Here is a 57671-nt window from a genome sequence, read left to right on the forward strand (position 1 = left end):
CTTCGCCACCTAGTTATCTACCCATCGACTGGTATCGCTAGCGAGATTCACTTGGCAGGTTAGGGTGCTGCTGGCCTTGGTACTTCTGTAATTGTTCTTTTAGTCCTTTAAACGTGCTCAGTGCACTATCAATCGATAATTTGTTCATTAACCAATTTGGCAGGATGCCACCTGCGTTCGCGTAAGCGGTATAGGTGATATAGGTATTACCATTTGTCAGCGGTTGCAGGGTCCATAAGGCATCTACATCATAAATTCGAATGTACCCCGACTCTTTCGTCAAATAATCAGACGCATCCTTGATCGACAAGACAAACTGCCCATCCTCGATGCTGTATTTTGAGTAGGTCACCATATCGCGATCTCTGGCAGGCCAAGGCGCTTTGAACTGGGTATAGACGATATTTTCATCCTCAGATATCTGCATCAAAACACGACTTTCCGATACGTTATCTATCCAGTTTGGCACGTTCGCGCTGTCTTCCAATAACAGCAAAAAACCAGAATAAGTGGTGGGCGTTTGCATTTGTGCTCGTATTTCTACCAAGCCTTCAGTGTGAGGTCTCTTATCAATGATGATGCCATCTTCACTTTTTACGAACTGCCATGGAGCAGCGTAAGTCAGTGTTGATAAAGCATAGAGTCCGATTGCTAAAATCCTAAGTAATATCATTATTCTTCCATGAAAAGAAAAGCTTATCTTTAGGAGTATAGAATAAAAATGGTTTTGATTCGTGCTGAAATCGCACTGATTTATCTCTGATTTGAGCGTTACATCGCTGTTATCTTGGTGTTATCAATAATTGGCTGCTTATTTGTATTTGAGCCGTGAAAATCAAAACGGAAGCGTTCGGTCGCTTCCGTTTTGTTAGTGGGCAAAGGATAAACGTTGAAGGCTAGAACCTAGCTCTTAGAACTTAAAGCTTGTAGGCTTCCACGGTTTTTATAGTGGTCCAATTGCTGTTGGCGTCTTGGATGAATTCTTGCGTATTCTCCAGCCAACGCTTTTGAACTGACTTATCTAAGTTTAAGTACAGCTTCCCACCTTCTACTTTCCAAGCTAGTGGGTCCGTTTCAAATTTCTTACCCATTGCCACACCAAAGGCACAATAGCCACCATATTGAGGTGCATAAGCCGATGGGTTAGATCGGAATTCATCTCGGTTTTCACTGCTCACAAAGTTATAAATCGCATTCTTATAAGTCGCTGTGAATTCAGATGTGCCTTTAACTGGCCCCTCATTGGCAAAGTAAGCAACAGGGTCATAACCTTTAATGGCGAGATCATTGTTGTCGACACTCATATCAAGGTCTGCTGCCATTAACGAAAAGCTGGTTCCTAGTAACGCGGCCAATAGAGTGATTTTTTGACTGGTCGATTTCATGTGTGACATATCAAGTTCCTTGTCAGTGTTGGTTATCTTGTTTGAAATAATTTAGCCCACTCGTCCGGTCTATAGAGGGACAAAAGAACTAAAAACTAAGCGAATCGTTCGGAGGGTGCATGGATCTGCTGTCACAATTAATGGAACACTTCTCGATACGCACTGGCGTTTTCTATTCTGGAAACCTGTGTGGGGTGTCGTCATTTAACGCGCAACAAGGCAAAGAAGGGCACCTTCACGTATTGAGAGCGGGGGAGTTGACCTTATCTGGTGCTCATATGGAATGCAGGCAGCTTTCTCAGCCCTGTATTATTTATCTGCCGAATAGCACACCACATGTAATTGAAGGTGTGGGAGAAGGTGCTGAGCTTGTGTGTGCGAACGTGGAGTATCGTTCAGGGCAGATGAATCCTTTATTATCGGCTCTGCCCGACATGATAGTGATTCCGTTTGAAGATGCACCGAACTTAATGCCTGTGATTGAGGTGCTGTTTCGAGAGTCGGGGCAAGCATCTTCAGGACAACAATCGTCAGGGCAGCAATACCTAATGGACAAGTTGAGTGATGCGTTGATGGCGTTGATTTTTCGTCATCTCATTGAACAGCAAAAAATCGATAGCGGCGTTTTCTCTGCTCTTGCACACCCAAGGCTTGCTGCTGTGGTGACGGCTATTCACCAGTTGCCCGCTCGTCACTTTTCGGTTGCGGAAATGGCGTCATTGGCTGCGATGTCTCGTACTCAGTTTATTGAGGCGTTTAAGCGTGAGGTGGGTGAAACACCGGGAGATTACGTGCAAAAGTGGCGCGTTTCCGTTGCTCAATCTCTGCTACTGCAAAATAAGCCCATCAACTGGATTTCCGATGAAGTCGGTTACAGCAGTTATTCAGGTTTCTCACGCGCATTTCAGCATGTATCGGGTGTGTCACCACGTCAGTGGTTAAAAGAGAGTAACGCATAAGAGGGAAAGGGATGTTGGAGTTTAAAGTTGCCAGTGAAAGCGAGTTAGTGCTTTCACTGGCAAGGCGAACCTCGTTGCATAAAAGAATGTTGCATCAAGGCAAATTACAGACTGAGGATTGTCACTAGGCCTGTAATGCGTCGTTGGCTAGATGAGCACTAACGAAGTAACCAGTGGCGCAGTGGCGTTTTTTCTATACCAGCGATCAATATAAAGCTCAGGGTAAAGGTGCCGAAGAACACGGTAATGTCTTTAGCGAGTTCAGTGATGCCCAATACTCCGCAGACATTGAATAGCAAAATAATGATCAGTAAATGGCTGACGTAGATACCCAGCATGCGATTTGAAATGGCACGAACCCAAGCGTAGTTACCCATGTTTGGATTAGCCAAAAGCCACATAAACACGCCCATCCCCCATAGCGCCGTGCCAAACAAGAAATCATTCATGTTGAATCCGACGTCGAACGTGGTGAGCCATGCCGCCTCAGCAAAGTGAATCAACATGCCTAACGCTAATAGCCCCAACGCTTTAGTTGATGACACTTTCCATTGATTCTGACGAATAAGGAAACCTAAGGTCACCATTAACGTGCTAAAGAACGGGCCATTACGCGTGAAGAAGGGTGCTTCTAACCCGGTTAGCGTTGCGTAGCTGCCCGCTAAAACACCATAAACGTAAAGTACAATAGCCGCTGGTAATAGCAGTTTGTCGAGTTTCATTTCGACGATCAAAGCAATGATCAAAACGGCACATACGAGAGCGGGAATAAACCATAAATGAACCAATCCACCCTCTAAGAAAGAGTTAAGTGGCGTGTTCATTAAGAAACCCCAATAGCCTTGGCGCTCACCTAGGTAGCCAAACTCTTCTACCTTCGCGAGGTTGAATGGCATCACTAAGCAAATGATGCTCCATGCCAACCATACTTTAAGCAGTGGTTTAGAATAATTAATGACGGTTTGCCACGGGGATGCAGTCAACTTGGGCTGAATAAGATAACCGGAAATTAGGAAAAACAGAGGCACGGCAAAACGAGCGGTTTGGTTGAGCACATAACCGATCCAAGGCACTTCATCTATTTGCCAATAAGTGAGTGCCATTTGGCCGTGCAAACCAATGATCGCCAAGATAGCAATCACTCTGCCTAACTCGATACTGGCGATGTGTTGTGAAGGCGTATGTTGAACGGAAGACATATCAGATCTCTCAGTAAAATTTTTACGAAATCTAGCAGCCTTTATGCCCAACCAGTTAGTCCTAAATCAAGGCTTATGACCTTTGTTTCAAGGCTTGTGTCGGTTTTTTGAAGCTTGTCGCAGCTATATTAAATCCATTGCAGTGAGTGCAAATATACCTAGTGTACAAGTGATAAGAGAAACAACAGTAGTAAGAGCGATGATGTTAGCCGCGAGTGTTGAGTTTCCTCCCATCGCACGCGCCATAACATAGCTTGCCGCTGCCGTTGGTGCTGCGCTCATCAAGAAGATAAGTCCGAGATCGAGCCCTTCAAACCCTAAGTACCAACCAGCCAGTGTAGTCAGTAAAGGTGAGGCGATTAACTTGTAACTAGAGGCGAACCACGTAGGCAACTTTTCTTGTTTAAGCGAACTAATATCTAGAGAACCACCAGTACAAAGTAGAGCCAAAGGCAAAGTCATGTTGGCAAAGTATTGCCCAGCATCAGTCACCATTTTTGGAATGGGAATTGAAAGTGCATAGAAGACGACTGCTAAGAAAATAGCGATGATTAACGGGTTTTTGGTGATGGACTTGGCGATCACTTTAATGGCTTTAGCGCCGGTGTCTTTGCCTTTGGGTGTCAGTGCTATCACGGCTTGAATGTTATACAGCACGGTCAGAGATGCGACATAGATAGCAGCCAATGCCACGCCTTGGTTGCCATAAATATTAGCCACGTAGGCGAGGCCGATGATCGCGGTATTAGCGCGGAATCCCCCTTGGATGATCACACCTTGATCTTTAGAGTTTTTGAATACCAACTTGGTTGAGAAAATCGTGAACAAGAAAAAAACAAAGTTAGCGATGACGCCAAAGGCAACTAACGCGCTACTGGCTGAAAAATTGTGATTTGATTGAACAATACTAAGAAATAGCATCGCGGGTAGGGTTACTTGAAATACCACCTTGGACGCGACATCAATGAAATTATCATTGATCAAGCCAATTCGCTTGAGCATCACACCAAGAAACAGCATTAAACAGATAGGGCCTGTTACCGACGCCGAAAACGCAAACTGTTCCCAAAGTGTGTTCATTGTTTTTCCTTTGTTAGTCGATTTCAATTTCCTTTGAATACTGTCGCATTTTTCCACAGTTTCTGACATCAGAGAAAACAAAATAAGTGTTTTGCAAATAAAAATTGCAAAAAAGAACGAACGTGCTAAAAATGAAGCATGAGATTTATTATTGGTGAATAATGAGCAAGGGAAAGATAACTAAAGAGTATATTTTGAGCCATGCATTTGCACTTGCGAGTGAGAATGGGCTTGAGAGTTTGACGATTGGCGAGTTAGCCAAGCAGTGTGGCATGTCTAAGAGTGGATTGTTTGCGCACTTCAACTCTAAAGAGAACCTGCAACTCTCTGTACTCGAGTACTCCAACGCCATATTCACTGAGAGAGTCATTATTCCCGCAAGAGAGCTGGGGGATGGTGATATCGAAGCTAAATTGAAACAGTTGCTCGACAATTGGTTGGGTTGGAATCATTCATTCCAAGGCAGCTGTATGTTTATTGATGCTTGGAAAGATGCAGGCAGCGAAACGTCTGTGATTCAGAAGGCACTGCAGAAAACCATTTCAGTGTGGATTGATTACTTGACGATTCAGGTAGCGAAAGCGGTTGAGAGCAAACAGTTCAGGGCCGATTTAGATCCAAAACAGGCAACCTTTGAGTTATATGGCCTTTATTTGAGTGCGAACTTGTTCTACTCGTTACGTGGCCAACAAGCGAGCCACACCCATTTTTGGAGTGGTGTCGAGCGCTTAATCGCTAGCTGGAAAGTCGCTTAATTCGTTTTTAAGCGGAGCATTGCTTAGGTAAGTTAAGCTAGGTAACAGTGACAAATAATTTTAAGAGAAATGGCGGAAAGCTACGATAAACGTCTATAAGTAGCAGCGCCATTTTTTATATCAGCAAATAGCACGGTCGTTCGATTTTAGGGCCGAGCTCGATCCGCCAACAATGATGGCGATACAAGGAACGGTCATGAGTGACAAAATTTATTTCAATACATCGAACAAATTTAGCTTCAAGCGTAGCTTGATTGGCGCTACAACCAATCTGCACTACATTTTAGCGCCAAGTCATGCGAAGAAAACTGCGCGTAAACTGCTGCTCACTCCAATGCGTACCGAGCAGAAAAATGCCGATCCGCAAGGGCTTATCAAGAGTGAAATCAAAGGTCGTGATGGCGTCTTAAAAACGTATTCTTTGGGTACCGGTCCAGTTTGGGTGCTGACTCATGGTTGGTCTGGCACCGCGAGTCAGTTTTTCCCTTTAATGGAACATATTGCAGCCAAAGGTTTTACGGCTCTAGCTTACGATCATCCTGCTCATGGTGGTAGCGATGGGGTACATGGTCATATCCCTGCATTTGTGAACGGTCTTGAAGCCATTCTCGATTCAGTGGGAGAGGTAGCAGGTTTGGTCGGTCACAGCATGGGTACGGCTTCTGCATTGGAATGTAAGCACGTTAAATTGGAAAACAAGCCGCTGTTGCTGATTGCACCTGTATTGGATTATCTAGAAAACCTATTTGGCAGTGTTGCTCGTTCTGGTTACTCAATGAAACTGTTTGAGGCGGTAGTCGGAGAAGTAGAAGAGCAATTTAACTACCCGATTCAATCTGTTGATCCTTATGGAAAGCTAGCGCTTCGTGAGTCTCAAACTATCATTGTTCATGATGAGCAAGATAAGTTTACTAAGTTTGATGTGTCGAAGCGTGCAGCCTATGAAATGGATCGTGTCACCTTAATCGCGACTCAAGGTCAAGGCCACGGACGAGTGATGAAGTGCCCGCAAGTGTTCGAGAGCTTTGATAACTTGATTGGCTAAGCTTAACGAGCGCAAGTCAGTAGAACGCCAGTTAAGAAAACAAATAATAAAAAGGCCAACCAGATATTCTCTGGTTGGCCTTTGATTTAGGGATTTAGTTGATGCTTAGTCAGTATTTAACTAAGCACTATTTTTAGTTAGCAGCTTGCTGGACCGATCTCTTTCCACACGCCCCATTGGCCTGTCGTTGTTGGATCTTCACCTGTTGTCCACCACTTCGCTTCCCAAACTTTACCGCCTTGAGTCACTTGGTCGCCGCCAGTGTATACCGCGCCTGAATCCCAAGCGTTAGTACACGTACCGCCGCCTGTGGTTTTCTTCAGGACTTTCACTGAAGTAGCCGCGACTGATGTATCTGTACCATCACTCACTGTCACAGAGAAGTTCAGTACCGTGTCTTGCGTGTATTCCGCCGCCACAAAGCTTACTGAAGCGCCTTGAACTGTTGCATCAATACCAGCAGGTACATCCCATGTGAAGGTCAGTGTGTCTTGGTCTGCATCGCTCGAAGCCGAAGCATCAACCACGACTACATCACCCGCATTCACTTCAGTCGGAGCCGTAACCACAGCTACTGGAGCGGTATTAACTGGACCTGTGTCTTTAGGGTTTACCGTTACCACAACGGTGTCGGTGGACGTAGCACCTTCGTTGTCAGTCACGGTTAGGCTAAAGGTCAGTGTTTCTTGTTGTGCTACTTCAACCACATCGAAGCTTGCAACAGCCGCATTCGCGTTGGCCAGAGTTACGGCTGTTCCGCTTACTTGTGACCAAGCATAGCTCGCAATCGTACCGTCGCTGTCTTTTGAAGTGCTACCGTCTAGAGAGACAGACGCTGGGCCTTCAACTGATTTGTCTGCGCCCGCTGCTGCGGTTGGTTTACGGTTTACAGGGTCAGTAGTTCCACCTGCTAGACCTTCATGCATCGCATTCAGAATATCGCCGTTATCCGCATCAATTTCCCAAGAGAATAGACCCGCAAGGCCAAGGCTACGAACGTATGCGCCTTTTGCTTTCACTGAGCGGTCATCATCAAATGTGATCAACTTGCCTGAAGTACGGTTCCAAACGTAAGGCGCTTCTGCCATTTCGTCGTAGCCATATTCAAAGCCGTTGATGCCTTGGTTGTTTGCACCAAGCATGTTCGCTTTTATGCCTTTGTAGTCAATAACGCCATCTTCCCATACGCCTTGCGCAGAGCTGCCGGTTAGTTTGCCATTACCCACGCCTGTCATTGGATCGCTAGGATCTGAAAGTGATGACGGTAATACGCCCTCCCAACCACGACCGTACATTGCTGTACCAACCACAAGTTTGTTCGCTGGAACGCCTTGCGCAAGAAGCAATTGGATGCCGTTGTCTGTAGTGTAGGCTGGGCCTGTGTACTGTTCGCCATTTTCATCAAGGCCTGTACCATCACATTGACCCGGGCGCATGAAGTTACCGCAGTTCAGTGCTGTTTGGTGGCCTAACACGTTGTTCCAACCGCCGTAGAAGTCGTAAGTCATTGCGAAGATGTAATCCATGTATTGGATTGCTTCACCATAGTTCACGTCTTCGATCTTGTCGTGACCGACACCAATCGCAGAAGTTAGCTCGTAAGTACGGCCGTTCTCCGCTTCTAGCTCATCCAACATAACGCGCAGTTCTGCCATCAGTGCAATGTAAGCTGGGCCATCATTCACAGGGTCACCAAGGTCTGGCGCCGCACCGCCTCCACCAGGGAACTCCCAGTCAATATCTACACCATCGTAGAATTTCCACGTGTTAAGGAATTTCTTAACCGATGCAATGAAGGTGTCTCGGTTAGCTTTAGTTGTGAAGTCGAAGAATGGGTCAGACAGCGTCCAACCACCAATCGATGGGATGATCTTCAAATCAGGGTTACGCTGTTTTAGCGCCATCAACATTGCGTAGTTGCCCTTGATAGGGGAGCTGTATTCATGACCCGCTTGCGGGAAGCTCTTTTGGAAAGCCGCCCAAGGGTCGTGAATCACCACTTCGTAATCGTTAACGCCCTGACATGCTGTCATGAGTGCGTTGTAACTGTTGCCGCCCACTGATTTTACTGATTCGTTAGGACCACAAATTGGGATGAAGCCATAAAGGATATGGGTCAAATTGTCAGCAGGTAGGTTATCGACTGTGTAATCACGGCCATAGATGCCCCACTCAACAAAGTAAGTACCGACTACCGTGTTTGGGTCTGTGTTGTATGACTTGTTGTTTGGATCCACATTCATCGCAAGTGGTGCTAGGTGTGATCCATCGGTATCGGCAATCGTGATTTTAGCGGGTGCGCTTTTGCTACAACCTGTTTCGTCACACGCTTCGATTTCCATATCGAATAAGCCGCCTTGGCCGTATTCGAATGAAGCCGTGGTTTGGCTGCCAGTGATTGGGCCTGTGGCTACTTTAACGCCATCAAAGTAGATGTTGTACGTGTTTCCTGACGTTCCGCTCCATTGGTTGAACTTAACGTCGACTTTTGCTTTATCGTGATATTTAACCATCTGGTTGTAGCCAGAGGTGGTTTCCATCGCGAGTTCAATTTTAGAAAACTGTAGGTTGTTGGAACCGTACATATCAATGCTAGGTGCTGTTGGCGCGGCCAATGCTGTACCAGATAGCGCTAGAGCAATACTCGCAGCACAGGTGTTTATACGAATCATACTATTTCTCTCATTCCTTGAAGGTTTAGAACCAAGTGGTCCTAGAATCGGCTCCCGTCAGTTTTGAAGGAGCTTCCCCGTCAGTATTCGAGAGAGTTTTAATTTCATGACTGAAAATAAATCCGTTTTCGATGGACAACTAAAAAATTGTATCTTGTTACAATTCTGTTGCTTAATGAATGAGAGGCTGAGTCCATGTTTTATAAAATAAACCGCACTCAGAAGGAAAGTCTCATAAGTGAAATTACACGACATGAAGTTATGAAAAAGTGCGGTAAGCTATTATTAAATATCGCAAACTGAAGCGGCATCACAATCTTAAGCTCGTCATACCGGTGCTTGTAAGGGGCAGGTAGTATTGATGTAAGAGGGGTTACTAAACAAAGCGCTGTTGAAAGTATTATTTTTTGAATTGTTCAGCTAATACTGAGCGTCGTTGCTGCATGAGTCCTTGAGTCTCACCCGCTACAGTATCTTCATACCCTTCTTTTATGAATTGTTTGGATGGTGTGTTAGGCACTAATCGCTTTAAACGAGGTGAATTATAGGTACCGCTAATGGTATAAATCGTTGGGCCTGAACCTGTGTTGATCGTGACATCGTTACCATCAAAATCAAACGAGGTACTGATGAAACGATAGTTCATCATCACACCATCATCGGAAAGTGTAAGAATATCTGTTTTGTAAGGTGGAGCACCAATCTCGATCCATGTGCCATGGACGTTACTTGGGCTTACAGATTTTTGGTAGGCTTGGTAGCCGAAATAGCCGACGGTGAGGGCAATCATAAAGCCAGCCATTAAGAAGGCGTAGAGTAACGAATTGGCCAATATATCGCTGCTTTTCGTGGTATTTTTAGCCATTATCTCTTCATTTTAGTTACTCATACTGGTGATGATTCTATAAAATAAAACGATAGGTTGCAAAGGTTCTTATAAGAGTTAGAAGCAGGATCGAATGTTCTTTTGAATCAAACTGCCTCAGTGATTTTTTACCCACACATTCAGTCTTCATGCTTTGTTAAGGAATATTTACTTAGAATGATTAGGTTGTATACCCAATGCCACGCCTAAAATGATTTCATCTCGAACGAAATTTAACTTCGAAAGGTCAACAGATCCTAAGCTATATTCATTTATTTCTTGTAGGACAGTCTCGAATTGGTTAAAACAATTAGCACCTAAATTTACGCATAGGCTTATTCGTTGAGCCTAGTAATGCAATTTTGAGATAACAAGGAAGTACAATGATTAAAGAAAATACATACTTTGAAGGCGGTGTTAAGTCGTTAGCGTTTAACCAGTCTGGTGCTGATGTGAGTGTTGGTGTGATGGCCGCTGGTGAATACACATTCGGTACTGCAGCTCCGGAAAAGATGACTGTTGTTAAAGGTGCTTTAATTGTAAAGCGTGTTGGCGATGACGATTGGACGACATTCCAATCTGGTGAGTCTTTTGACGTTGCGGGTGACTCTTCATTCGATTTACAGGTTAAAGAAGCGATAGCTTACCTGTGTGAATACTTGTAGGAAGGCCTGAGTTCGTTCAACCAGAGTATCGTTTATCTATGGCTTAATAGAAAAAAACCACGCTCTAGGAGCGTGGTTAAATAAGTGATAATAACCGGCAGTGGATAGTGTCACTTGTTTTTACAGTCATCAAATGGATGACCAAATTGTTGTTCGTTGCAAAATCTCTTCAATCTTCAATCTTCAATCTTCAATCTTTAACTTCAATTCAAAGCTAAAAGCGCAAAGACGTCGTCAATTAGTAAGTCTCAAAAAGGCCATTGTTGTAGTCCTGAATCGTCTGTTCAATTTCTTCCATCGAGTTCATGACAAACGGACCATAGTGCACAACAGGTTCATTAATCGGCTCACCAGAAAAAATCAGTACACCTGAATTTTCTAAACTACTCAAAGACAGCAAGTCAGCTTTAGTGAGTAACGCAAGTTGACCTTGGTTGATGACTTTGTCGCCGATCTTAAGACTGCCTCGGTACACGTAAGTCATGGCATTGTGATTAACATTTATCCCTAATGTTATTTTTTGCCCAGAATGAGATCGCCAATCCGCCACGCTTAACGGCACACCTGTTTGTTGCAGTGGACCTTGCGTCCGTAAAGCCTCTACATCATGGTCAGCTAGGTTATGCAGTTCGAATACACCAGCAATAACTCTCAATAAACCATTTTGTTCACTTTGATGCTCCGTGATGCTTTCACTTTGGAAGTCGTGATATTGCGCTGGTTGCATTTTGTGTGTTGCAGGTTGGTTTATCCAAATCTGAAATCCATGCAGTGCACCTTCTTCCATCATTGGCATTTCGCTGTGAATCACACCACGACCCGCGGCCATCCACTGTGCACCACCGCTGCGAAGCTCTCCAACATTCCCCATGTGGTCTTTGTGCTGGAAGTGACCTTGCAGCATGTAAGTGAGCGTTTCTATCCCACGGTGAGGATGTGGAGGAAAGCCGCCAACATAATCTTTGCTTTCATCCGACTTAAGTTCATCAATCATTAAAAATGGAGAGAAACGCGTGTTATTGAAACCAGCGAGTCTTTGTATTTTTACGCCATCACCATCGGAGGTAGCGTGTGCTGCAATCACATGATCTACTGCTCTTACACTCGTCATTTTGAAATCCTCATAAACTTGAATAGCTGTAGTTTATGTAATTTGATTTAAAAAGAAGATGGCACAGTGTTGAGTGACTTATTCGAAAATTTTGAACAGGTAAGAATATGAAATTATGTCTATACTTGAATAGAGAGCAGACCGCCAAGGAGGCCGCTATGGCAGTACAGCAAAAACATGGCGAAAGGCAAGGTCGGATGGGCTTTGATAACGATTTTACAACGGAGCAAGGTCAGCGTTTTACAGAGGTTGCGAATAAAGCGGTTAAGCGCCGTGTTAGAAAGCACCAGGCAGATGGGCCTTTTATACACTCGGCTAAGCAAGCCGCTTTTAAAACCGTTGCTAAATCTAAGAACGAAAATCGAAATTTAGTACGACAAGTCGTTTGGATTATTGTTATTGGCTTAGTGAGTTTATGGGCCATGTATATGGCAGGCTAGCGTGGACGCGTTTTTAATAACGTAACATTGCTCCCTTCGACCTTCGCTTCAAGACAACCTTCAAGCTCAGATGATTCCGATTCTGAGAAGGCGAGGTTCGTTGGTAGCTCTTCTATCAAGGTCGATACGGGATTATCGTGATAATAAGCGTATCGATTTTTTCCTGAATGTTTGGCAACATACATCGCTTTATCAGCACATCTCGTCAGCTCATGTAATTCTTGAGCATCTTGCGGGTACAACGAAACCCCAACACTGAGTGTCAATTCCTTGATTCTCTCGTTTGTCTGGCAACCACTTTCGAATAGCCCACAAATCCGATCTAAAATACCGTCTAGATCTTTGCGAGTTGGTACATCGTAGAGCATCAAAACAAACTCATCTCCAGCAAAGCGCGCAATCGAATAATCGTATTCATGACTTACCCTGTCTCTGGTTCGGATGTTGTTGCTTAAACGATTCGCAAAACACTGTCTCCGACGTCGTGCCCGTAGCTATCATTAATGCCTTTAAAGTCATCTATGTCCAAAAAAACTAATGCAGTCAGTGAGCGTTCACTATCCACTGTCGCAAGTTTTTCTGTCGCCCAGCGTTCAAAGCTCCAACGGTTTGCCAAGCCTGTTAGTTGGTCTCTATAGGCCAGATCTTCAATCCCCTCTTTATATAGGCGTTGAATATAACTGACGGCTTTTGTGTAGTAATAAGCTGATGTGTGACATACCAAGCTCATTGTAAATAAGCTAAGAATAAACCGGTGTGAGCTGCTAAAAGGTAAAGAAAAGCTGCTAGGCATCGCTGTAATCAAGGTGCTGATAAATACACAAAATGAGGTACTGAATATAATGCCAATTCTGAAATCGTTTATGAAAATGACGGCAGCCAAAATCGGGTAGAGCCAGAGTGTCCGCTCGGGAATGGCGTGACTGTACAAGAATAGGATGACTCCTTGAACGAGCAGAACACCACTTAGAATCAATTCTGAATACTCAGCGGCAGTGACTTTTTTCACGTAAAATGCATTGGAGATAGCGATAAGTGCAAAACACAGTTCGAAAATTGACAGCGTGTAATGCTGACCTTGGAAGTAAGCCCAAGTGTAGAATGTGAATAACGCAGCGGCAGCCAGTGAAAAGGAGTGGACAATTTTTTGCTTGCGAGTGGATCGTATGTCCGCCATTTCTTCTAGGTGTCTGCCGACGAGCCTTTTCATGTGATTTGTGCCAAAGATTTTGATAATTGATGTTAATAGTAGATGAAATAAAAGTCATAGCAGAGTGTTAGTGACCTTTTTAGTGTGACTACTATCAAGGTTTCATATTTAAATGATGAGTGACTCACAATAAATAGTGATGCGCGTCACTAACGGTGCAGGTGTATCCGAGAGTGAAACAATCAAGGTTCTAGTTGCAGGAAGTTACTTGGCTATTATCTACTTGCTTTCCAATACGTTACTCAACATAGTTTGTAGATAGCTAATGTTTATAGATACCTAAATTTGATAGAGGCTCATAATGTTAATTACCTTTAGTTGCAAAGCTCATGCTAGCGTCACGATGTTTGGTGAAGTCGGTCTTCAGTTCATTAAGATGCTTGGACATAGTGGCACGATCCCAGGAGCAATTGATGCTTCAGAGGTTTCTCAAGCGTTAAGCAATTTGCGTGCTGCGATCGCCGCTGAGCAGAGCAAGCAGGTAGAACAAGAAAATACCGATGATGACAGTGAAGAAGCGGTTGTTGAAGCGCCTGTTAATATCGGTAGCCGAGCTTTCCCGTTAGTTGAACTATTGAAAGCGGCCATTAAAGACGAATGCGAAGTGATGTGGGAAGACGGTAGCGGTAAGCGATTGTAAGAGTATTCGAGCTCTTCGAATCAGAAAACAAACGTTTTCATAGGTTGACTAATAAATGCAAACTGAAACAATACGCTGCATTTATAGAAGTGTGTTGATCTAAAGGAAATTTGATGAGCTCTTATTCTCACGTTCGCAGTTACGCCAGTTTATTCAGTGCCTTATCGTTGGCACTTGCATCAGCTCCGAGTGCCGCTGATATATCAACAACGCCCGTCATTGGTGGCGTGTTTAGCTCCAGTGAAGTGTTGAAAAATCAGGTGCTTTCAAGCCTAAGTTATTCTGCCAAACTCACTCGTGATGCAGCTCTTTTCACCATTGGTGGCGTTACATTAGATGCGTACATTCTCGCTCTCCCTTTAGATGTCAAAACCAAAGCCAGAGTCGTTGCTCAGTTATCTAACCCGACGTACTCAATTCCTTTGGGTTATTTTCTCTATAGTTATTACGACCGCTATTCAGGCTTGGGCAGTGAAGATGTGTTCAAATCTTACTTGTCGACGGTTTATGATAAGCAGGCGCTAAAGGGCTTTGAACATAGCCTCTATCATGTTGGAGATAAGCCAACCTCAGAGCATCACGAGCCAGATACCTCGACTGAAGCAACGGGACATCATGAAGGTATTCGTATCGATGAACAGTTCATTGCTAACATGGTGGTTATCTACGATGCGTTATTCGAAATTGGTGTTTGGCAGGATATGGACACGCTCCCTGCGAATTACACATACTTAACCAATAGCCCTGAAGATCTAACGATCATCGCTCAGATTCAACCGATCATCGTTGATTTGATCGGTAAAGCGGCATTGGGAATGGATGACGGCGACATGAAGTCTGCAATGCTGGCGATTGCAGAAGATGGCAAACCAGAAAACGCTGATAAGCCGAATAACAAAGCACAAGCTCTTACCATCACTCTCATTGATTTTGTGCGCTTAAACTTGCTTAAAGCTTATCGACAATTTGTGTTTAAAGAAGAGCGTGCAGAAGCGCTCGATGATTGGATGCAACAAGCGTTCAGTGACCAGCCTGATGCGCTCATTCAATTCTTAGAATCCCAACAGCAAAAACGTTTTGCGGTCCAAGTGACCGTCGATGGTTTACAGCAAGGATTGATCGAAGGTTTGGTCGATGAAGATTCACCTTTCATTTCGGTGGCTTATCAGAACCATAAAAACCGAGCGCAATACAAACCTCAGTTAGAAACGGTGATTGAGCCTGAGCATCAACAACAAGTGAGTTTCATGGAAGTTCTGTCTGAACAAACCTACCGTGATCCGAATTATCTTCCGTTCTTCAAAAAGCTCTATCAAGAGCATCGAGACAATATTAGCCGAGTGGGTATCTCTTCAACTCCCACAATCAGCGTACGTAACCTACCTATCATCAAAACGGGTGCAAAAGTGTCTGGTAACGGTGGAACGGGTATCCCTAATTTCCACTTTGTCGACCGAGAGATCGACCGAGCTTATTACTTCTTCGGCAATGATGCCCTGCAGTTGGATGTGTTGATGGCGAACAACAAGGTGCAGACCATGTTTGATCGCCTTGATTACCTTAAAACGCTGAACTGCAACGCCCAATACGATTGGAATGCTCATACCACTTATGATGGGTTAGTGAACCTAGGCTTGGGTGAGTCACTGCGTGATTATGGTGAGAAACGTTGTGTGAAAGAGCTTCAAGAACGTTCAGAAGTCGAAGTGGTTTTGCAAGAAAAGCGTCAAGCCTTGATAGAAGATATTGAAGCGTACCAGTCTATATCTAGCTTTGATTTTTTCACTAAGTTTTCAAAGAGAACTCAGGTTAAACAGTCGATCACTCAGTTTGCCGAGTTAGATGGAAAAGGGATGCCAGACTACACCTTGGTTTATAACCCATGGCCGGATCACTTCGCACACTTTACCGGTCCTTTTAGTGACGAAATTCTGATGCCGACTGGAGAGCTCAACCGACTGGACTATTGGATTCGCCAGATTGAAGCGACCTACCGCAGTGCAGGCGTTTACGATAAAACGCTATGGGGCATGGCCGGGGATCATGGTTTAACGCCGGTGTTCTACGCGCTCAATCCCGAAAAGCAGGTGTTTGAAGGCTTACAAGCAGAGCTAGAGTATCCAATTGTGGTTAAGAAAATATCTTCAGACGAGGGGGAAGGGCCTAAAATCACCAATGCTCTAAGCTATCCAAGCTCGAAAGAATTGGATGTGGTGGTCGCCTCTACTGCTGGTGGTAACTTTATGATGGACTTCTTTAATTCGGCTAAAGGGTGGCAGGTTCAGCCGGTTTACCAAGAACTCACGCAGTGGTCTCCGATTGCAGCGCCAGCTGGTCAGAATATCGACATCATTAATCAGATAGCGCAACGCTTGCCTGAAAGTCTTGAGTATATGGTCGTAAGAGAAAGCACATGTGATCAACAACGTTGCGCTGTTCGTGTGATTGGCAATCGTGATTTAAAACGGGTCGATGAATTGATCACACGTGAAGGTGACAAGCTTTTCTATGAGTCATTGGAAGAGAACCGAGCGCCGATTTTGCTCAATACGCAAAGGTTAAATCCATACCTAGCATCACCAAGCGAAGCTGATTTTTCACAGTACTCTCTATTAGTAGAAAAATGTATTAATCGAGCGGTTAAGGCGGATGTGACAACGTGGTGTAGCAGTGCTGAGTGGACTTCATTGACGCAACCAACGCCTCGACCAGATTCAGTGAATCAACTGGCTAATATTTACCTTGAAGATAGGGCTGGCACGGTTAACTTGTTCCCTAAAGCGGGAATTGGTTACAACACTAAGGTGCCGGGTCGTCATGCTGGTGAGGATTACTTAGAGAAAGATGCCTTCATCGGATTCTGGGGAGCGCCAATTGGCGATAACTCTCAGCAACTGAAAATCGAAGCTAATGGCTCTTTGGCTCCAACGCTGTTTGAGTATTTGACCGGAGAACCTGTGGTCGAAGGTGAGAACGGTTGGGGTTTTCCGTCGTTGCTGAATAAGTTGGATGTGTCTAAGAATAATTAAACTCTATTATTTATCGTTTAGGTTACGATACCGTAAAGCGAATCTAATGTGGCTTTTATTAGCCACTTTAGACTTCAATCAACTGCTCAATACAATCGATGTTTAGTTTGCTTGGGGCACCTATTAAATACCTTAACTAACGACTCCTTTCCAATACCTCTTCACGACATAACACATTTTAAATAAAGTGATGCTGTTCACGCTTTCTTGACTCCCAATTCTGAACTAAGAATTTTTCCTAGTTATTCTAAGACCCTCTCTCATGCGGTCGCTTTTTAGACTCCTTATTATTTCATCATCGAATTGCAAAGAGTGCATGGTCAGTAATGTTCCGTGCAGACCTCATCAATAATAAGAGAGTTCACAATGTTAAAGTTCCTAGATCAGGTTAGAAAACCGACGCTGGATCTTCCGGTCGAAACTAGAAGAAAAATGTGGTTTAAACCATTCCTACAATCGTACCTAGTCGTATTCATTGGCTATTTGACCATGTATTTAATCCGTAAGAACTTCAATGTCGCGCAAAACGACATGATTTCTACTTATGGATTATCAATGACCGATCTAGGTCTTATTGGTCTTGGCTTTTCAATTACTTATGGTATTGGTAAAACGGTTGTTTCCTACTACGCGGATGGCAAAAACACCAAGCAGTTCCTGCCATTCATGCTTATCCTATCTGGTCTTGCCATGTTGGGCTTTAGCTTCAGCTTGGGTGGCGGCAGCGCTAGCTTATTCATGATGGTTGCCTTCTACGCATTGAGTGGTTTCTTTCAAAGTACCGGTGGTCCTTCAAGTTATTCGACTATTACTAAATGGACGCCTCGTAATAAGCGTGGGTCGTATTTAGGTCTTTGGAACATGTCACACAACGTAGGTGGTGCAGGTGCTGCTGGTGTAGCGCTGTTTGGCGCTAACTACTTTTTTGATGGCAACGTAATTGGTATGTTCGTGTTCCCATCGATCATCGCGATTGTGGTTGGTTTTATTGGGATGCGTTTTGGTAACGACTCTCCAGAAGCATACGGTTTAGGTACAGTTGAAGAGTTGTTTGACGAAGAAATCAGCGAAGAAGATACTATTGCTGAAGAAAATCAAATGACTAAGAAAGAGATCTTTGTTGAATATATCCTTAAAAACAAAGTGATCTGGTTACTCTGCTTCGCGAATATCTTTTTGTACATTGTTCGTATCGGTATCGATCAATGGTCTACCGTTTATGCGTATCAAGAGTTAGGTCTATCAAAAGAAACGGCTATTTCAGGCTTTACTCTGTTTGAAGTTGGCGCTCTGGTCGGTACATTAATGTGGGGTTATTTATCAGACCTTGCTAACGGACGTCGTGCTTTAGTTGCTTGTGTATCGCTTGGACTGATTATTGTATCTCTAGAGTTTTATCAGCATGCAACGAGCGAGTTCATGTACCTAGCATCACTATTCGTACTTGGCTTCCTAGTATTCGGTCCTCAGCTGTTGATTGGTGTTGCTGCGGTAGGCTTTGTTCCTAAGAAAGCAATCAGTGTGGCTGATGGCGTGAAAGGCACATTTGCTTACCTAATTGGTGACAGTTTTGCCAAACTTGGCCTAGGCATGATTGCAGACGGAACGCCTATTTTCGGCTTAACAGGTTGGAAAGGGACATTTGCAGCACTCGATACTTCTGCTGCCATTTGTATTGTTTTACTGCTGTTCGTTGCTATTGCGGAAGAGAAGAAGATTCGTCACGCGAAGAAGATGCACCTAGCGGCTCAAAACGCGTAGCTTGTCTGAGTACTTGTTCTCGCGCATTTGTTGTCGCAAAGAGAGTTTCGGGTAGATAGTTTCACGTGATTTATTGGTTTAAAGCACGTGAGATCATACCAATCGTTAGTTCGATTCAGTATCATCTCTACCAATAAACTTAATTTTAGATAGCTCCTGTTGGGGCTATTTTTCTTTCTCACTCTTAATTTTGGTTAATATCATGATTAATGTTGCGCTTGTTGATGACCACGTCATTGTTCGATCTGGCTTCGCTCAATTACTCAGTCTTGAAACTGATATAACGGTCGTGGGGGAGTTTAACTCTGCGGCAGAAGCGCGCCTCGGACTGCCAAGTTGTCACCCTGATGTCGTTATCTTGGATATTTCAATGCAAGATGAAAGTGGCCTGAGCTTATTGGAAGAGATTCCATCTGGCATTGCTAGTATTATGTTGAGCGTACATGACTCTCCGGCGATGGTTGAAAAGTCATTAGAGTTAGGAGCTAAAGGTTATCTCAGTAAACGCTGTAGCCCTGATGAGTTAATTCAGGCCGTACACACGAGCGCAAATGGCGGCTGCTACCTTACGCCAGATATCGCCATAAAACTTGCGACACCAATGAAGAATAAAGCCTCGTTAAATCAGCTCACCCGCAGGGAAAGCGAAGTGTGCCAGTTATTGGCGACAGGGCTCGACGTGAAATCTATTGCTGTCGAGTTAGGGGTTAGCCATAAAACGGTACATGTGCACCGTGCCAATGCCATGGACAAACTCAATGTTAAGAACAACGTTGAGTTAGCTAAATTGTTCGCTCAAGACCAGTACTAATGCGTTCTTATCTAGCCACCTCCTTATGCGGGGTTTTTATGGCTGGCTGTGCATGGTTCTGTTTATGGGTTATTGCCTTCTATTTCATTAATGACCCTGAGTTAGCCATTCTGCTTTTCCCATTCTCACTCCGGTTAGGAATGACGCTGCACACTCGCACTCACTATTGGCCTGCTATCTATATTGCAGAGTGGGGGCTCGCGATTGCCCTAGCTCTCCTACTTGATGAACCTCAATGGCTGACGATACTAATCGCCAGTGGACTAAGTATTCCAGCCACTCTAATTGCCAAACGTTATTATTCTGGTGACCTGAATCGTCACTTGTTGGTGATGGCGAGCTTAATCATGGTCACAGCACTCATCAATGTTGCCGCGGTCAGTTCTCATGTTCCGGCTGTTTACATGGTGTGGTTGGTGAGCACCACAGGTGGTTTGATGTTAGTGCCGATGTGTTATCTGGTATGGAATTACCTATTCCAAAACAAGTGGGCGCCACTGAGCTCTTACTTAATCAACAATGTCATTGAGTTCAAAATCCGTCACATCGCTTTATACAGCCTCTTGTTGGTCGTCAGTATTTTGATACAAACCAGTTTGCCAGATGAGCTAAGGCGCTTCGCCCCGTTCTGTATGGCTATCCCTATTATCTTGCTCGCCGTTCGTTATGGATGGCAAGGCGCCTTGCTCGCTACCCTGCTAAATAGCGTCGCGTTGATTGCAGCCCACAGTGGCACGTCCAAACTCGAAATTACTGATTTACTCTTGTCTCTTTCCGCTCAGACCATCACAGGTATTTTGCTTGGTTTAGCTGTTCAAAAACAAAAAGATCTCAACTCGAAATTACGCAGTGAGCTCTCTAGGAATCAAAACCTTTCCCGTCAGCTAATCACGGCTGAAGAATCGGTTCGTCGTGATATTGCTCGTGAGTTACATGATGAGATAGGCCAGAACATCACGGCAATTCGGACTCAAGCGAGCATTATCAAACGTGTCGATGCGGCTGAAATGAGCGTTCGCTGTGCTGGTACGATTGAATCATTGTCGTTGAATGTTTATGACACCACCAAGCGTTTGCTAACAAAGCTAAGACCAAAAATGTTGGACGACCTTGACCTGAAGGACTCCGTTGAACAGCTCATACGGGAAATGGAGTTTTCAGATCACGGCGTTGATATCCAGCTAAATTGGCACGGTGACTACTCATGTTTGAGTGACACGCTCAAGGTTACTCTCTTCCGACTGTGCCAAGAGTCTTTAAACAATGCCCACAAATATGCTGAAGCAAGTGAAATTAGAATAGAACTGATTCTAGATGATCAAGCTTATCTTCGAATTACAGACAATGGTGTTGGTTTTACAGCGCAGGATCTTCTCAAAGGAATGGGTGTTCGTGGTATGCAAGAGCGTGTTCAGGCGCTCGGTGGCAAGATGGCAATCAACGCTAATGACTCTTCTTCGGGTACTAATATCAGCGTTACATTACCTAAAGTGTGAGAACGAATATGTTTGGATTTCTGCGCTCAACAACGTCAAAAAGTCATACTCTAAGCGATGATGAGGTCAATCAGCGTTATCGTTATTGGCGTCTTCACATCATGATAGGAATGTATGTCGGCTATGCAGGTTTTTACTTCACTCGTAAAACCTTTAATTATGCCGCGCCAGCCATGATCACCGATCTTGGCTTAGACAAAGGCGATATCGGCTTGATTGGCACGCTCTTTTATCTTTCTTACGGCTTATCTAAGTTTATTTCAGGCACCATATCGGATCGGTCGAACCCGCGTTACTTCATGGGGCTCGGCCTAATCGCGACAGGCTTGATCAATATCGCGTTTGGTTTTTCTAGTTCGTTGGCGGCTTTTATATCGCTTTGGGTGCTTAATGCATGGTTCCAAGGCTGGGGCTGGCCATCGTGTTCCAAGTTATTGACGACCTGGTATTCTCGCTCCGAAAGAGGCTTTCGCTGGGCTATATGGAATACAGCACACAACGTTGGTGGGGCATTGATTCCTATTCTCGTCGGCTATCTAACTCTCCAATACAGTTGGCGATCTGGGTTTATATGGCCGGGTGTGATTGGTGTTTTTATTGGTCTTATCGTCTGTTTGCGCTTACGTGATAAGCCCACGACCATGGGGCTTCCGACGGTAGGGAAGTGGCGCAATGACCATCTAGAATTGGCGCAAGAGAGCCATGGGCAAGGGTTAAGCTATCGAGAGATCCTGAAAGCCTATGTGTTCAGCAATAAGTACATTTGGCTGCTCGCCTTTAGCTATGTGTTGGTTTACATCGTAAGAACGGCAGTTAACGACTGGGGCAATTTATATCTCACCGAAGAGCACGATTATAGTTTGATAAACGCCAACGCTGCGTTGTCTCTGTTTGAGATTGGCGGTTTCGTTGGTTCACTTGTTGCTGGATGGGGATCGGATAGGCTGTTTGGTGGTAACCGTGGTCCCATGAATCTCCTGTTCGCGATTGGTATCTTCCTCTCGGTATCCGCTTTATGGCTTATGCCTCTAACCAACTTTGTGTTTCAAGCGGCTGGGCTGTTTTGTGTAGGCTTTTTTGTGTTTGGCCCTCAAATGCTAATAGGTATGGCTGCCGCGGAATGCTCACATAAAGACTCCGCAGGAGCTGCGACAGGCTTTGTTGGCTTATTTGCCTATATGGGTGCAGCACTTTCTGGCTACCCATTAGCGCTCGTTCTAGAAACTTATGGTTGGAGTGGGTTCTTCATTACCATCTCGACTTGTGCGGCCGTTATTGGCTTGCTGCTACTGCCTTTCCTACAAGCCCAATCGCCTCAGAAAAGTGCAGAGGTTCGCTCTGGCTTTTAAGGGATTTCTTCGTAAATAAGATAGCTGCTAATGGTCCTCTGGTTATTATGCAGCTACCCTATCTTCAGCGTTTTTTATACGTAGCATTCAAATGTGACTCTTTTCACGCTTTTCATGGTTCTCACCTGTTTCTAAGAATTTTTCCTATTGCGTCTAAGACCTCATCTCATGTGGGTTCTAGCTGCTCTCTGTAGTCTTTCTAATTATTTACGTTATTAGAAATTAGCTCTCTGAATTGTGTTCAAAGGGCTCACTACGGAAAACGCCATGTCACTCAGCCACTTCTCAGAATACTCATTTTTCCCAATGGAAAACACCATCCAAAATTATGCATGGGGGAGTATTTCTTCGATACGTGAACTGTTTGGCTTTAAGAATGAGTCACAAGAGCCGCAAGCGGAAGTTTGGATGGGAGCGCATCCAAAAGGTTGCTCAATGGTTAAGCTTGACCAACATTTGGTGCCTCTCTCTGAGCTGATTAACAAGAATAAACCCGCTTATTTATCTACTGATATTGCGCAGGAGTTCGGTGAACTGCCGTTCTTGTTTAAGATCTTGGCAGCGGAAAAAGCGCTATCGGTCCAGGTCCACCCAAACAAGCACCAAGCCGAGTTAGGCTTTGCGAGAGAGGAGCAAGCAGGAATCCCTCTGACTGCAGGGCATCGTAATTACAAAGACTCTAACCATAAACCTGAATTGGTTTACGCGATCACTGAATACCAAGCGATGAATGGCTTTCGAGAATTTAACGAAATATTAGGTTTGTTCAGAAGATTAGACTCTAGCGTGCTCGCTGGCTTGATTGAAGAGTTTGGGACCCACCTTAACTCTCTAGGTTTAGAAGCGTTTTTCCGTGATCTATTAACGCTTAATGACCAATGTAAACATCAAGCACTAGAGCAACTTCTGACTTACGCAGAGGCTCACCAAGATCAAACAGAATTTGCATTGATCATTGAACTTAGCCATCAGTACCCGAACGATATCGGTCTGTTTTGTGTTCTGCTGCTTAACTTGATCACACTAAAGCCAGGTGAAGCGATGTATTTGAATGCGAACACTCCGCACTCTTACATTAAAGGTACCGGGCTTGAGATTATGGCAAATTCAGACAACGTGCTACGAGCAGGTTTAACGCCAAAACACATTGATGTCGCTGAGTTAGTCGCCTGCACAAAATTCACGCCAATTCCGTTCGAAGGCTTGTTGTTAGAGCCATCAAAACTGGGTAAATGTGATTGTTATGATATCCCGGTCAGTGACTTCAATTTCAATATCTTTCATCGTCCTCATCAAGAAGAAGTTATCACAAGTGGCGCTGAAATTTTAATGGCAATAGATGATGACCTAGTGCTAATGAGTCAGAAAGGCGAGCACTTAACACTCACCAAAGGGCAATCGGTATTTATCCCAGCTTATATTGGCCATTACGAATTGAGCAGCAAAGGGCGAGTGGCGAGAGCGTTTAATTAGCGAAGTCGCTTCTAGTTTAAATAGAGAGTCATCCCCACGAAATTAGTATCACTATCATCAACAATTTGGTAGTCAAGCGCCTGATAAAAACTGATGGCGCGGGTGTTACTTCTAAAGCTCGACAGAGTGACTTGGTTTCGTTGCTCTTGATGGGCTTTTTCGTGGATGCGTGACATGACTTTTTTACCAATAGACTGATCTTGGTATTGATGGGAAATGATCAGAAGGTGAACATGGTATGCGTTGTCATAAGGCTTAAAACACACAAGTCCAACCCTTTGTTTTCCTAGGTATACCCAATGAAACCAAGAGGGATTGTACTCGTTTAAAAGTCGTTGACGTTGGAAGTCGTCATCCCATCCGAAAACGCTATCAACGTGTATGAAAAGCCCTTGCTTAACACACGCAAACAGTTCTTCGAATTCGAGATTTGAAACGAGCTGGAATTGTATGTTCTCTTCTTCTATTGTCACTCTGCTCACTTCCTTATCAAACGCTTTCGAATAAGCAAACAGTAACATAATTGAAGAAGCCGAATTAGCTTAGATTTGCGCTGTTATGAAACCCAAAAGCCATGCGTAGTGCATGGCTTAGAATAAAGTATTGGATTGATTTTTCTATACGATCTTAAGCGCGTGATGGCGCGTGAGCTGTTTGTGTAGCGAGTCTTTTAGCTCCATGCGTTCTACTTTGAGGTTGTGCATGCTGTCGTCATCGATAGGGCTGCCAGAGATTTCTAGCTGACGGATGTCGTAGTCGAGTTGGTGGTATTTCTGCATGTCTGCTTTGAATTTTTCGTCGTCGTGGTTGAGCTGAACAATGTCTAATTTAAGATCTGGGAAATCTAAGATAAAGGCATGGTTTTCATTGAGCATTGGCACTTCCTCTCTAGTCGGATTTTTAGGGCGTGTTGATCTTTCGAGCTTGTTTTTGCGGCGAATTGCTGGGTATTTCTACAAGGCAGAGGCTTTGATGTGTAGCTAGCCTACATGAGAGGCCGATAACGTAGTAGAAATAACCAGCAAACGCTGCCCGAAGGGTTCGGCTAAAAGCGTTTTACTCTTTGTTAAGGGAGATTTGCTTAGAATGACTAGGCTACTTCTCCCTCGCCGCGATTAAAACGCTTTTATCTCGAACAAAATCCAACCGCGGAAGGTCAACACGCCCTGACAGTATAGAAGCAATTTATCGAAAGAAATGTGGTTCAAAACACAAAGCCGTAAAGCGATCAAAAAAGGGCGCAAACTCGAGGAATCATCTTCGAACTTGCGCCCTTTTGTATGTATATAGCTAACTATTTATCGTTACATGTTTAGAACTATACGTGTTGAAAGCAGAAAGCTTATTTCGCTTTCTTACCAGAACGTTGCTGCTCTTTGTGTGCTAGCTTTTCTTTCTTACGTTGATCGATAAGGTGAGCAGCATCGCCGCCTACGTGGGTTTCGCCACGAGCATTCGACAATTGAACTTGCTTTTCACGTTCGCGGAAACGCGCTTTCTGCTCGTCGCTGTGCTTATCAACACACTTAGGGCAGCTTACGCCTTTCTCAAAGTGCTCAGACGCTTTGTCTTCGTCTGTGATTGGCAGACGACAAGCGTTACACACGTCGTAGCCGCTCTTCTCTAGCTGGTGGTTTACTGCAACACGACCATCAAATACGTAGCAGTCGCCTTCCCACATGCTCTCTTCTTCTGGTACTTCTTCTAGGTACTTAAGAATGCCGCCTTCAAGGTGGTAAACCTCATCAAAGCCTTGTTCTTTCATGTAGGCTGTTGATTTTTCGCAACGAATACCGCCGGTACAGAACATCGCGACTTTCTTGTGCTTCTTAGGATCAAGGTTGTCTTCAACGTACTGAGGGAATTCACGGAAGGTTTCTGTGTTTGGGTTTACAGCATTTTTGAAGGTGCCGATGTCCACTTCGTAGTCGTTACGGGTATCAACCAGAATTACATCAGGATCAGAAATCAGAGCGTTCCACTCGTTTGGTTTCACGTAAGTGCCGACAACGTGGCGTGGGTCGATACCCTCAACGCCCATGGTTACGATCTCTTTCTTAAGCTTAACCTTGGTGCGGTTGAATGGTTGTTCTTCGTTGAACGACTCTTTGTAAACAACATCAGCCAAACGAGAATCTTGTTTGAACCATTGAAGAAGAGCGTCGATAGATTCGCGCTTACCTGCAACAGTACCGTTGATGCCTTCGCTTGCAAGTAGCAAAGTACCGCGGATTTGGTTGGCTTCTAACACGTCAGTGAGTGGCTGGCGAATTTCTTGGTAATCATCAAGTGCTACGAATTTATACAGAGCACATACAACATATTGAGACATGGTTTTTCCTTTCTGCGAGCTGGAACGTAAATCCAGAGCGTTGCCTTTTATGATACAGACTGAGTTTGATTTACTCAGGTTTGCCCATATTGGCTTATTAAAATCCGCCGCAGTATAACCAAGCCAAGGAAGGACAAAAACCAACCAAAAGTAGGGCTATTTATCATTTCAATTTGTATGGTTTATGGACTAAGAAATGCAATGAAACTGTTTTATCAGGTTCGAATTACGACGCGTATTCCCAAACCCAAAAGGCCCTGCTGTAAAAATACAGCAGGGCCTGGTATCTAGTCCGTTTACTTAATCAGCGATTACGCTTGGTTCAGTACTTCCGCTAAGCGTTTCACAGCTTCCGTCAATTCTTCTGGGTTGGCGTTAGTGAAGTTTAGGCGCAGTGCGGCTTTTGCTTCATCGGCCTTTGGATAAAATACTGGGCTTGGTACAACCGCCACACCATTCGATAATAGAGTTTTAGCCAGTTCAAAGGTGTCGCACTCTGGGATTTCTACCCAAATGAACATCCCGCCATCTACGGCTTTTAACACGCAATCTGCAGGCAGTTGTTTTTCTAGCTCTGAAAACAGAACCTCATAACGAGACTTGTATAGCGTGCGAATGTTTTCCATATGCACGCCAAAGTCTTCATGTTTTAGAAGGCCAACAAGCAGCGCTTGCATGGGTACACTTGAGTGCAAGTCTGCGCCTTGCTTCACTTTGATCAGTGGCTCAAGGTAGCTGCGTTTGCCTGTTACCGCGCCAATACGTAGACCTGGCGATGCAATCTTAGAGAATGAACGAAGAACGATAGAGTTATCAGGGCAGAATGAAGAAACCAATGGCAGTTCCGTACCAGTGAAACGTAGCTCACGGTATGGTGCATCTTCAATGAATGCCACGTTGTATTTGATGCACAGTTCAGCGACTTTTTGACGAGTTTCTGTTGCCCAGCACACACCTGTTGGGTTGTGGAAATCAGGCACGGCATAGAACATTTTCGGTGATTGCTGTGCAAAGCACGTCTCTAGTTCGTCTAGGTTCGGGCCAAATTCTGTTTGAGACACAGTCACAATGTTTGCTTGAACTAGGCCAAACACCTGCATCGCACCCAAGTAGCTTGGCGCTTCCATCACAACCACATCATTCGGATCAACATATGCTCGTGCAATTAAGTCGAGACCTTGCTGAGAACCGGTACAAATCATTGCCGTGTGAGTCTCTGGCAATTGGTAGCTTTGCGTAAGGTGGTCAAGCAACGGGTCGTAACCGGCAGTAGAACCGTATTGGAAAACTTCAGGCATGTTCGCTAGGTTTTCTAGCGTTGGCTTCATTAAATCGATAGGGAATGTTTTCTCGTCCGGTAAACCACCTGCCAATGAGATGACATTTGGATCGCTTGCGGCTGCTAGGATCTCTCGAATGTATGAAGATTGAATCTGTTGTAATGACTGTGCGATTTCCATGTGTTGTGTCTCGTCTTTTATCGTTTTTATTCTATCGCTTGATATTACACGGCAATTGTAAAAACTAGCGTGTCCGTTTATGCTCTTAAACATGTCCATTTATGCTATTTAAACGATGTCACGACAACACTTATCCCGAATCAATGATGTTTTGTTCCATATTCATCAAGACATCAGCCAACCTCTGTCGGCAAAAGCGCTCTCCGAGATTGCGGCTTATTCAGAGCAACATTTTCATCGCACCTTTAAAAGCGTGGTTGGGGAGTCGCTACATCAGTACATTCGACGCACTCGAATGGAGTATGCAGCCAATCAATTGATGTTCGATACCACGTCGTCAGTGGTAGAGATTGCTAGTAAATGTGGCTTTAGTTCGGTGTCTTCATTTAGCCGAGCATTCAAAGCGACCTTTAACATGTCACCGGGAGAATGGCGTAAACACGACTTACAGATAGCAGAAAAACCCTATTTGAAAGATCCCGAAGTAGCGGCGGGTTATTTGAACGTAGCGCAGCGAGTGTTACCCGAACCTAAGATCGTTGAAACACCGGAGCGCATGGCGGCTTATGTTCGACATACGGGTTATAACCGTTCCATTCGCAACGCGTGGCTGATATTGAAAGCGTGGGCGAACTCAGAACAGCGCGACTTTTCGAGCCAGTTTGGTTTGCATCACTCAAACCCTGCTTGGGTTGAAATGGATCAGTGTCGCTATGTGGCGTGTATCGCGATTGATGAGCCGATTAAGTATCGCAGTGTCGTGAACCAGATGGTGATTCCGGGTGGTTTACACGCGGTATTTCGACTGAATGGCCGTTATGGTGAACTGCTACCACAGATCAGTATGGTGTTAGAAAAGTGGTTACCGGCTTCTGGTTTCAAACAGCGCTCGACTCCCGCGTATGTGCATTATCATCGGAACCATTTTCTCAACAGTGATGAAGTGTTTGAGCTTGATTTCTATCTCCCTGTGAGTTTTTATTAGTAACCCCATTTTGAGGAAAAATTATGTATCTCGTTTTGTATTGCCACAATATTGGTATGACCGATTTTTCATTCTTTGAAACAGAAGATTTTGACAAAGAAGAGGGCTATATCGTACGAGGCAAATGGCCGAATGAGAAAGCGTTTCGTGATTACTTAACCAAAGAGTTTGGTGACATGAGCGAGTTCCAAGTGATCGACTTAATCGCCAAAGGCGCAGAAGCAGAACACTACTCACCAGAAGAGTTGATGCGCCTAGCTCAGTAGCCGTTAGCTCAGCAATATCTAGCTCGGTAATACGTTTTAAATCGAATAAAGAAATGGCAGCCTGATTAGGCTGCCATTTTCGCTTTAAGCTGGAGCGCATCACTCGGAGTAAGCGCGAAGCTATTGCGCGACTTCGTCCACCAAGTACAAGATTGATTGATACGGAATGCCACTGTGATGTGATAAACCGATCTCACAGGTTCGGCTGTTGCTAAAGCCGCGAGTGCAGTTGCTCGGCACTTGTTCTTTGAGTGGGTGTACCGCCGCTTCATTCAGCTCTGGAGTGGTAAAACCTTTATCACCCGCCCAACCACAACATTGAATATGCTCAGGAACGATGACTTCTTCGGTACAGGCTTTAGCAAGGCTCAACATCGCGCCTTCCAAACCCATTCGACGAGAGCTACAAGTCACATGCAGCATCACGGTTTCTTGCAGCGGCTCAAGTGTCAGGTGCTCAAGCAGGTATTGATTCACAAACCCTGTCGGCTCTAATACCTCTAACGGTTTGGTGAACTGTTCAATACTGCGTTTAGCACATGGGCTGGTATCCATTAATACTGGGTATTCACCCTGACGACTGGCTTGCCACAACACTTCTTCGAGTTGTTGCGCTTTAGATTGGGCTAAATCGGTCATCCCTTTGCTGTCGTAAGGCATGCCACAACATTGGTCGTCTAGCTTCTTCGGAAGAATAACCTCAAATCCGGCTTTGTTAAGCAAAGACATGGTCACTTCAGTTAGAGGACGTTGGTCGCACGCATCGCTTTGTTGTCCCATGGTGCGACTTGCACAGGAAGGGAGGTAAACCACCTTCTTATGATTGCTTGAGGATTCTGCCGTCACCGGTGATGAGACTAGCGAGTGACTATTGGATTGCGGCATCTCAGGCATCCAAACAGGTGTCGCACCTTTAGTTATTGAGCGCAGGCCGTTGGTTAGCTTGCCGACTGTGTTTGCGCCTAATACTTTACTCGCCACTTGGTTGGTTTTGAGGCCGGCTTTGGTAAGTTTAGTGGTGGTCGAGAAATGATCCGCTGTCCACTTAGCGATTGGCGTAAATTTCTCGTACTTGGCAATACGAAGCTTCTTGATCAAATCACCGGTGTTGATTCCGACTGGGCAACGCTCGGCACACAGGCCTGTCGCCGCGCAGGTATCAATGCCTTGGTATTCGAAGGTTTTCTCTAGCTCACTTGCTTCTATCTCTTCACCTGCAGCACGGCGGCGTTGTAACTCGCGGTACAGCACGATACGTTGGCGTGGCGATAGAGTTAAGGTACGAGACGGACAAACAGGCTCACAGAAGCCACATTCAATACAGCGGTCGACAAGGTCGTCAGCAGCAGGCATTGGCTTCAAATTCGTGATGTGTGAATTTGGATTGTCGTTGATGATAACGCCGGGGTTGAGCAGTCTTTCTGGGTCAAACAGCGCTTTGATCTGTTGCATCAAGGCATAGCCGTCTTTGCCCCATTCCAATTCCACATAAGGCGCCATGTTACGACCAGTACCATGCTCTGCTTTTAGAGAACCTTGGTATTTCACCGCAACCAGCTCGGCAACATCGTCCATGAAACCGCCGTAGCGATCGATTTCTGTTTGACTGTCGAAGCCTTGAGTAAATACAAAGTGCAGGTTGCCTTCGAGGGCGTGACCAAAAATGATCGCTTCGCTGTAGTCGTATTTGTCGAACAGCTCTTGTAGCTCTCGAATACCGTTAGCGAGGTTTTCGACAGGGAAAGCCACGTCTTCGATGATAACGGTTGTGCCAACTTCACGAACGGCTCCAACGGCAGGGAACATGCCTTTTCGGATGCCCCACAGAGTTGCGACTGTCTTTGGATCGGAAGTGAAAGGCACCGATTCAACAATCGTGTACTCAGTCAATGCGTCCAAAATTGATTTACATTGTAAATCTAAGTCCTGCTGGGAGCTGGCGTGTGATTCAACCAAAATAGCCGCGGCTTCTAAATCCAAGCTAGGCATAAAGGCGGGCATGCCCGGTTTATCAGCCACTGAGCGCAGCGCTCTGCCATCCATCAATTCAACCGCAGCAACCGGCGTTTTTGATAGTGTAGTAACGGCTTTACTGGCTTGTTCTATGTCGGAAAACACCAACAGAGCCGAGGCTTTGTTCGGATGTTCGATAACCGTGTTGTAGGTAATCTCAGCGATGAAGCCTAGCGTGCCTTCAGAACCTATCATCAGGTGTTTGATGATCTCAATTGGATCGTGGTAATCGACCAAGGCATTCAGAGCGTAGCCAGTGGTGTTTTTGAGGCGGTACTTGTGGCGGATTCTGTCTGCAAGTTCTTGGTTTGAAGCTGTCTGTTGATGTAACTCAACAATGCCTTCAAACAATTCTTTGTGTGATTGCTTGAATGCCTCAATACTTGCGTTATCAGCAGTATCAAGCAGGGAGCCATCACTCAATACTATTTTCATGCTCTCGACGGTGCGATAAGAGTTTTGCGCAGTACCACAACACATGCCACTGGCGTTGTTCGCGGCAATACCACCGATTTTACAGGTATTGATAGAGGCTGGATCTGGGCCGATTTTACGTTGGAAAGGGGCAAGGTATTTGTTGGCATCGGCGCCAATCACACCCGGTTGAAGGATGATCTGATTACCGTTATCTACGATTTCGTGGCCACGCCAGTCATCGGTCAGTGTGATGAGTACCGAGTCTGAAACGGCTTGCCCTGAAAGGCTGGTGCCCGCGGCGCGAAAGGTAAAATGAATGCCCAGTTCGCGACAGCTTTGAATGGTGAATATGACTTCGTCTAAGTTTTTAAGCCTTAGAACCATTTTCGGCACCAAGCGATAAAAACTCGCATCGGTGCCGTAGGCCAATCGCTTTGCCTCTTGAGTGACAATGCGTTCTGTTTCTATTTTTTGAGCCAGTATCGCTTCAAGCTGCTGATAAGCTTGTGCGTCTAGTACTCGCTCATGGGATGTGGTTGTCTCCATCTTTGCTTCCTTGTGCTTCTTATTTGGCACTGTTCAGGGCGTGTTGACCTTTCGTGGTTAAATTTTGTTCGAGATAAAAGCGTTTTAATCGCGGCGAGGGGGAAGTAGCCTAGTCACTCTAAGCAAATCCCCCTCAACAAAGAGTAAAACGCTTTTAGCTGAACCCTTCGGGCAGCGTTTGCTGGCCATTTCTACTACGTTATCGGCTTCTCATGTAGGCTAGCTACACATCGACGCCTCTGCCTTGTATAAATACCCAGCAACTCGCTGCAAAAATCAGCTCGAAAGATCAACACGCCCTAGCTTTTTATTTTATTTTCCAGTGCTTAAACGGTGTCACAACGGCAGTGTAATTGCTGTGACACCGATTGAACTTCAGTCTAAGTAGACCAAAGCATTAGTCTGAATCTGAATCTGAATCCGAACCGGAGTCGTGGCGGATTAATCTAGCCCCACCAAAGAATCACGAGTTAAGTCTTTGATTGTCTTGGCGCCAGTTAGAGTCATCGCAACGCGCATCTCTTTGTCGTAAAGGTCGAGTAGGTTCTCAACACCTGCTTGTCCTTGCGCTGCTAACGCGTAGACGAAAGAGCGACCAAGCAAGGTACAGTCTGCGCCCATCGCCATCATGCGAACTACATCTAAGCCAGTACGAATACCAGAGTCGACCAGAATCTTAGTGTCGCCTTTTACTGCGTCTGCAATTGCAGGCAGTGCTTTAGCACTTGATAGAACGCCATCAAGCTGACGACCGCCGTGGTTTGAAACTACGATACCGTCTGCACCAAATCTTACGGCGTCTTTTGCATCTTCTTCATCAAGAATGCCTTTGATGACCATCGGGCCGTCCCAGAAATCACGGATCCACTCTAGGTCTTTCCATGAAATCGACGGGTCGAAGTTGTCACCCAACCAACCGATGTAGTCTTCCAGTTTGGTTGGAGAACCTCGGTAAGTAGAGATATTGCCAAGATCGTGTGGTTTACCCAACAGACCAACATCAACCGCCCAACTAGGATGACGCATCGATTGGAATACACGACGAATTGCTGCATTTGGGCCGCTCATTCCTGAGTGCATGTCACGGTAGCGAGCGCCAGGTACAGGCATATCCACCGTGAAGACCAGTGTTGTCACGCCTGCCGCTTTGGCACGTTCCAATACGTTCTTCATGAAGCCGCGATCTTTTAGCACGTAAAGTTGGAACCACATTGGGCGCTCAATCTTAGGTGCGACTTCTTCAATCGGGCATACAGATACGGTCGACATCGTAAAAGGGATGCCTTTATTGTCTGCGGCTTTTGCAGCTTGTACTTCGCCACGTCGTGCGTACATGCCTGTTAGACCAACGGGTGCTAAGGCAATCGGCATCGCGAGCTTTTCACCAAACAACTCGGTTTCTAAATTTAGGTCCGACATGTCATTGAGGACACGCTGTTTGAGCGCGATCTCTGCAAGATCGGCCGTGTTGCGGCGTAGGGTATGTTCACCGTAAGAACCGCCGTCAATATAGTGGAAAAGAAACGGTGGTAATTTCGCTTTTGCTGCGGCGCGGTAATCAGTCGATGCGGATATGATCATAATTTCAGTCCTAAATTCTTGGGATGTTGCCCTTCTATGAGAGCTTGGCTTGGGCTGCTTTAATTCTTGAAAAGTAAGTGTTTGTTCTTTCTTAACCAGTTAAGCAATTAATCGGTGAAGCAAATAAACAATGAAACAGAGAAGCAATAAAATGGCGTTAATACCCGAGGGTGTTGATGTGTTTTAGTATCCATTCCGAAACTCATCAACTGTCTTATTAGACGGTGTTGCAGTCGGGGAATTGAGTATTAACGCCAAGTGCTTTTGTAACGACTTATGGTTTACATAAGTGCGTCTGTCATTTTGAAGCCGTAGATAACCACTAGGCCGATGATTCCTGTCATCACCAAGTAGTAGAACGTTGGGATGATTGTCTTACGTAGTGTTGCGCCTTCGCGTCCTAGCAAGCCTACGGTCGCCGATGCGGCTACCACGTTGTGAATCGCAATCATGTTACCAGCTGCAGCACCAACGGCTTGCAGAGCAACAACCACAGCACTAGAGATAGACAGAGTTTGTGCTACTTCGAATTGGAACTGGCTGAACATCATGTTTGAAACGGTGTTCGAACCTGCAATGAAGGCACCTAACGCACCAACCGTGGCACTTAACGCTGGGAATGCGCTGCCGACTAGGTCAGCTGCAAAGTTTGCAGTGGTTACTGGCATACTTGCTAAATCAGCGCCGTTCACGCCAGAGTTAATAAAGATACGAACCATTGGGATGGTGAACACCAACACAAAGCCTGCGCCAATCAGAGTCTTGCTCGATTCACCGAAGGCTTTAGCCAGTGGTGTTGCGCTGCGTGATTGCATTAGAACAGCAACCAGTGCGACGAAGACCAAGATACCGCCAGGTAGATACAGAGGTTGAATCGCTGTGCTTACGCCTGTCTCGCCAAGGATGTTGCTGAAAGAAAGGCTAACGCTCTTAAGCAGGCCTTTGAACTCAGGGCTAACACGGCTAGCAACTAGAGTGACAGCGAGCAGCACGTAAGGTGCCCATGCCATCGCCATGCTCATTTTCTTATGGTTTTGGTTGTTGTCATCTAGATCGATTTTCAAAGAACCTAGCCATTCTGCTGGCCACTTGTCTTCGCTCTCAAAATCCCATTTTGATTTAGGTACTAGGAAGCCACGTTTTGCTGCTGTTACAACAATAGCAAGGCCAACCAAACCACCAATCAGTGATGGGAACTCAGCACCGAGGAAAACACCCGTTAGTGCGTAAGGAATGGTGAAAGCGGCACCTGCGAACAGTGCGAATGGCAGGATATCAAGACCTTCAGTCCAGCTTTTATTCTTACCGAAGAAGCGAGTCAGCATCATTGCCATCAATACAGGAATCATCACACCAACGCAGGCGTGGATGATTGCAACACTTGATGTGATCTGTTGTAGGTAAGCATCCCATGTTGAACCATTGGCAATCAGGCTTTCACCGATGTTGTGCGTATCCAAACCTTTGTTTACGCCAACAATGATAGGTGTACCCACCGCGCCGAACGATACCGGCGTAGATTGAATCATCATGCCCATCAGTACCGCAGCTAACGCTGGGAAGCCAATTGCAACCAATAACGGAGCGGCGATTGCAGCGGGTGTGCCGAAGCCAGACGCACCTTCAATGAATGAACCAAAACACCAAGCAATGATGATCGCTTGTACACGACGGTCTGCTGATATGTCAGTAAATCCGTTGCGGATGGTGGTGATAGCTCCGGTGTGTTTCAAAGTGTTTAATAAGAAGATGGCGCCAAACACAATCCAGAGAACCGACACGGTAATGCCGAATCCTTGGAATACTGAAGCCAGCACGCGAGTGCTAGACATATCCCATGCGAATAGGGCGATAGCAACGGTTAATGCAAATGCCACGGGCATTGCTTTTTTTGCGGGCCAGTTAAGGCCAACCAGCAGAATCGCTGCAACAACTATTGGCGAAAAGGCCAATAAAGCTAGTAGAGTTTCACTCATGGGTACTTCCTCGTACTTGTTTTCAAACGTTCATGTTTGAAGTGAATAACACGTCATTAGTTTTGTAGGTGTAATCTGAATCTCATGGATTCAATTGTTGTAATTAGAGTCGCTTTATTTGTAACCGATGTGATTGCAAAAGCTGTTTTTGTAATTGTTTTGTTAATTTGGCGTGAATTTACCCCTTTATTTTTTATTGATATAGGGAAATAATGAAAATAATTAATTCCAAAATTGGCATAATCAAATGCGAGCAGACGATTTGATCCTGTTTTCACAGGTAGTAGAGCTGGGTAGTTTTAGTAAGGTGGCAGAACAAAATAACCTTACAAATTCGGTAGTTAGTAAGAGAATTGCGCGTTTGGAAGAAGAGATTGGCGTGCAGCTATTATATCGAACCACGCGTAAATTGACGCTGACCGAGGCGGGTAAGGCAATGTTACACGGAGCCAAAAATGTGAAGCAGGCGGCTCAAGAGGCTATGGACGCAGTTTCAGGCTTTGGTGAAAATGTCAGTGGTCATATCAAAATGTCAGTGCCTACTATCTCCGGAGATTTGATTCTCGCAGACGCTGTTGCCGAGTTTTGTAATATGCACCCAGGTTTAACGGTCGATATGTCTCTTAACAATCGATTTGTTGATTTGGTTGAGGATGGTCTCGACTTGGTCATTCGAACCGGTTACTTGGAAGATTCCAGCCTTATTGCCCGTCATATATTGGATTCACAATGGGTGGTGTGTGCCTCGCCATCTTATATCGCTAAGAACGGTAAGCCGATGCAGCCCAAGGATTTGGTTGAGCACAATTGCTTGCAATACGCTTATCAAACGACAGGCGCCAGTGAGTGGCAGTTCTTACACAGTAAGGATGGCTGTACCGACAACGACAAATACATCGTACGCGTCTCTGGCTCTTTCTCTACCGATAACGCGACGGCATTACGAAAAGCCGCTTTGGGCGGTCATGGTGTGGCGTACGTGCCACGTTGTCTGGTGTATCACGATATTCGCAACGGCCAGCTGGTGGATATCTTCCCTGATTTAGTCGGTAAAAAGCTGGGTATTTATGCGGTGTACCCGTTCACTCGTCAGCCACCGAACAAGATTAAGTTATTGATTGAACACATCAGAACGCGTTACCTGACGATTTCACACTATTTTTAACAAGGATCACGATGAGCTATTTAAAAGAGTATCAATATCCAGTCACCAACAAACAGATCGTCAGCGATGACTATTTTGGTCAGATAGTCGAAGACCCATATCGCTGGTTAGAAGACGACAGAAGTGACGAAACCGCACAGTGGGTGGCAAGCCAGAATGAAGTGACGTTTGATTACCTCGCTCAAATCCCGTATCGCGCAGAACTGCGAGAGCGATTAGCGAAAGCGCAAGATTACAAAAAGAGCTCGCAGCCGTTTGTGCGAGGTGATTACACCTATTTCTATAAGAACGACGGCCTGCAGAATCACAGCATTCTTTATCGTCAGAAAGAAGGCCTGCAGGTTGAAGTGTTCCTAGATCCGAATACCTTCTCGGAAGATGGCACCACATCACTGGGCTCGGTGTCGTTTTCGAAAGATTACAGCCTAGTGGCATACAGTATTTCAGAGGGTGGTAGCGACTGGCGTAAGATCTTTGTGATTGATACTGAGACTAAGCAGCAGCTTGAAGCCGAAATCACAGACGCTAAATTTACCGGTATTTCTTGGTTGGGTAATCGCGGCTTTTATTACTCTAGCTATGACAAGCCAGACGGAAGCCAGCTTTCGGCACGCACCGAACAGCACAAACTTTACTTCCATGAGTTGGGTACAGAGCAAGCTAGCGACAAAGTGGTTTTTGGTGAGAATAACGCCGAGCAGCACCGCTATGTGTCGGGTTACACCACCGAAGACGACCGTTACTTGATCATTTTAGGTCGAGAGTCGACATCGGGTAACAGACTGTTCTATATCGATTTAAATTCACCTGAACAATCGCTGAACACGCTGATTGATCATGTGGATAGCGATACGTACCTCATCGATAACCAAGATGAAGTCTTCATTTTATACACCAATCTCGATGCGCCTAATGGCAAGGTGGTGAGCTTTGATACTCGCAGTCAACAGTGGCTCGATATCATTCCTGAAAAGCCACAGCCGTTAGATATCAGCACGGGCGGTGGTTACTTGTTTGCTCACTACATGGTGGATGTGGTGTCTAAGGTTGAGCAGTTGGATTACCAAGGTAACCTAGTTCGTGACATTCATTTGCCTGGGCTGGGAACGGCCAGTGGCTTAGGTGGAAAAAACGAGCAATCTCAGCTTTATTACACCTTTACCAACTATGTTACGCCGCCAACAATTTTCTCTTTTGATGTTGAATCTGGAAGCTCTAAAATCTACCAACGCTCTGAGTCTCCGTTTGAGTCGGATCAATTTGAGTCTAAACAAGTCTTCTATACCTCGAAGGATGGAACTCAGGTTCCGATGCTTATCTCTTATAAGAAGGGATTAGTGTTAGATGGCAATAACCCAACCATGTTGTACGCCTATGGTGGCTTTAACGTTAGCCTAACGCCTTCTTTCTCGGGGACTGTTGGCAGTTGGCTAGAACTGGGTGGCGTATATGCGGTGCCAAACCTGCGTGGCGGTGGCGAGTATGGTAAGGCGTGGCACAAAGCGGGTACACAACAACAGAAGCAAAACGTATTTGATGACTTCATTGCTGCTGCCGAGTTCTTAATTGAAGAAAACTATACCAGTAGCGATAAGTTGGCGATTCGCGGCGGTTCTAACGGAGGCTTGCTGGTAGGCGCTTGTATGACACAAAGGCCAGAGCTGTTCCAAGTGGCTCTGCCTGCGGTTGGGGTGTTGGACATGTTGCGTTACCACACATTCACGTCTGGCGAAGGTTGGGCGTACGACTATGGCACATCCGCGCAAAACAAAGAGATGTTCGAATATCTGCTTGGTTATTCTCCGGTTCATAATGTGGTGCGTGGCACGGATTATCCAGCAACTCTGGTGACGACTGCCGATCACGATGACCGCGTGGTACCTGCTCACTCTTATAAGTTCATCTCAGAGCTGCAAGATAAGCATGAAGGCGGTGCGCCCGTGATGATTCGTATCGATGTTAATGCGGGCCATGGTGCTGGAATGCCGCTGAGTAAAGCGATCGATCTCACTGCTGATATCTACGCATTTACCCTGTTCAATATGGGAATAGAGTCCCTAGATTCAATCTAGAAAATACTTAATTTTAGATAACTGGGTATTTGACTCAATCCCAAAAGCCTCAAAATCTGCCTTAGATTTTGAGGCTTTTCATATTTACGAAAACCAATCAAAATTTCACCATATTTTCCTCGCTCCACCACACTCTTTTCCGTGATAGACCCCGCCATTACTGATGAAATGAAAGCGATTTCAAGCTGTATTTTTACGGATTTTTACGTCTATCTATCTGATTATAAATAAATAACCATTTCTGGTGATAACTCTAAAAGTTTCATGGTATTTAGGCTAGTTTATCAGTGTGAACAGCAACTAACTTTTCAACGCTTTCATTGCTTAATATTTCCCTGTTCGATGAAAACTCAAAAAAATAATAGGGAATTACAATGCAAAAATTTAAGCTTTTGCCAATAACGGTCGCAGTGGCGGCTTCGCTTGCTTCACTCTCTTCTTTTGCTGCTGATACTAATATCGAAGCACTAGAAAAACGAATTCAAGAGTTAGAATCTAAGGTTGTTGATATTGATTATATTAACGATCAACAACCCGCGGTTTTAACGGCTGAAACTAAGGTGCCAGATGGCATCGTCTTCTCTGGTTATGCTCGTTACGGCGCTCACTACAAGAGCGGTGATGAACGTTACGTAGACATCGGTACAACAGGTCGTTCTGTCGGTCGTTTGGGTAACGAAGCTAATGGTGGTGAGGTTCAGCTAGCTAAGCTTTTCGAAGCTGACAATGGTGCGATTTGGGACGTCGTATTCATGGCTGACCACTGGGAAGCTGACGCTTGGGCTGACGATGGCGGCTTGAGCATGAAAAAAATGTACGCTGGTGTGACTAATGTATTTGAAAGCCAACCAGAGCTTTACATGTGGGCTGGTCGCGACTTCCACCAACGTCCGCAACAAGGTTTGAATGATTACTTCTGGATGACACACGATGGTCAAGGCGCTGGCTTTAACAACCTAGATTTCGGTGGCGCTAAGCTAGATATGGGCTTTGTTGGCCAAGTGAAAGGCGGCCTCGTAAATGACAATGGTCGATACGCAATTACTTCTAAACTTCATTCAATTAACGCGGGTATCGGTCAACTAGACTTGTATGCGAACTACGGTTTTGCTTCAGATGAAGCGGATACAGCGAGTTCAACTAAATATGTGATCGACCAAAAAACAGGTCAAACGAAAAAAGTGGTAACAGCTGGTACTAAAGTGAGCGATGAAACGGCATACCTAGTGGGTGCAACTCTTGGTTTAGGAGATTCCAACAAGTTAGTCGTTAAGTATGGTGATGGTGCAGATTCATCGGTATTTGAGTTGAAAGGCGACTATAAAACTTTTTACGCAAGCATTGAAGGTAACTACGCAGCATCGGATAAATTCATCATTGATTACCTAGTGTCGTATAAAGATAACTCTGGTGCAGACTTAGCTCGCGATAACACTGAGTATGCAGGTATCGTTCGTCCACAGTACCAATGGGATGACGTTCATTCTACATGGTTAGAAGCGGGTTACGGCATGGTTGATTACGATGACGACGGCGAAGAAAACGCGTGGAAGGTAACTCTATCTCAAAACGTTTCTCTAGGTGGCTTACCTTGGAGTCGTCCAATGCTTCGCTTCTACACAACCGTGGGTGATGTAGAGACAAAAGGCGCTCCAAAAGACAATGGTAATGTAGATACATTGTCATTCGGCGCAATGTTTGAAGCTTGGTGGTAATCACAAGCTAGCGACAGCAGCTCTTTGAATTAGGCATATTTTCAAAGAGCCTGTGTTTAAAAGTAGTAAATACTGTCCATTTTAGCCCTAAAGGCAGATTAATTAGGGCACGTTTCAATTAACTCCATTCTTGGGCACATTTTATGTGCCCTTTTTTTCGTCTTTAATACCTGTTCTATCATTTGGTATGGCCTCTTCACTTATTCTCCATACCGTCTTCAATACCCCGTTTCATATTATTTTAATTTATCTCGCACACGTTGATTTACCCTTGTTAATAGTAATGGCTAAGTCGCATCGTAGCCCTTGTATATCAATAGGCTAGATAGGAGGAATACTAGACATCAATTGTATTGGATACGCCGATAGTTATTTTGAAACCCCTTCACTGAACTATAACTTTTAACAAAACTGACTAACTATGGATTCATGATCTCATGAAACAGTTTCATGGCGTGAAGTTAATCTGTAAGCGCTTTCATGATTTCCACAACTGCCCTTTTTACCTCCAACTTTAGTGTGATGACACTCACTTCAACCAAGACGCCTTTCTTTAATAATCGTTTTGTAAGCGGTTACAAGCTAATGAAGTATCGAGGTTCGAGTGGCAACAATTAAACACGTATCAGAACATGCAGGTGTGTCTCAGGCGACAGTGTCTAGGGTTATTAATGGCACTAGCAGAGTCAGTCATGACAAGAAATTAAAGGTTGAAAAAGCGATCAAGGAGCTGGGTTATCGCCCGAACTCTATCGCTCAAGCCTTGGCTTCAAGTCGTACCGGTAGTGTGGGTGTTGTTGTTCCAGAACTGGGCGGTTCTTTCTATTCAGGCATTTTGCATTGCATAGAAGAAAACCTACGCCGCTTTGGTTACCACGCTGTGGTTACAGCGGGTTCGAATACAGAGCAAGGGCAACGTGAGTCTGTGGAGTTTCTGTTGGGGCGTCGTGTTGATGCTTTGATTCTTCATACTCAACTGCTCAGTGATGATTATTTAATTGAATTGGAAGAACAGGGGACCCCTGTGGTTTTAATTAACCGCTTCATCCCAGAAATGGCGATGAGTTGCATTGATATTGATAACGAAGTCGGGGGGCTACTCGCTACTCAATATCTTTTGCAAAAGGGACATACAGATATCGCGTGTATTACCGGGCCTTTAGATAAAGCAGATGCTAGGGGGCGTTTGCAGGGGTATCGAAAGGCCTTGGAAGAAGCGGGTGTGCCATACGATGAAGCATTAGTATCGGAAGCGGGCTTTACTGAAGAGACGGGCATCAGTGCTATGAAGAAGCTGATTAATCGTAAGTGTCATTTCACAGCAGTATTTGCTTCGAATGACCACATGGCATTTGGCGCCTTCGAGGTGTTGCATCAAGAGGGACTGTCTGTTCCTAAAGATGTATCACTGGTGGGCTTCGATAACACCATCTTCGCGCGCTATCTGACCCCTAGTTTGACCACCATTAATTTCCCTATTGAAGAGATGAGCGTTGAAGCAGTACAGCTCACTCTACAGAAGCTAAAAAAAATAAAACATGACGTGAACTTTAAATTGCTGCCGACGTTGGTCACTAGAAACTCGGTATCGGATTTACCAGTTACCCTATAAAAATATTAAGGATAGAACATGAAATTTAAGACCTTAGCGCTTTCATGCGCGGTTGCTTTAGGATTAGGTACAACAGCTGCAAATGCAGCAGACAAAGAAATTCGTTTCGACGGTTTCCCTGATTTCGATAGCAGCCTGAAGGTATTACTGCCTGATTTCGAAAAGGAAACGGGTATCAAAGTTGATTACCTTATGAACAACCACGGTGACCACCACACGAAACTCACAACGAACCTTGCAACGGGTTCTGGTGCCGGTGATGTGATTGTTGTCGACGTTGAGAAAATTGGTCCATTTGTTGGCTCTGGCGGCCTAGTTAACCTGTCTGAAAACTACGGTGCAGATAAATACGAAGAACGATTCGCACCTTACGCATGGGCACAAGGCAAAGGCGCTGACGGCGATATGTATGGTATCCCTGTCGACCTAGGTCCAGGTGTTATGTACTACCGTACCGACGTGTTCGAAAAAGCGGGCATTGATGTAGAAGAAGCAATCAAAGATTGGGATTCATACATTGCTGCTGGTGAAAAACTGAAAGAGCAAAACGTACAACTTATCGCTTCGGCAGCCGACGTGGCACAAGCGATTATCTTCACGACCGTTCCTGAAGGTGAAGGTCTGTACTTCGATAAAGATGGCAACCCAGTGGTTACATCAGAGCGTTTTGTTCACGCTTTTGAAGTAGCAAAAGAAATTCGCGACAAAGGCTTAGACGGCCGCATTCTGGCTTGGTCTAACGAATGGTACGAAGGCTTCCGCAACGGCACATTTGCAACTCAACTTTCTGGCGCTTGGCTTCTTGGTCACCTAAACAACTGGATTGCTCCTGAAACTAAAGGTAAGTGGGCAGTAGAAAACCTACCTGATGGCATCTATGGCAGCTGGGGTGGTTCATTCCTTTCAATTCCAACTCAATCAGACAATCCAGATGAAGCTTGGGCGCTTATTGAATACATGACGACGGATCGTGAAGTGCAGCTTAAGCACTTCGAAACGATTGCTGCTTTCCCTGCGAACATCACAACGTATGACGATGAGCTTTTCCAAGAAGAGATGGAGTTCCTAGGCGGACAAAAAGCCCGTCTTCTTTTTGCTGAAGTGGCGCAAAACATCAAACCCGTCTCTCCAGCACAAGGCGACCACGTTGCACGTTCTATTATCTTAGAGAACGCATTGATGGAAGTACTTGATGAAGGTAAAGACATCAAGACTGCGCTTAAAGAGGCAGAGCGTCTAATCAAGCGTCGCACGCGTAACCTTTAATTTGTTTTTACTTTAAGTAAGTGAGGAAGCGTGGATAACGCGCTTCCTTTTTAAGAGGTCGTTACTATGAATCATACAGCGAGCACAACGATAGAACCTGCGGACAAAAGCCTTTTTTCTCGTCTAAATTTGAAAGCGCTTACACCGTATGGATTTCTTCTGCCGTTTCTGATCATTTTTTCTGTATTTGGGATCTTCCCGCTGTTGTTCTCTGTTTACCTGTCGTTCCACGAGTGGAACCCGGTAAGAGGCATGGATGCGATGGAGTTCGTTGGTTTTGAGAACTATCACATTGCTTTAACGGACCCATGGCTATGGCGTTCATTGAAGAACACGCTTTGGCTAGCGATCACTTCAGGCGTGGCTCAGCACTTAGTCGCTATTCCAGTGGCTTACATGTTGGTTTCAATGGGTGACCGTATGCGTCACTGGCTAACATCGGCGTACTTTCTACCGTTCATTACATCAACGGTCGCAGCATCACTGATTTTCTTCAATATGTACTCTCCTAACTCAGGAATTATTAACCAAACGCTAATGGCTCTGGCCGATAGCACGCTGTTTGGTTGGGCATTCGCTTGGGTTAACGATTTCCAACCAATCCGTTGGTTAGACGATGCCACTATGGTGAAGCCGTCTATCGCAATCATGGTTTTCTGGAAATACACCGGTTTTAACATCGTCCTTTACACCACGGGTTTAATGACGATTCCTAAAGACATCTTAGAAGCTGCACGTATGGATGGTGCCAATGCCTTCCGCCGCTTCTGGAACATTTCACTACCAATGATTCGTCCATTCATCTTCTTTGCTATCACGATGACCATCATCGGTAACCTGCAAATGTTTGAAGAACCGTTCGTCCTAACGCGTGGTACAGGTGGTACTGGCCAATCTGGTTTAACTATCTCGATGTACCTCTACAAAGTGGGTTGGGAATGGCTAGAAATGGGTACAGCATCTGCTATCTCGTGGTTACTGTTTGCACTCATCGCGACTTGTACATTGGTTCAATTTTTACTCTTCGGTAAGAAAGGCTTAGGGGAACATTAAGATGTCGACATCAATTAAGACAAATACCTCACCACTAAGTGGACTGATACCAAGCGAGCGCAGCATGTTCATTCTGACTAAGATCTTGATGGTCATGCTAGGTATCTTACTGGTTGTTTCAGCGCTAATTACAGTCTTTCCATTTGTATGGTCGGCACTGCTATCAACGCGTGACCGTTCTGAAATTTTCGGCACGGGCATTAGCTTTGCGATTGGCGATAGCCTGGCGATTAACTACGCCAAATTGCTTGAAATCATGCCGTTTTGGAAAGCGATGTTTAACTCGATTTACGTGGCTTTCTTAGGCACCACCATCTCGCTGCTGTTTTGTAGCATGGGTGGCTACGCATTTGCTGTGTTTAAGTTCCGCGGTAAGAACGTGTTGTTCGGCATGCTGGTTGGCTCAATGGCGATTCCGCCTGTGCTTAGCTTGATCCCTTACTTCATGATCGTGAAATTCTTAGGCTTGTTGGATAACCACATGGCGGTATGGCTACCGTTCACCACCACACCATTTGGTATCTTCTTGATGCGTCAGCACGTGATTGCATCGATTCCAAAAGAGCTACTTGAAGCGGCGAAATTGGATGGTGCAGGTGAGTTCAGAACGTACTGGAGCGTGGTACTGCCACTGATGAAGCCAGCACTGGCAACACTGGCTATCGTTCAGTTCGTTTTCTTCTGGAACATGTTTATGCAGCCTCTCGTGGTGCTTAACAACCCAGATAACTATGTTATTACGCAAGCACTTCGAAGTGTTCAAGGTATTCCGAATACGCCATGGGGCGCGGTAATGCTAGGTACCACAATTTCTATTTTACCGCTCGTGATTACTTACTTGTTCGCATCGAAACAGATGATCAGTGGTTTAACGTCCGGCGCAGTCAAAGGTTAGGTTTAAGGGTTATAACAATGAATAAATATCAACTTCCAAGTGATTCAAAGTTACGCAGTAAGGAATTTGTATTCGGTGTCGCGACATCTTCATACCAAATTGAAGGCGGCGTTGAAGAGGGCGGTCGTACACCGTCTATCTGGGACACTTTCTGCAAGACGCCGGGCAAGGTCGATAACGGCGACAATGGTGATGTGGCGTGTGACCACTACCACTTATGGAAACAAGATATCGAGATGATTCAAGGCTTAGGCGTTGATGCTTACCGTCTCTCTATTGCATGGCCGCGCATCCTGCCACAAGACGGTGTCGTCAACCAGCAAGGTCTAGAGTTTTACGGTCAGATCATCGATGAGTGTCATGCTCGTGGCATGAAGGTATATGTGACGCTGTATCACTGGGATCTTCCGCAATACCTTGAAGATAAAGGCGGCTGGCTAAACCGCGAAACGTCTTATAAATTCGCAGAATACGCAGAAGTGGTGAGTAAATACTTTGGTGACAATATCGATGTGTACACCACGCTGAATGAACCGTTTGTGTCTGCATTCCTAGGCTACCGTTGGGGCGAACATGCACCAGGTATCAAGGGTGAAAAAGAAGGCTACCTAGCATCTCACCACCTAATGCTGGCACACGGTTTGGCTATGCCGATCCTTCGTAAAAATGCCCCTCATGCTAAGCATGGTGTGGTATTCAACGCGACGCCAGCTTACCCGCTGACGCCACAAGACCAAGCGGCAGCCGATTACTGCGAAGCCGAGAACTACCACTGGTTCATCGACCCAGTATTGAAAGGCGAATACCCACAGTTAGTGGTTGAGCGCCAAGCGATGAACATGCCGATGATTCTAGAAGGCGATTTAGACATCATCAGCGCACCAGTCGATTACATCGGTATCAACTACTACACACGCAATGTCGCTCGCTTCAATGAGAACGGCGACATTGAATCAGTAAAACAGACTGACGCAGAACACACTTACATCGGCTGGGAAATTAACCCACAAGGTTTAACTGATTTATTGGTAAGACTGGATGCTCGTTACGAAAATATGCCACCTATCTACATTACAGAGAACGGTGCTGCAGGCAACGACGAGCGTGTTAACGGACAAGTGATGGATGACCAACGTGTTCGCTATTTCCAAGGTCATATCGAAGCGGTTCACAACGCGGTTGAAGCGGGTGTGAAAGTCGACGGTTACTTCGCTTGGAGCTTGATGGATAACTTTGAGTGGGCATTCGGCTACTGCCAGCGTTTTGGCATTGTCCATGTTGACTACACCACCCAAGAAAGAACATTGAAACAGAGCGCAATTGCGTACCGAAATATGCTGCTAGAGCGCCCTGAGGAGAACAGATAATGGCTAAAGTAGAATTTAAGAACATCAAAAAATCATTCGGTGATGTTGAAGTCGTCAAAGAGTTTGATTTTACGGTTGAAGACGGTGAGTTCGTGGTTTTCCTTGGCCCATCTGGCTGTGGTAAATCGACAACGCTACGCATGCTTGCTGGCCTTGAAAGTATCAGTTCTGGTGACATCGTGGTTGGCGGCAAGCTGATGAATAAAGTCGACGCGAAAGACCGTGACTTAGCGATGGTATTCCAAAGCTACGCACTGTACCCACATATGACGGTGTACGAGAACATCGCCTTTGCGCTAAAACTGAAGGGCATGCCAAAAGCAGAAATCGACGTAGAAGTGCTAAAAGCAGCGAAAATGCTAGAGCTTGACCCGCTACTGAACCGTAAGCCAAAAGAGCTTTCTGGTGGTCAACGTCAACGTGTGGCAATGGGTCGTGCGATGGTTCGTACGCCTAAGGTTTTCTTGTTTGATGAGCCGTTATCTAACCTAGATGCAAAACTTCGTGGCGTGATGCGTGAAGAGATCAAACACCTACATCGTGAACTTAAAACCACTACGATCTACGTAACCCACGATCAGATCGAAGCGATGACATTGGCGGATCGCATCGTGATCCTGAAAGACGGTTATGTTGCTCAAGTTGGTACACCAACCGAAGTGTTCCAGCGTCCTGCAAACAAGTTTGTCGCGCAATTCATTGGTAACCCGTCAATGAACATGTTGGAAGCAAAACTGATTGAAAAAGAAGGCGAGTACTTCGTTGAAATTGGCGATGTTCATATCCCACTGCCTGAGCGCTTTAAGTCTCTGGCGTCTAAGAACCTAGCGCTGCATTTTGGTGTTCGTCCAACAGACATTCACCTACGTGCCGAGCAAGTTGACCACGACCGCGTGCTGCCATTCCCTGTGAAAATCAAAGACAAGGAATTACTGGGCGCGAGCATTCTTCTGAAAACAGAAATTGGCGGTCAACCGCTGATGGTTGAAACCCAAGCGGCTGAAGTGGATGTAAAAGATTTGACGCTTTACTTGGATTTGGATGCTTTCCACTTGTTTGATGCTCTGAGTGAGAACTCGCTAGCGAGCTAGCCAGTCAATTTAAATCAGCCATGAGCTGACACCAACCAACTTACGACAAATTGTTTTGGCTCCTCCTGATTTGGGAGGGGCTAGGAATAGTGATGATGAAATTCGGATATTTTGACGATAAAAACAAAGAATACGTAGCAACCACACCGTGTACACCGATCAAATGGTGTAACTATGTCGGCACATTAGATTTCGGTGGCATTGTCGATAGCAACGGCGGCGTCCTGTTGTGTAAGGGCGATCCTGCACTTAACCGTATCACTAAGTACATTGCTCAACTGCCAAACTCAGATTTTAAAGGCTCGACCATGTACCTCAAGGTGCGTGATGAAGCGGGCAACGTAGAGGTGTTCTCACCTTTCTACACGCCAACCTTGAAGCCGCTCGAGAAGTTTGAAAACCACACGGGCTTGTCTTACACCACCATCATTGCAGAAGCGTTTGGTGTGCGTTGTGAAGCGACTTTCTTTGTACCAAAAGCTGACCAAGTACTGCTACAAGACATCAAAGTCACCAACATTTCAGACAAAGCACTGCACGTTGATGTGGTACCTGTGTATGAATTCACACACTTCGATGCGCTTAAACAGCTACTCAATGCGGACTGGGTTCCACAAACCATGACGCTGAAAGCGCATCAGCAAGAGTCGGGTCATACCGTGCTTGAGCAGTATGCTTTCATGAAGCGTGACTACGCGGTGAACCTGATGACAGCGGATCGCCCTGCGACGTCTTTTGATGGTGATCGCCAATCATTCCTAGGTAATTTGGGCTACGGCACATGGGCAGCACCACAAGCACTAAACAATGATGAATTAGGCAACACCGAGTGTTTGCGTGGCGACAACATTGGCGCACTGAACCTGCGTCTAGGTTGGTTATCTCCAGAGCAGACAGAACGTACGATTGTACAAATCGCGCAAGAACAGAGCCTAGAAGCAGCATTGCCTCTATTGGCTAAATATCGTGACCATCAAGTGGTCGATTCTGCTTTCGCTGAACTGGCTGAACATTGGGATGGTTACCTACAAGCGGTTCAGGTTGAAACGCCAGATCCGGCAATGAACTCGATGCTGAACGTACATAATCCACGTCAGTGTCACACAACCAAAAACTGGTCTCGTTACTTGTCTCTGTATCAGCTTGGCTATGGTGCTCGTGGCATCGGTTTCCGTGATTCTTCGCAAGATACATTGGGCGTAATTACCCACATGCCGGAAGAGGCGCGTGAGTTCATTGAGCGTCTGTTGTCTGTTCAGAACACCAATGGTTCTGCGATGCATCAGTTCTTCCCATCAACGATGGAAGCGAACGCGGGTGACTCACGTGAAGAGGAAGATCGCCCTGATTACTACGGTGATGATCACCTGTGGATCATCTACGCGGTGACGCAATATGTGAAAGAAACGGGCAATGCAGACTTCTTGAACAAAGAGATCCCGTTCTATCAAAAAGACAAAGCGGGCAACCCAGTTGAAACGGGAACGGTTTGGAACCACCTGTGCCGCGCGATTGAATTTACCTACACCAATACTGGTGAGCACGGCCTACCGTTATTAGGTTTTGCTGACTGGAATGACACGGTAAACCTGCCAACGGGTGCTGAGTCGATGATGGTGGCGAACATGTACGGCAAAGCACTACTCGACATGTTGGACTTGTGTGAGCTGCGTGGCGAAGTGCAACTGACAGCTAAGTTTAAAGATCAGTATCAACAGATGCAGAGTACGGTGAATGAGTGCGGTTGGGATGGTGAGTGGTTTGTTCGTTACTTTGATGAGCAAGGTTTACCAATCGGCTCTCATAAAAATGAGCAAGGGCAGATCTACACTAACGGTCAAAGTTGGCCTGTGATTTCTGGTTTCGCGACTCAAGAACGTGCTACTCAAGCGCTAGATTCTGTTTACAACAAGCTGAATACAGCGAATGGCATTAAGCTTTCAACTCCTGGTTACAACGGCTTTGATCCGCAGCTAGGTGGTGTTTCAACTTACCCACCAGGTGCAAAAGAGAACGGTGGTATCTTCTTGCATTCCAACCCTTGGGTGATGATCGCAGAAGCGAAAATGGGCAACGGTGAGCGTGCTTATGAGTACTACCGTCAAATCAACCCAGCTTCTAAGAACGACGACATCGATACCTTCGAATCTGAGCCTTACTGCTACCCACAAAACATTTTGGGTGATGAACATAAGCAGTTTGGTTTAGGCCGAAATGCATGGCTTTCAGGTACTTCATCTTGGACATACGTAGCGGGTACGCAATGGATTCTGGGTGTTCGTCCTGAAGTGGATGGCTTGCTGGTGGACCCATGTATTCCGGCAGAATGGCCTGAATTCAAAGTCCGCCGTCAGTTCCGTGGCGCGACATACCATATTCATGTCACGAACCCGAATAACGTATGTAAAGGTGTGGTTGAGATGAAGGTGAATGGTGACCTGATTTCAGGTAATAAAGCGCCAGTATTTACCTCTGGTGAGCACACCATCGAGGTGGTTTTAGGTTAACAAAGAGAAGGGCGCTTTATGCGCCCTTTATTGCTTTTTGGTTTCTCTTTAGTGTCGCTTTATTTTGGCTGCATCACTTTGGTTGATAACTAGCTTGGCATTGCCAAGTAAAGGTCTGAGATTGGTTCGGGCTAAGCGTCAATAAGCCTATCTGGTTATTGAATGCATCAGCTGGGCAAGTCATTGGTTCTATTGCAATACTTTGTTCGCTCGTCGGTGTGTAAAGCTGAACGAATGGGTAGCTTGCATCTTGTTGATAGCGAATAGCGGCAGATGAATCTGAGCGCGTAAACGCAAGTTGGTTGGTTGTCTTGGAATCAAATTCAAAGCAGTGATTTAAGCTTTGATTGGTGAGTGAATCGTCCAAAGACAAACGGTCAAAAGCGTGTTTTTCACCATTGGGTAGGTCGTTTTCGTGTATGACCTCAGAGCAAGGCGACATAGCGAGTCCACATTGTGCTAGCTCAGTACCGAGTGAAAAGTAAGGGTGCCAAGCATCACCGAATGGGAAGGCTGAATCACCAAGGTTAGAGACGGTTGTTGAGGAAGTGAGCTTGCCAGTGACGTCAACCGTGAAGGTTACATCAAGGCTGAAAGCAAACGGGAAAGCAGGGTGCAATGACGACGTTTGATACTGCAACGTCACACTGGCGGATTCTTCAGTGGCTACGTTGTTTGTGATTGAAAAAGGTTGGTTGTAGAGCAGGCCGTGTACGGCGTGATCAGACCAAGGAAAATTAGCTGGGAGTTGATGGTTTTGGTTATCGAAACTGTAACGACCTAAGTTTAAACGGTTTGGAAAAGGGAATAATTTAGCACTGCGGGAAAAGAACGGATGTTGGTTGATCAGTTCATCATAATTCTGATAACCACAAATAAAAGAGAATGGACTGTTATTTACGATATATTTATTAATAACAGCACCAAATCCATTGATTATTTGAAGTTCTATACCATGTTGGTGGTTTATTAATGTGACAGAGTCAATATTTCCAAATTTTTCATTTATAATTTTAAACATGTTGATGTCTCCATTTTAAAAAGATATTAACAAGAAGAAAAAAATATTCAATGGCGGTTTTAAAATGAATAATAAAATTCCATATACGAGTTACTCAGGAAATTCGGAACACTTATGTAAAAAAGGTGATGCAGTTGAATTTATTCAACCTTGGTACACACCAATTTCTACCACACCAGAAAATACAGGTATGGCGGTGGGCGGAATTGGTAACACATTTACACTGACGCCAAACGGGAAAACACCAAATTTCAGCTTTATTCCGGGGATATTTGTCGATTGTTCAGAGCAAGTTATTAATTTTAATGATTTTTATGCGTCGGTGATGAATGTGCCGACCATCGATACGCTGCAAGTCAGTGATGAGCAAGAGCTGAGCGTTCACCTGAACTTTTATCCTGCCTTGTTCGATGGCAACAAGATCGAAAGCAAAAACATATCGAATGCGATTAACCTGATTCGATCAGCATTAAAAAATGGTCGATTCTACCAAGAAAATAAAGCTAACTTTACAAAGTGGAACGTTGAGTTTTCAAATAAGACTCAATTATTGATTGAAGAAGATTCTGCTTCAACAATTTGTCAATTATATGTCGCCTTAGATTTCTTTAATGGTTTATTAACAAATGATACAACGAAGTTATTATCGCTTACCGCGGGTGATAATAATAACATAGATAGTGTTAATGGCAGAGGTATAGAATATCAAGCTTTATATCCATTGGCTGAATATAAATACAATAGCTTCGAAAATATTAATATAAAGCGTAAGGTAGTTTCTCCGATCGTTAAAGAGAACAAACGCCTTTGTTCTTTACCTATGCACTGGAATCACTTCGAATTAACCAATAATTCATCGCAAACGCGCGTGATTACGCTTGCTCAACCGCTACAAAACTTGATTGGTTCAACCTATCAAAAAGGTCGTGATGGCATTCAAGATTCGGCTTGTACCTTATCTCAAAATCCGATCGCTCAGCAGCATGAAGTGGTTAACTTAAAAGGCGAAAGTCACAGCTTTACCGGTGTTCAGCTTTCTAGCCAGTCGCCTTATCAGAGCGATATTGAAGGCGAAGTGGTGTTTGGTGTTCAAGCGGATAACCAGTTGACGGAATCTGGTAAGGTTTCGATTTCTGTGAAGCCAACGCTTTACACCTCTAAGAGTGCTCAGCAAACAGAGTTCGCACTGAAAACAGGCCGCACAAACACTGAGTTCCAAACCGGTATCTACACAGGGCGTGAAGCTCTGAGCGCATTGGTGGTGGTTCAGGTTGAATTGGAAGCGGGTGAGTCTGTTGACCTGCGTTTTGCACAGGTAATGGCGCACAGCAAAGTTATGCTTAATGGTTGGCATTCAGATAAGGCTTACACGCAATTTTACCCGCAAACACAACCAGCTCTGCCGATGTTAGAAGATGTATTACCAGAGCTAGAAGCGATTGAGCAACAGATCGTCGAACAACAAACCGCTTTCCTAAAGCAAGCTCAAAGCAAGATATCGCAGCCAGAATCGGCATTGCGTTATGCGACGATGGCAATGAACTCATTGTCCTTCCTAGCCGAATCAACGGTATGGGATAAAGAAGATAAGTTCTTGGTGAAAGAGTGTGTCGACTACCCATTCTTTAACTCTCTGGATGTGTACTTCTACGGCTCATTCTCACTGCTTTATTTGTTGCCTGAGCTTGATGGCTGCGTGATGAAAGAGTTCTCGAAAGCCATTTTGGCGGAAGATTTTACCGAACGCCGATACTGGGAGTATGAAGCGACGCCGAATGCCGAATTGATTGATGACAAGTACCAAGGCGTGCGTGCTATTCGAGGTGCGGTGATCCACGACTTGGGCAGTCCATTCGACATCCAGCCAGATGCGTACAGCTGGCACAACGTGAAAGAATGGAAGGACTTAGCGCCGAAGTACATTCTGATGGTGTACCGTCACTATCAAAACACCCAAGATATTTCAGTGGTTAAAGAGTGCTGGCAAGCCGTAACTGAAAGCATCGATTTCTTATCGAACTTGATTGCTGAAGGCGATGATTTACCGCTAACCCGTGGCACAGACGATACCTTTGATAACCTTGCGTCTCACGGCATCTCTATTTACTGCGCGAGCCTTTGGGTTGCAGGTCTGCAAGCCGCGAGCGAACTTGCAAAATTGATGAATGAAAGTGAGTTAGCCGCGGGCTACTTAACGCGTTCTAAAAAGGCGTTGGTAACAGTTGAGCAAAGCTTGTGGGATGAGAAAGAGGGTTACTACCACTTCTTCGTGACTCCTGTTCAAGCCAAGCATTTAACAGGTGCGGGCTACCAAGAACTGGAAACCTTAGGCCTGACTTTGACGGGGGATACGATTGCTGACAAGAACACGCTCAATGCCTATTTAAATGAAACGGATACCTCCATCAACATCAGTAAGGTATCTCAAAGAGTCTCTAAGAAACGCTTGCTGAGTGAGACCGCGCCTCAAGCCTTTACACAAGAATACTTAGATTTAGTGCCAGATTCCGACAACAGCTTTGGCGATGCTTTGTTGGCTGATAGCTACCTAAAGCTCATCGGTTTAGAAGGTATTTTCCCGCAAGATAATATCCAACGCGCATTGGACTATGTTTATAAGCATAACTTCGAAATTAACAGTCCTGAGTTGGGTGTTGCGAATATGACGTTAGCCGATGGCTCACCACATGAAGCATTTCAGGCACAAGATGTGTGGATTGGTGTTCAGTTTAGTGTGGCAACAGCGTTGAATTTAGCGGGTAAATCGCAGCAAGCAGAAACATTGATGGATACCGTGTATACCGCACTCTATGACTATTCGAAAATTCCATTTGCAGCGCCAGAGGGCTTCAATTGCTCTGTGTCTGTCAATGAGAACGATCTTATAGAAGCATTTAAATTGTCGCAAAATGATGCGAAAAACTGGCTAAGTGTACTTAAATATCAAAACTGTGTGCTGTCTGACGGTCGTGTCAACCCAACATTGACGAAAGATACTGATAATTTTGTTAAAATGTTGAGCGGTGAAATCCCGCTAGAAAAGCTGGCTGGCTTGCACAAATGGCTACTGAGTACTGGCTTGAAATACACGGCTGGTCGCTACTTTAGACCGGGGATGATCTTCGCCTACTTGTATTAACTTAATGACACGATTTTCAGCTAAAGCAGTGGTATGCAGGTTGGAACTGATGGGGAGCTTAAAGCTCCCCGAATGTCACTTGATTAGGGTATCGAGATGCGCACTAAAACAAAAAAAACAACAGTATACGATGTGGCAAGACTGGCTGGTGTTTCTCCCAGTACCGTGTCTCGCTTCCTTAATCGAACCACTTATGTGTCGGATGATAAAAGCCAAAACATTGAGCAAGCCATTAAAGACACGGGCTACAAACCTAACTTCCAAATGCAAGAAAACACCAACCGACGTTCGCTCACTATTGGTGTCTTGGTGCAACACCCTGATAGCCCTTACACCAGTCGTATCCTCAACGACATGGAAAAAACTCTGATCGCTCAAGGCTATTCATTAGTGATCGCAACAGGGCATTGGCAGAAAAAGCTAGAAATGCACGCGTTGGAGTATCTGGCGAAAAGTAACGTGGATGGCATGATCATCGTGACAGGCAGTATTACTCAGGAAGAGATTGCTAAGTATGCACAAGACATCCCTATCGTGATGGTTGGCTACGATTTTGTTGAGAATAATGTCCGCTCCATCAATATCGACAACGTGTTGGGTGGCTATATGGCAACCCTACATTTACTGCAACAAGGACATGTGAATATTGCTCACATCAAGGGGTTATCAAGCCAGCCTGATGCAGGTAATCGCTTTGAAGGCTATAAGAAGGCCCTTCAAGAGGCCGGTATTAAGGTGATGCCAAAACTGGTCAAGCAGGGCGATTTTAGTAGTGAATCTGGCTACGAGAAAACGATAGAGTTGATAGAGTCAAAGATTCACTTCTCAGCCTTGTTTGCTGCAAATGACCAAACGGCTTACGGTGCGATTAAGGCGCTGTCAGACCACGGTTATAAAGTGCCAGAAGATGTGTCTGTGATTGGCTTTGATGATTTGCCGACCTCTAAGTATTTCACCCCAGCGTTAACCACCTTAAGACAGCCGATTGAAGAGATTGGTGAAGTGTGTGCTCAGTCGATCTTGAACTTGTTATCTGGCGAGCGGCATGAAGCTCGACTGCCACCGATTGATTTAATCGTCAGAGAGTCGACCAAATCATTGTATCGTTAATTTCAAGACAAGCCTCAAGGTGGTGCGCCCGTGATGATTCGTATTGATGTCAGTGCGAACCGTGGTGCAGGAATGTCGCTGAGTAAAGCTATCGATCTCACTACTTATATTTGCGCGTTCACATTGTTCAATATGGGGATTGAATTGTGATCTAAATTAGCTGTGAGATAATAAAGATGTCACATATTTCATGTGGCATTTTTTATTTGTGGGAAAAATAAACCTTGCATTGAATTTGTCGAGAAGTTTGTAGTGCACCGATATTAAGGTGTTACGTATGCTTACGTTAGTAAAGCGATAAATACTGTAATATCCGACCAAGTTAAACGTTACTACTTAGCCGTCATCCTAGACAGCTTTATTATAGGTTTTCGAATGAAACAATTAACTCTAGCTCTCATTTTGTCCTTTTTATCGTCAGTCAGTTACAGTCAGGATTCTGAGTTTTATCCTGAATACTATTCCCAAGAAGTTATATCAAATGATCACTTAACTTTTGTCCTTAACTTTGATTTGGACTTTAAGTATGACAAAGAACGCTACATTGAAGCCGCTAACAAATGGCTAGGCATAATCAAAAAGGTTGATGGAAAAGATCAGCACACAATTAACATTGAAATTATTGTGTCAGATGATGTGGAAGAGTACGGCTTAGCGGCAGTAGAAGAGTATGAAGACAATATCCCCTCATTAGGCATTATCTGGATTAGCTCAGACCTCCATGAGCCTGATTTTGATCCCAAAAGCTATAAGCCAACTATTTTGCATGAATTTGCGCATATTCTTGGCGTTGGAACTTCAAGTGACGTGTTTATAGACGATTCAAAAGAGATTGCCGGTAAAGGTTTTTGTATGGAAACCAGCAAAGCAGTTACTGCCTACAATGAAGCTTATAATAGAGATTATGAATGCTTGCCATTTTCCGACGGCGGTCATTTATACGATTACATCAATGGGACTGACGACAAACGCGGTAAGGATTCTAAAGGCCGAACTATTCCGCCAATGCCTAAAGAGTTAATGGCTAATGGTGATGACTTGGGACCGGTGACGTTGTCAATTATTGATGATCTGGGCTTTGAACTTTACGATTGACTCTACTACGCCCTTAACTGGGCGTTTTTTAATCCCCAAAGTTAATTCAATCACTACTTTAGGTTATACGGGGGCATGTAAGCTAAATCACTTTTGCCCCAAAGCTTGTTGGCCCTTTTCAATAAGAAAACTGCGAGCTTGATTTATCCCTATCTAAGCTAATGATTCTCTAGAGTTGCTTATCCTGTTTCATACCTGCTTATGGTTTTACACAACCTTTTGATATAGGAGATGGTGATATGTTGAATGTTTCAACATATCACACAGAACTAACAAAAAAATCCCCGTATATTCAATTGATTATACGGATGTGCTTTGGATATAGTTGATGTAATAAGCAGCCAACATCAATATGTAAAGCTGTTAGCCCTTTTCCCTAAATTGTAAGAGGATCAATAATAAATGGTGGAAGGTACTTCAAATGGTACAGTTTATGCTCATGCTTGGTTTGCTGCATCAGCAAAAAGAGCCCTAGAAGCTGAAAATTTTGGTGATACTTGTGCGGGAATTACAGTAGTAACGTTAACTGCATTCATGGTTGAAAGTTATTTTAACTACATTTGCTCAAGATTATTAAACAAGAGCGAGTTAACTGAAGCTGTGCTTGATTCCGACTTACCACTAGATGTTGTAGCGAAACTTGATGATTGCGGAAAGAAATTAGGCTTCGAAGAAAGAGTTGCAAAAGCATATGGTATTGATGAGCGGTATGAGTTACTCGCTAATAATCTGATCAAATTTTCACATGGGCAAAAATCTAAACAATTAGCAAAGTGCTTCGAAGAGAGCGGAAAGGATGGCGCTGATTTTACAGAAATAGATAACAAATTCAGAATTCCACCTATTGTAAAATGTAAGGCAATCTTAGATACGGTATCCCGTGACGAGCGAAAAAATAATGAATTTGTAAATATAGTTGTTCGCTTGTTCTCGGCGAGAAATTCACTTGCTCATGGTAAAACTGAAAGTGTAAGCAATACCTTTACCATAGATGATGAAGAAGTATCGCCAGAAAGTTGTCCTTCAGTCATAGCTTCTTGGC

43 protein-coding genes and 1 pseudogene (1 of these 44 cut by a window edge) are annotated in these 57671 nt (G+C 44.9%); 28 read left to right on the top strand and 16 right to left on the bottom strand.

Annotated elements, in window-relative coordinates; all coding sequences use genetic code 11:
* Window positions 1–37: 37 nt before the first annotated feature.
* Window positions 38–673: an START domain-containing protein gene (locus tag ACED60_RS02765; protein WP_371709979.1), complete on the bottom strand. Its 636-nt coding sequence runs from the start codon at window positions 671–673 to the stop codon at window positions 38–40.
* A gap of 244 nt (window positions 674–917) precedes the next feature.
* Window positions 918–1394 carry a YHS domain-containing (seleno)protein gene (locus tag ACED60_RS02770; protein WP_009846117.1) on the bottom strand — a complete coding sequence of 159 codons (477 nt, stop codon included), beginning with the start codon at window positions 1392–1394 and terminating at the stop codon, window positions 918–920.
* Between the two features lie 110 nt (window positions 1395–1504).
* Here ACED60_RS02770 and ACED60_RS02775 point away from each other — a divergent pair, with 110 nt between their 5' ends.
* The gene (locus ACED60_RS02775) at window positions 1505–2344 is read left to right on the top strand and encodes a cupin domain-containing protein (RefSeq protein WP_371726883.1); all 840 of its coding nucleotides are present in this window, start codon (window positions 1505–1507) and stop codon (window positions 2342–2344) included.
* A gap of 158 nt (window positions 2345–2502) precedes the next feature.
* On the opposite strand, the gene ACED60_RS02780 is transcribed toward ACED60_RS02775, so the two are convergent.
* Both ACED60_RS02780 and ACED60_RS02785 read right to left on the bottom strand, forming a co-directional pair.
* The gene (locus tag ACED60_RS02780; protein ID WP_371726884.1) at window positions 2503–3543 is read right to left on the bottom strand and encodes an acyltransferase; all 1041 of its coding nucleotides are present in this window, start codon (window positions 3541–3543) and stop codon (window positions 2503–2505) included.
* Window positions 3544–3666: 123 nt separating this feature from the next.
* Window positions 3667–4623 (bottom strand): AEC family transporter, encoded by a 957-nt coding sequence (locus ACED60_RS02785; RefSeq protein ID WP_371726886.1) that lies wholly within the window; start codon window positions 4621–4623, stop codon window positions 3667–3669.
* A gap of 161 nt (window positions 4624–4784) precedes the next feature.
* Here ACED60_RS02785 and ACED60_RS02790 point away from each other — a divergent pair, with 161 nt between their 5' ends.
* Together ACED60_RS02790 and ACED60_RS02795 are read left to right on the top strand one after the other, a co-directional pair.
* Window positions 4785–5378, top strand: a complete 594-nt coding sequence (locus ACED60_RS02790; RefSeq protein WP_102351893.1) for a TetR/AcrR family transcriptional regulator — start codon at window positions 4785–4787, stop codon at window positions 5376–5378.
* 196 nt (window positions 5379–5574) lie between these two features.
* Window positions 5575–6423, top strand: a complete 849-nt coding sequence (locus ACED60_RS02795) for an alpha/beta hydrolase (protein ID WP_065679369.1) — start codon at window positions 5575–5577, stop codon at window positions 6421–6423.
* A gap of 137 nt (window positions 6424–6560) precedes the next feature.
* On the opposite strand, the gene ACED60_RS02800 is transcribed toward ACED60_RS02795, so the two are convergent.
* Both ACED60_RS02800 and ACED60_RS02805 read right to left on the bottom strand, forming a co-directional pair.
* On the bottom strand, window positions 6561–9095 hold the full coding sequence (locus tag ACED60_RS02800) for a glycosyl hydrolase family 18 protein (protein ID WP_371726887.1): 2535 nt from the start codon (window positions 9093–9095) through the stop codon (window positions 6561–6563).
* 400 nt (window positions 9096–9495) lie between these two features.
* The gene (locus tag ACED60_RS02805; RefSeq protein ID WP_371726888.1) at window positions 9496–9960 is read right to left on the bottom strand and encodes a DUF2850 domain-containing protein; all 465 of its coding nucleotides are present in this window, start codon (window positions 9958–9960) and stop codon (window positions 9496–9498) included.
* Window positions 9961–10343: 383 nt separating this feature from the next.
* Here ACED60_RS02805 and ACED60_RS02810 point away from each other — a divergent pair, with 383 nt between their 5' ends.
* Complete coding sequence (locus ACED60_RS02810; protein ID WP_371726889.1) at window positions 10344–10625, top strand: pyrimidine/purine nucleoside phosphorylase; 282 nt, start codon at window positions 10344–10346, stop codon at window positions 10623–10625.
* A gap of 238 nt (window positions 10626–10863) precedes the next feature.
* On the opposite strand, the gene ACED60_RS02815 is transcribed toward ACED60_RS02810, so the two are convergent.
* Window positions 10864–11736: a pirin family protein gene (locus tag ACED60_RS02815; protein ID WP_371726890.1), complete on the bottom strand. Its 873-nt coding sequence runs from the start codon at window positions 11734–11736 to the stop codon at window positions 10864–10866.
* Window positions 11737–11894: 158 nt separating this feature from the next.
* Here ACED60_RS02815 and ACED60_RS02820 point away from each other — a divergent pair, with 158 nt between their 5' ends.
* Entirely contained in the window at window positions 11895–12176 is a 282-nt protein-coding gene (locus tag ACED60_RS02820; protein ID WP_009846127.1) for a hypothetical protein, read from the top strand.
* On the opposite strand, the pseudogene ACED60_RS02825 reads toward ACED60_RS02820, so the two are convergent.
* Window positions 12173–13353 (bottom strand): annotated as a pseudogene (locus tag ACED60_RS02825) (GGDEF domain-containing protein). The gene ACED60_RS02820 and the pseudogene ACED60_RS02825 sit on opposite strands and share 4 nt — an antisense overlap.
* A 334-nt stretch (window positions 13354–13687) precedes the next feature.
* Between ACED60_RS02825 and ACED60_RS02830 the strand changes: the two are divergent.
* The 7 genes from ACED60_RS02830 (at window position 13688) to manA (ending at window position 23945) form a co-directional block, all read left to right on the top strand.
* Window positions 13688–14026: a DUF1840 domain-containing protein gene (locus ACED60_RS02830; protein ID WP_135383472.1), complete on the top strand. Its 339-nt coding sequence runs from the start codon at window positions 13688–13690 to the stop codon at window positions 14024–14026.
* 113 nt (window positions 14027–14139) lie between these two features.
* On the top strand, window positions 14140–17055 hold the full coding sequence (locus ACED60_RS02835; RefSeq protein ID WP_371726891.1) for an alkaline phosphatase family protein: 2916 nt from the start codon (window positions 14140–14142) through the stop codon (window positions 17053–17055).
* Between the two features lie 366 nt (window positions 17056–17421).
* Complete coding sequence (uhpT, locus tag ACED60_RS02840) at window positions 17422–18816, top strand: hexose-6-phosphate:phosphate antiporter (protein ID WP_009846131.1); 1395 nt, start codon at window positions 17422–17424, stop codon at window positions 18814–18816.
* 202 nt (window positions 18817–19018) lie between these two features.
* Complete coding sequence (uhpA, locus tag ACED60_RS02845) at window positions 19019–19627, top strand: transcriptional regulator UhpA (RefSeq protein WP_009846132.1); 609 nt, start codon at window positions 19019–19021, stop codon at window positions 19625–19627.
* Window positions 19627–21123, top strand: coding sequence for a signal transduction histidine-protein kinase/phosphatase UhpB (gene uhpB, locus ACED60_RS02850; RefSeq protein ID WP_032499231.1), 1497 nt, complete (start codon window positions 19627–19629; stop codon window positions 21121–21123). The genes uhpA and uhpB overlap by 1 nt, the downstream gene beginning before the upstream one ends.
* A gap of 8 nt (window positions 21124–21131) precedes the next feature.
* Window positions 21132–22472 carry an MFS transporter gene (locus tag ACED60_RS02855; RefSeq protein ID WP_371726892.1) on the top strand — a complete coding sequence of 447 codons (1341 nt, stop codon included), beginning with the start codon at window positions 21132–21134 and terminating at the stop codon, window positions 22470–22472.
* A gap of 267 nt (window positions 22473–22739) precedes the next feature.
* Window positions 22740–23945, top strand: a complete 1206-nt coding sequence (manA, locus tag ACED60_RS02860; protein WP_371726893.1) for a mannose-6-phosphate isomerase, class I — start codon at window positions 22740–22742, stop codon at window positions 23943–23945.
* An 11-nt stretch (window positions 23946–23956) separates the two neighbouring features.
* Here manA and ACED60_RS02865 read toward each other — a convergent pair whose 3' ends face one another.
* The 4 genes from ACED60_RS02865 to ACED60_RS02880 all read right to left on the bottom strand — a co-directional run bounded on the left by ACED60_RS02865 (window position 23957) and on the right by ACED60_RS02880 (window position 27737).
* Complete coding sequence (locus tag ACED60_RS02865) at window positions 23957–24466, bottom strand: N-acetyltransferase (protein ID WP_083994609.1); 510 nt, start codon at window positions 24464–24466, stop codon at window positions 23957–23959.
* Between the two features lie 96 nt (window positions 24467–24562).
* Window positions 24563–24820, bottom strand: coding sequence for a YdcH family protein (locus ACED60_RS02870; protein WP_009846137.1), 258 nt, complete (start codon window positions 24818–24820; stop codon window positions 24563–24565).
* Between the two features lie 467 nt (window positions 24821–25287).
* The gene (locus ACED60_RS02875) at window positions 25288–26277 is read right to left on the bottom strand and encodes a rhodanese-related sulfurtransferase (RefSeq protein ID WP_050651247.1); all 990 of its coding nucleotides are present in this window, start codon (window positions 26275–26277) and stop codon (window positions 25288–25290) included.
* Window positions 26278–26588: 311 nt separating this feature from the next.
* Window positions 26589–27737: a PLP-dependent aminotransferase family protein gene (locus ACED60_RS02880; protein ID WP_371726894.1), complete on the bottom strand. Its 1149-nt coding sequence runs from the start codon at window positions 27735–27737 to the stop codon at window positions 26589–26591.
* Window positions 27738–27852: 115 nt separating this feature from the next.
* Here ACED60_RS02880 and ACED60_RS02885 point away from each other — a divergent pair, with 115 nt between their 5' ends.
* Window positions 27853–28722: a GyrI-like domain-containing protein gene (locus ACED60_RS02885; protein WP_012601191.1), complete on the top strand. Its 870-nt coding sequence runs from the start codon at window positions 27853–27855 to the stop codon at window positions 28720–28722.
* Window positions 28723–28745: 23 nt separating this feature from the next.
* Window positions 28746–28988 (top strand): hypothetical protein, encoded by a 243-nt coding sequence (locus ACED60_RS02890; RefSeq protein ID WP_102299817.1) that lies wholly within the window; start codon window positions 28746–28748, stop codon window positions 28986–28988.
* A 120-nt stretch (window positions 28989–29108) separates the two neighbouring features.
* On the opposite strand, the gene ACED60_RS02895 is transcribed toward ACED60_RS02890, so the two are convergent.
* The 3 genes from ACED60_RS02895 to ACED60_RS02905 form a co-directional block, all read right to left on the bottom strand.
* Window positions 29109–31964 (bottom strand): FAD-binding and (Fe-S)-binding domain-containing protein, encoded by a 2856-nt coding sequence (locus ACED60_RS02895; RefSeq protein WP_371726895.1) that lies wholly within the window; start codon window positions 31962–31964, stop codon window positions 29109–29111.
* Window positions 31965–32405: 441 nt separating this feature from the next.
* Window positions 32406–33545 (bottom strand): FMN-dependent L-lactate dehydrogenase LldD, encoded by a 1140-nt coding sequence (lldD, locus tag ACED60_RS02900; protein ID WP_017083007.1) that lies wholly within the window; start codon window positions 33543–33545, stop codon window positions 32406–32408.
* A 281-nt stretch (window positions 33546–33826) separates the two neighbouring features.
* Window positions 33827–35521 carry an L-lactate permease gene (locus tag ACED60_RS02905; RefSeq protein WP_076648578.1) on the bottom strand — a complete coding sequence of 565 codons (1695 nt, stop codon included), beginning with the start codon at window positions 35519–35521 and terminating at the stop codon, window positions 33827–33829.
* Window positions 35522–35768: 247 nt separating this feature from the next.
* On the opposite strand from ACED60_RS02905, the gene ACED60_RS02910 reads away from it, so the two are divergent.
* The 10 genes from ACED60_RS02910 to ACED60_RS02955 all read left to right on the top strand — a co-directional run bounded on the left by ACED60_RS02910 (window position 35769) and on the right by ACED60_RS02955 (window position 50264).
* Window positions 35769–36686: a LysR family transcriptional regulator gene (locus tag ACED60_RS02910; RefSeq protein ID WP_009846145.1), complete on the top strand. Its 918-nt coding sequence runs from the start codon at window positions 35769–35771 to the stop codon at window positions 36684–36686.
* A gap of 11 nt (window positions 36687–36697) precedes the next feature.
* Window positions 36698–38758, top strand: a complete 2061-nt coding sequence (locus ACED60_RS02915) for a prolyl oligopeptidase family protein (RefSeq protein ID WP_371726896.1) — start codon at window positions 36698–36700, stop codon at window positions 38756–38758.
* Between the two features lie 374 nt (window positions 38759–39132).
* On the top strand, window positions 39133–40473 hold the full coding sequence (locus ACED60_RS02920) for a carbohydrate porin (protein ID WP_371726897.1): 1341 nt from the start codon (window positions 39133–39135) through the stop codon (window positions 40471–40473).
* A 604-nt stretch (window positions 40474–41077) separates the two neighbouring features.
* The gene (locus tag ACED60_RS02925) at window positions 41078–42085 is read left to right on the top strand and encodes a LacI family DNA-binding transcriptional regulator (RefSeq protein WP_009846150.1); all 1008 of its coding nucleotides are present in this window, start codon (window positions 41078–41080) and stop codon (window positions 42083–42085) included.
* Between the two features lie 18 nt (window positions 42086–42103).
* A complete protein-coding gene (locus tag ACED60_RS02930) occupies window positions 42104–43351 on the top strand; it encodes an ABC transporter substrate-binding protein (protein WP_017083012.1) in 1248 nt (415 codons plus the stop codon).
* 66 nt (window positions 43352–43417) lie between these two features.
* Entirely contained in the window at window positions 43418–44404 is a 987-nt protein-coding gene (locus ACED60_RS02935; protein ID WP_009846152.1) for a carbohydrate ABC transporter permease, read from the top strand.
* A 1-nt stretch (window position 44405) separates the two neighbouring features.
* The gene (locus ACED60_RS02940) at window positions 44406–45299 is read left to right on the top strand and encodes a carbohydrate ABC transporter permease (RefSeq protein WP_009846153.1); all 894 of its coding nucleotides are present in this window, start codon (window positions 44406–44408) and stop codon (window positions 45297–45299) included.
* A gap of 17 nt (window positions 45300–45316) precedes the next feature.
* On the top strand, window positions 45317–46666 hold the full coding sequence (locus tag ACED60_RS02945; RefSeq protein ID WP_371726898.1) for a GH1 family beta-glucosidase: 1350 nt from the start codon (window positions 45317–45319) through the stop codon (window positions 46664–46666).
* Complete coding sequence (locus ACED60_RS02950) at window positions 46666–47757, top strand: ABC transporter ATP-binding protein (protein ID WP_009846155.1); 1092 nt, start codon at window positions 46666–46668, stop codon at window positions 47755–47757. The genes ACED60_RS02945 and ACED60_RS02950 overlap by 1 nt, the downstream gene beginning before the upstream one ends.
* A 92-nt stretch (window positions 47758–47849) precedes the next feature.
* The gene (locus ACED60_RS02955; protein WP_371726899.1) at window positions 47850–50264 is read left to right on the top strand and encodes a GH36-type glycosyl hydrolase domain-containing protein; all 2415 of its coding nucleotides are present in this window, start codon (window positions 47850–47852) and stop codon (window positions 50262–50264) included.
* A 73-nt stretch (window positions 50265–50337) separates the two neighbouring features.
* On the opposite strand, the gene ACED60_RS02960 is transcribed toward ACED60_RS02955, so the two are convergent.
* Window positions 50338–51285: an aldose 1-epimerase gene (locus tag ACED60_RS02960; RefSeq protein ID WP_371726900.1), complete on the bottom strand. Its 948-nt coding sequence runs from the start codon at window positions 51283–51285 to the stop codon at window positions 50338–50340.
* Window positions 51286–51349: 64 nt separating this feature from the next.
* Here ACED60_RS02960 and ACED60_RS02965 point away from each other — a divergent pair, with 64 nt between their 5' ends.
* The 4 genes from ACED60_RS02965 to ACED60_RS02980 all read left to right on the top strand — a co-directional run.
* Complete coding sequence (locus ACED60_RS02965; RefSeq protein ID WP_371726901.1) at window positions 51350–54424, top strand: GH116 family glycosyl hydrolase; 3075 nt, start codon at window positions 51350–51352, stop codon at window positions 54422–54424.
* 96 nt (window positions 54425–54520) lie between these two features.
* Window positions 54521–55534 carry a LacI family DNA-binding transcriptional regulator gene (locus tag ACED60_RS02970; protein WP_371726902.1) on the top strand — a complete coding sequence of 338 codons (1014 nt, stop codon included), beginning with the start codon at window positions 54521–54523 and terminating at the stop codon, window positions 55532–55534.
* 375 nt (window positions 55535–55909) lie between these two features.
* The gene (locus tag ACED60_RS02975; protein WP_371726903.1) at window positions 55910–56629 is read left to right on the top strand and encodes a hypothetical protein; all 720 of its coding nucleotides are present in this window, start codon (window positions 55910–55912) and stop codon (window positions 56627–56629) included.
* A 402-nt stretch (window positions 56630–57031) separates the two neighbouring features.
* Window positions 57032–57671 carry the 5' portion of a hypothetical protein gene (locus ACED60_RS02980; protein WP_371726904.1) on the top strand. 164 nt of this gene lie beyond the right edge of the window, so only the first 640 of its 804 coding nucleotides appear in the window; its start codon is at window positions 57032–57034; the stop codon falls past the right edge of the window.

This window comes from Vibrio sp. 1F279, from assembly GCF_041439815.1.
GTDB classification, from domain to species: domain Bacteria; phylum Pseudomonadota; class Gammaproteobacteria; order Enterobacterales; family Vibrionaceae; genus Vibrio; species Vibrio tasmaniensis_A.

Excerpts from the sequence above, each read along its gene's own strand:
- ACED60_RS02765 (WP_371709979.1), bottom strand. The coding sequence starts at position 673 with ATGATATTACTTAGGATTTTAGCAATCGGACTCTATGCTTTATCAACA.
- ACED60_RS02770 (WP_009846117.1), bottom strand. The coding sequence starts at position 1,394 with ATGTCACACATGAAATCGACCAGTCAAAAAATCACTCTATTGGCCGCG.
- ACED60_RS02775 (WP_371726883.1), top strand. The coding sequence starts at position 1,505 with ATGGATCTGCTGTCACAATTAATGGAACACTTCTCGATACGCACTGGC.
- ACED60_RS02780 (WP_371726884.1), bottom strand. The coding sequence starts at position 3,543 with ATGTCTTCCGTTCAACATACGCCTTCACAACACATCGCCAGTATCGAG.
- ACED60_RS02785 (WP_371726886.1), bottom strand. The coding sequence starts at position 4,623 with ATGAACACACTTTGGGAACAGTTTGCGTTTTCGGCGTCGGTAACAGGC.
- ACED60_RS02790 (WP_102351893.1), top strand. The coding sequence starts at position 4,785 with ATGAGCAAGGGAAAGATAACTAAAGAGTATATTTTGAGCCATGCATTT.
- ACED60_RS02795 (WP_065679369.1), top strand. The coding sequence starts at position 5,575 with ATGAGTGACAAAATTTATTTCAATACATCGAACAAATTTAGCTTCAAG.
- ACED60_RS02800 (WP_371726887.1), bottom strand. The coding sequence starts at position 9,095 with ATGATTCGTATAAACACCTGTGCTGCGAGTATTGCTCTAGCGCTATCT.
- ACED60_RS02805 (WP_371726888.1), bottom strand. The coding sequence starts at position 9,960 with ATGGCTAAAAATACCACGAAAAGCAGCGATATATTGGCCAATTCGTTA.
- ACED60_RS02810 (WP_371726889.1), top strand. The coding sequence starts at position 10,344 with ATGATTAAAGAAAATACATACTTTGAAGGCGGTGTTAAGTCGTTAGCG.
- ACED60_RS02815 (WP_371726890.1), bottom strand. The coding sequence starts at position 11,736 with ATGACGAGTGTAAGAGCAGTAGATCATGTGATTGCAGCACACGCTACC.
- ACED60_RS02820 (WP_009846127.1), top strand. The coding sequence starts at position 11,895 with ATGGCAGTACAGCAAAAACATGGCGAAAGGCAAGGTCGGATGGGCTTT.
- ACED60_RS02830 (WP_135383472.1), top strand. The coding sequence starts at position 13,688 with ATGTTAATTACCTTTAGTTGCAAAGCTCATGCTAGCGTCACGATGTTT.
- ACED60_RS02835 (WP_371726891.1), top strand. The coding sequence starts at position 14,140 with ATGAGCTCTTATTCTCACGTTCGCAGTTACGCCAGTTTATTCAGTGCC.
- uhpT (WP_009846131.1), top strand. The coding sequence starts at position 17,422 with ATGTTAAAGTTCCTAGATCAGGTTAGAAAACCGACGCTGGATCTTCCG.
- uhpA (WP_009846132.1), top strand. The coding sequence starts at position 19,019 with ATGATTAATGTTGCGCTTGTTGATGACCACGTCATTGTTCGATCTGGC.
- uhpB (WP_032499231.1), top strand. The coding sequence starts at position 19,627 with ATGCGTTCTTATCTAGCCACCTCCTTATGCGGGGTTTTTATGGCTGGC.
- ACED60_RS02855 (WP_371726892.1), top strand. The coding sequence starts at position 21,132 with ATGTTTGGATTTCTGCGCTCAACAACGTCAAAAAGTCATACTCTAAGC.
- manA (WP_371726893.1), top strand. The coding sequence starts at position 22,740 with ATGTCACTCAGCCACTTCTCAGAATACTCATTTTTCCCAATGGAAAAC.
- ACED60_RS02865 (WP_083994609.1), bottom strand. The coding sequence starts at position 24,466 with ATGTTACTGTTTGCTTATTCGAAAGCGTTTGATAAGGAAGTGAGCAGA.
- ACED60_RS02870 (WP_009846137.1), bottom strand. The coding sequence starts at position 24,820 with ATGCTCAATGAAAACCATGCCTTTATCTTAGATTTCCCAGATCTTAAA.
- ACED60_RS02875 (WP_050651247.1), bottom strand. The coding sequence starts at position 26,277 with ATGTCTCAATATGTTGTATGTGCTCTGTATAAATTCGTAGCACTTGAT.
- ACED60_RS02880 (WP_371726894.1), bottom strand. The coding sequence starts at position 27,737 with ATGGAAATCGCACAGTCATTACAACAGATTCAATCTTCATACATTCGA.
- ACED60_RS02885 (WP_012601191.1), top strand. The coding sequence starts at position 27,853 with ATGTCACGACAACACTTATCCCGAATCAATGATGTTTTGTTCCATATT.
- ACED60_RS02890 (WP_102299817.1), top strand. The coding sequence starts at position 28,746 with ATGTATCTCGTTTTGTATTGCCACAATATTGGTATGACCGATTTTTCA.
- ACED60_RS02895 (WP_371726895.1), bottom strand. The coding sequence starts at position 31,964 with ATGGAGACAACCACATCCCATGAGCGAGTACTAGACGCACAAGCTTAT.
- lldD (WP_017083007.1), bottom strand. The coding sequence starts at position 33,545 with ATGATCATATCCGCATCGACTGATTACCGCGCCGCAGCAAAAGCGAAA.
- ACED60_RS02905 (WP_076648578.1), bottom strand. The coding sequence starts at position 35,521 with ATGAGTGAAACTCTACTAGCTTTATTGGCCTTTTCGCCAATAGTTGTT.
- ACED60_RS02910 (WP_009846145.1), top strand. The coding sequence starts at position 35,769 with ATGCGAGCAGACGATTTGATCCTGTTTTCACAGGTAGTAGAGCTGGGT.
- ACED60_RS02915 (WP_371726896.1), top strand. The coding sequence starts at position 36,698 with ATGAGCTATTTAAAAGAGTATCAATATCCAGTCACCAACAAACAGATC.
- ACED60_RS02920 (WP_371726897.1), top strand. The coding sequence starts at position 39,133 with ATGCAAAAATTTAAGCTTTTGCCAATAACGGTCGCAGTGGCGGCTTCG.
- ACED60_RS02930 (WP_017083012.1), top strand. The coding sequence starts at position 42,104 with ATGAAATTTAAGACCTTAGCGCTTTCATGCGCGGTTGCTTTAGGATTA.
- ACED60_RS02935 (WP_009846152.1), top strand. The coding sequence starts at position 43,418 with ATGAATCATACAGCGAGCACAACGATAGAACCTGCGGACAAAAGCCTT.
- ACED60_RS02940 (WP_009846153.1), top strand. The coding sequence starts at position 44,406 with ATGTCGACATCAATTAAGACAAATACCTCACCACTAAGTGGACTGATA.
- ACED60_RS02945 (WP_371726898.1), top strand. The coding sequence starts at position 45,317 with ATGAATAAATATCAACTTCCAAGTGATTCAAAGTTACGCAGTAAGGAA.
- ACED60_RS02950 (WP_009846155.1), top strand. The coding sequence starts at position 46,666 with ATGGCTAAAGTAGAATTTAAGAACATCAAAAAATCATTCGGTGATGTT.
- ACED60_RS02955 (WP_371726899.1), top strand. The coding sequence starts at position 47,850 with ATGATGAAATTCGGATATTTTGACGATAAAAACAAAGAATACGTAGCA.
- ACED60_RS02960 (WP_371726900.1), bottom strand. The coding sequence starts at position 51,285 with ATGTTTAAAATTATAAATGAAAAATTTGGAAATATTGACTCTGTCACA.
- ACED60_RS02965 (WP_371726901.1), top strand. The coding sequence starts at position 51,350 with ATGAATAATAAAATTCCATATACGAGTTACTCAGGAAATTCGGAACAC.
- ACED60_RS02970 (WP_371726902.1), top strand. The coding sequence starts at position 54,521 with ATGCGCACTAAAACAAAAAAAACAACAGTATACGATGTGGCAAGACTG.
- ACED60_RS02975 (WP_371726903.1), top strand. The coding sequence starts at position 55,910 with ATGAAACAATTAACTCTAGCTCTCATTTTGTCCTTTTTATCGTCAGTC.